This window comes from Streptomyces sp. NPDC058751 (assembly GCF_042746485.1).
Classification (GTDB): Bacteria; Actinomycetota; Actinomycetes; order Streptomycetales; family Streptomycetaceae; genus Streptomyces.
Window position 1 is genome coordinate 108461 of sequence record NZ_JBHYPZ010000003.1, and the last position, 55481, is coordinate 163941.

At 69.9% G+C, this 55481-nt stretch carries 59 protein-coding genes and 1 pseudogene (1 of these 60 cut by a window edge); 22 read left to right on the plus strand and 38 right to left on the minus strand.

Going from position 1 to position 55481, the window contains the following annotated elements:
• The coding region (locus tag ACFW6B_RS04205) for a tetratricopeptide repeat protein (protein ID WP_386591808.1) at window positions 1–1696 on the minus strand (1696 nt) is incomplete at its 3' end.
• A complete protein-coding gene (locus ACFW6B_RS04210) occupies window positions 1693–2124 on the minus strand; it encodes a hypothetical protein (protein ID WP_386591809.1) in 432 nt (143 codons plus the stop codon). The genes ACFW6B_RS04205 and ACFW6B_RS04210, both read right to left, overlap by 4 nt.
• Before the next feature lie 796 nt (window positions 2125–2920).
• Here ACFW6B_RS04210 and ACFW6B_RS04215 point away from each other — a divergent pair.
• A complete protein-coding gene (locus tag ACFW6B_RS04215) occupies window positions 2921–4081 on the plus strand; it encodes an AAA family ATPase (RefSeq protein ID WP_386591811.1) in 1161 nt (386 codons plus the stop codon).
• Entirely contained in the window at window positions 4078–5010 is a 933-nt protein-coding gene (locus ACFW6B_RS04220) for a hypothetical protein (protein ID WP_386591813.1), read from the plus strand. Before ACFW6B_RS04215 ends, ACFW6B_RS04220 begins: the two co-directional genes overlap by 4 nt.
• A 278-nt stretch (window positions 5011–5288) precedes the next feature.
• Here ACFW6B_RS04220 and ACFW6B_RS04225 read toward each other — a convergent pair whose 3' ends face one another.
• Window positions 5289–5576, minus strand: a complete 288-nt coding sequence (locus tag ACFW6B_RS04225) for a hypothetical protein (protein ID WP_386591815.1) — start codon at window positions 5574–5576, stop codon at window positions 5289–5291.
• Window positions 5573–6040 (minus strand): NUDIX hydrolase, encoded by a 468-nt coding sequence (locus tag ACFW6B_RS04230; protein ID WP_386591817.1) that lies wholly within the window; start codon window positions 6038–6040, stop codon window positions 5573–5575. The genes ACFW6B_RS04225 and ACFW6B_RS04230 overlap by 4 nt, the downstream gene beginning before the upstream one ends.
• Window positions 6041–6058: 18 nt before the next feature.
• Between ACFW6B_RS04230 and ACFW6B_RS04235 the strand changes: the two genes are divergently transcribed.
• The 14 genes from ACFW6B_RS04235 to ACFW6B_RS04300 all read left to right on the plus strand — a co-directional run bounded on the left by ACFW6B_RS04235 (window position 6059) and on the right by ACFW6B_RS04300 (window position 15321).
• Window positions 6059–6838: a GntR family transcriptional regulator gene (locus ACFW6B_RS04235; RefSeq protein ID WP_386591819.1), complete on the plus strand. Its 780-nt coding sequence runs from the start codon at window positions 6059–6061 to the stop codon at window positions 6836–6838.
• Window positions 6839–6976: 138 nt separating this feature from the next.
• On the plus strand, window positions 6977–7333 hold the full coding sequence (locus ACFW6B_RS04240) for a hypothetical protein (protein WP_328447596.1): 357 nt from the start codon (window positions 6977–6979) through the stop codon (window positions 7331–7333).
• 14 nt (window positions 7334–7347) lie between these two features.
• A complete protein-coding gene (locus ACFW6B_RS04245) occupies window positions 7348–8691 on the plus strand; it encodes an FtsK/SpoIIIE domain-containing protein (RefSeq protein ID WP_386592177.1) in 1344 nt (447 codons plus the stop codon).
• An 83-nt stretch (window positions 8692–8774) separates the two neighbouring features.
• Entirely contained in the window at window positions 8775–8978 is a 204-nt protein-coding gene (locus ACFW6B_RS04250; RefSeq protein ID WP_386591821.1) for a hypothetical protein, read from the plus strand.
• Complete coding sequence (locus tag ACFW6B_RS04255) at window positions 8978–9691, plus strand: DUF2637 domain-containing protein (RefSeq protein ID WP_386591823.1); 714 nt, start codon at window positions 8978–8980, stop codon at window positions 9689–9691. The genes ACFW6B_RS04250 and ACFW6B_RS04255 overlap by 1 nt, the downstream gene beginning before the upstream one ends.
• A gap of 17 nt (window positions 9692–9708) precedes the next feature.
• Entirely contained in the window at window positions 9709–9894 is a 186-nt protein-coding gene (locus tag ACFW6B_RS04260) for a hypothetical protein (RefSeq protein WP_386591825.1), read from the plus strand.
• A 6-nt stretch (window positions 9895–9900) separates the two neighbouring features.
• Window positions 9901–10092 (plus strand): mobile element transfer protein, encoded by a 192-nt coding sequence (locus ACFW6B_RS04265; RefSeq protein WP_386591827.1) that lies wholly within the window; start codon window positions 9901–9903, stop codon window positions 10090–10092.
• 11 nt (window positions 10093–10103) lie between these two features.
• Complete coding sequence (locus ACFW6B_RS04270) at window positions 10104–10259, plus strand: hypothetical protein (protein WP_384788503.1); 156 nt, start codon at window positions 10104–10106, stop codon at window positions 10257–10259.
• Between the two features lie 23 nt (window positions 10260–10282).
• Window positions 10283–10594: a SpdD-like protein gene (locus ACFW6B_RS04275; RefSeq protein WP_386591829.1), complete on the plus strand. Its 312-nt coding sequence runs from the start codon at window positions 10283–10285 to the stop codon at window positions 10592–10594.
• 88 nt (window positions 10595–10682) lie between these two features.
• Window positions 10683–12101 carry a replication initiator protein RepSA gene (repSA, locus tag ACFW6B_RS04280; RefSeq protein ID WP_386591831.1) on the plus strand — a complete coding sequence of 473 codons (1419 nt, stop codon included), beginning with the start codon at window positions 10683–10685 and terminating at the stop codon, window positions 12099–12101.
• Window positions 12098–12295, plus strand: a complete 198-nt coding sequence (locus ACFW6B_RS04285) for a helix-turn-helix domain-containing protein (protein WP_386591834.1) — start codon at window positions 12098–12100, stop codon at window positions 12293–12295. Before repSA ends, ACFW6B_RS04285 begins: the two co-directional genes overlap by 4 nt.
• The gene (locus ACFW6B_RS04290; RefSeq protein WP_386591836.1) at window positions 12295–13530 is read left to right on the plus strand and encodes a tyrosine-type recombinase/integrase; all 1236 of its coding nucleotides are present in this window, start codon (window positions 12295–12297) and stop codon (window positions 13528–13530) included. Before ACFW6B_RS04285 ends, ACFW6B_RS04290 begins: the two co-directional genes overlap by 1 nt.
• Before the next feature lie 316 nt (window positions 13531–13846).
• A complete protein-coding gene (locus ACFW6B_RS04295; protein ID WP_386591838.1) occupies window positions 13847–14605 on the plus strand; it encodes a DUF6928 family protein in 759 nt (252 codons plus the stop codon).
• A gap of 233 nt (window positions 14606–14838) precedes the next feature.
• On the plus strand, window positions 14839–15321 hold the full coding sequence (locus ACFW6B_RS04300; RefSeq protein ID WP_386591840.1) for a hypothetical protein: 483 nt from the start codon (window positions 14839–14841) through the stop codon (window positions 15319–15321).
• Between the two features lie 92 nt (window positions 15322–15413).
• Here the strand turns inward: ACFW6B_RS04300 and ACFW6B_RS04305 are convergent, their stop codons facing one another.
• Window positions 15414–15740 carry a GYD domain-containing protein gene (locus ACFW6B_RS04305; RefSeq protein ID WP_351195892.1) on the minus strand — a complete coding sequence of 109 codons (327 nt, stop codon included), beginning with the start codon at window positions 15738–15740 and terminating at the stop codon, window positions 15414–15416.
• A gap of 244 nt (window positions 15741–15984) precedes the next feature.
• Window positions 15985–16308 (minus strand): hypothetical protein, encoded by a 324-nt coding sequence (locus ACFW6B_RS04310; protein WP_386591842.1) that lies wholly within the window; start codon window positions 16306–16308, stop codon window positions 15985–15987.
• Between the two features lie 131 nt (window positions 16309–16439).
• On the opposite strand from ACFW6B_RS04310, the gene ACFW6B_RS04315 reads away from it, so the two are divergent.
• Both ACFW6B_RS04315 and ACFW6B_RS04320 read left to right on the plus strand, forming a co-directional pair.
• On the plus strand, window positions 16440–16886 hold the full coding sequence (locus tag ACFW6B_RS04315) for a hypothetical protein (RefSeq protein WP_386591844.1): 447 nt from the start codon (window positions 16440–16442) through the stop codon (window positions 16884–16886).
• A 140-nt stretch (window positions 16887–17026) separates the two neighbouring features.
• Entirely contained in the window at window positions 17027–18523 is a 1497-nt protein-coding gene (locus ACFW6B_RS04320; RefSeq protein ID WP_386591846.1) for an endonuclease/exonuclease/phosphatase family protein, read from the plus strand.
• 79 nt (window positions 18524–18602) lie between these two features.
• Here ACFW6B_RS04320 and ACFW6B_RS04325 read toward each other — a convergent pair whose 3' ends face one another.
• From ACFW6B_RS04325 to rpsB, 7 genes are all read right to left on the minus strand, one after another.
• Window positions 18603–18923, minus strand: a complete 321-nt coding sequence (locus ACFW6B_RS04325) for a GYD domain-containing protein (RefSeq protein ID WP_386591848.1) — start codon at window positions 18921–18923, stop codon at window positions 18603–18605.
• Between the two features lie 127 nt (window positions 18924–19050).
• A complete protein-coding gene (locus ACFW6B_RS04330) occupies window positions 19051–19524 on the minus strand; it encodes a carboxymuconolactone decarboxylase family protein (protein WP_386591850.1) in 474 nt (157 codons plus the stop codon).
• A gap of 243 nt (window positions 19525–19767) precedes the next feature.
• Complete coding sequence (locus tag ACFW6B_RS04335; protein WP_386591854.1) at window positions 19768–20907, minus strand: phosphatidate cytidylyltransferase; 1140 nt, start codon at window positions 20905–20907, stop codon at window positions 19768–19770.
• Window positions 20907–21464 (minus strand): ribosome recycling factor, encoded by a 558-nt coding sequence (frr, locus tag ACFW6B_RS04340; RefSeq protein ID WP_037625129.1) that lies wholly within the window; start codon window positions 21462–21464, stop codon window positions 20907–20909. Before frr ends, ACFW6B_RS04335 begins: the two co-directional genes overlap by 1 nt.
• Before the next feature lie 172 nt (window positions 21465–21636).
• Complete coding sequence (gene pyrH, locus ACFW6B_RS04345) at window positions 21637–22407, minus strand: UMP kinase (RefSeq protein ID WP_386591857.1); 771 nt, start codon at window positions 22405–22407, stop codon at window positions 21637–21639.
• Between the two features lie 183 nt (window positions 22408–22590).
• Complete coding sequence (gene tsf / locus ACFW6B_RS04350) at window positions 22591–23427, minus strand: translation elongation factor Ts (protein WP_359023176.1); 837 nt, start codon at window positions 23425–23427, stop codon at window positions 22591–22593.
• A 96-nt stretch (window positions 23428–23523) separates the two neighbouring features.
• On the minus strand, window positions 23524–24420 hold the full coding sequence (gene rpsB, locus ACFW6B_RS04355; RefSeq protein ID WP_386591860.1) for a 30S ribosomal protein S2: 897 nt from the start codon (window positions 24418–24420) through the stop codon (window positions 23524–23526).
• Window positions 24421–24686: 266 nt separating this feature from the next.
• On the opposite strand from rpsB, the gene ACFW6B_RS04360 reads away from it, so the two are divergent.
• A complete protein-coding gene (locus ACFW6B_RS04360; RefSeq protein ID WP_386591862.1) occupies window positions 24687–25316 on the plus strand; it encodes a murein hydrolase activator EnvC family protein in 630 nt (209 codons plus the stop codon).
• A gap of 150 nt (window positions 25317–25466) precedes the next feature.
• On the opposite strand, the gene ACFW6B_RS04365 is transcribed toward ACFW6B_RS04360, so the two are convergent.
• The 18 genes and pseudogenes from ACFW6B_RS04365 to proS form a co-directional block, all read right to left on the minus strand.
• Window positions 25467–26024, minus strand: a complete 558-nt coding sequence (locus tag ACFW6B_RS04365) for a TetR/AcrR family transcriptional regulator (protein ID WP_386592180.1) — start codon at window positions 26022–26024, stop codon at window positions 25467–25469.
• A 154-nt stretch (window positions 26025–26178) separates the two neighbouring features.
• Window positions 26179–27021, minus strand: coding sequence for an RNA polymerase sigma factor WhiG (gene whiG, locus ACFW6B_RS04370; RefSeq protein WP_386591863.1), 843 nt, complete (start codon window positions 27019–27021; stop codon window positions 26179–26181).
• Between the two features lie 270 nt (window positions 27022–27291).
• Complete coding sequence (gene dprA / locus ACFW6B_RS04375) at window positions 27292–28437, minus strand: DNA-processing protein DprA (protein WP_386591865.1); 1146 nt, start codon at window positions 28435–28437, stop codon at window positions 27292–27294.
• On the minus strand, window positions 28434–30059 hold the full coding sequence (locus ACFW6B_RS04380; protein ID WP_386591867.1) for a YifB family Mg chelatase-like AAA ATPase: 1626 nt from the start codon (window positions 30057–30059) through the stop codon (window positions 28434–28436). The genes dprA and ACFW6B_RS04380 overlap by 4 nt, the downstream gene beginning before the upstream one ends.
• Entirely contained in the window at window positions 30059–30430 is a 372-nt protein-coding gene (locus ACFW6B_RS04385; protein WP_386591869.1) for a YraN family protein, read from the minus strand. The genes ACFW6B_RS04380 and ACFW6B_RS04385 overlap by 1 nt, the downstream gene beginning before the upstream one ends.
• 125 nt (window positions 30431–30555) lie before the next feature.
• Complete coding sequence (locus ACFW6B_RS04390; protein ID WP_003965949.1) at window positions 30556–30864, minus strand: DUF2469 domain-containing protein; 309 nt, start codon at window positions 30862–30864, stop codon at window positions 30556–30558.
• Between the two features lie 55 nt (window positions 30865–30919).
• Window positions 30920–31444, minus strand: coding sequence for an NUDIX hydrolase (locus ACFW6B_RS04395; protein ID WP_386591871.1), 525 nt, complete (start codon window positions 31442–31444; stop codon window positions 30920–30922).
• Window positions 31434–32207 (minus strand): signal peptidase I, encoded by a 774-nt coding sequence (lepB, locus tag ACFW6B_RS04400; RefSeq protein ID WP_386591873.1) that lies wholly within the window; start codon window positions 32205–32207, stop codon window positions 31434–31436. Before lepB (ACFW6B_RS04400) ends, ACFW6B_RS04395 begins: the two co-directional genes overlap by 11 nt.
• A gap of 148 nt (window positions 32208–32355) precedes the next feature.
• Complete coding sequence (lepB, locus tag ACFW6B_RS04405; protein WP_386591875.1) at window positions 32356–33297, minus strand: signal peptidase I; 942 nt, start codon at window positions 33295–33297, stop codon at window positions 32356–32358.
• Window positions 33185–34273, minus strand: a pseudogene (lepB, locus tag ACFW6B_RS04410) (signal peptidase I); the annotation flags it as partial. The gene lepB (ACFW6B_RS04405) and the pseudogene lepB (ACFW6B_RS04410), both read right to left, overlap by 113 nt.
• Window positions 34266–34982 carry a signal peptidase I gene (gene lepB / locus ACFW6B_RS04415; protein WP_386591877.1) on the minus strand — a complete coding sequence of 239 codons (717 nt, stop codon included), beginning with the start codon at window positions 34980–34982 and terminating at the stop codon, window positions 34266–34268. The pseudogene lepB (ACFW6B_RS04410) and the gene lepB (ACFW6B_RS04415), both read right to left, overlap by 8 nt.
• 79 nt (window positions 34983–35061) lie before the next feature.
• A complete protein-coding gene (gene rplS, locus ACFW6B_RS04420; protein WP_037625104.1) occupies window positions 35062–35412 on the minus strand; it encodes a 50S ribosomal protein L19 in 351 nt (116 codons plus the stop codon).
• 131 nt (window positions 35413–35543) lie between these two features.
• Window positions 35544–36365, minus strand: coding sequence for a tRNA (guanosine(37)-N1)-methyltransferase TrmD (gene trmD / locus ACFW6B_RS04425; RefSeq protein WP_386591880.1), 822 nt, complete (start codon window positions 36363–36365; stop codon window positions 35544–35546).
• Window positions 36365–36952: a ribosome maturation factor RimM gene (rimM, locus tag ACFW6B_RS04430; protein WP_386591882.1), complete on the minus strand. Its 588-nt coding sequence runs from the start codon at window positions 36950–36952 to the stop codon at window positions 36365–36367. Before rimM ends, trmD begins: the two co-directional genes overlap by 1 nt.
• A gap of 228 nt (window positions 36953–37180) precedes the next feature.
• Window positions 37181–37420, minus strand: a complete 240-nt coding sequence (locus tag ACFW6B_RS04435) for an RNA-binding protein (protein ID WP_003973401.1) — start codon at window positions 37418–37420, stop codon at window positions 37181–37183.
• 2 nt (window positions 37421–37422) lie between these two features.
• Window positions 37423–37842, minus strand: coding sequence for a 30S ribosomal protein S16 (gene rpsP / locus ACFW6B_RS04440; RefSeq protein ID WP_386591884.1), 420 nt, complete (start codon window positions 37840–37842; stop codon window positions 37423–37425).
• Window positions 37843–38298: 456 nt separating this feature from the next.
• Entirely contained in the window at window positions 38299–38895 is a 597-nt protein-coding gene (locus ACFW6B_RS04445; protein WP_037625093.1) for a hypothetical protein, read from the minus strand.
• A 251-nt stretch (window positions 38896–39146) separates the two neighbouring features.
• Window positions 39147–40562 (minus strand): proline--tRNA ligase, encoded by a 1416-nt coding sequence (proS, locus tag ACFW6B_RS04450; protein WP_386591886.1) that lies wholly within the window; start codon window positions 40560–40562, stop codon window positions 39147–39149.
• A 200-nt stretch (window positions 40563–40762) separates the two neighbouring features.
• Here proS and ACFW6B_RS04455 point away from each other — a divergent pair, with 200 nt between their 5' ends.
• Complete coding sequence (locus ACFW6B_RS04455) at window positions 40763–41620, plus strand: methyltransferase domain-containing protein (RefSeq protein ID WP_386591888.1); 858 nt, start codon at window positions 40763–40765, stop codon at window positions 41618–41620.
• Window positions 41621–41792: 172 nt separating this feature from the next.
• Here the strand turns inward: ACFW6B_RS04455 and ftsH are convergent, their stop codons facing one another.
• From ftsH to ACFW6B_RS04485, 6 genes are all read right to left on the minus strand, one after another.
• Entirely contained in the window at window positions 41793–43727 is a 1935-nt protein-coding gene (gene ftsH / locus ACFW6B_RS04460) for an ATP-dependent zinc metalloprotease FtsH (protein WP_386591890.1), read from the minus strand.
• A gap of 134 nt (window positions 43728–43861) precedes the next feature.
• Window positions 43862–45415 (minus strand): signal recognition particle protein, encoded by a 1554-nt coding sequence (gene ffh / locus ACFW6B_RS04465; RefSeq protein ID WP_386591892.1) that lies wholly within the window; start codon window positions 45413–45415, stop codon window positions 43862–43864.
• 335 nt (window positions 45416–45750) lie between these two features.
• Complete coding sequence (locus ACFW6B_RS04470) at window positions 45751–48210, minus strand: [protein-PII] uridylyltransferase (RefSeq protein ID WP_386591894.1); 2460 nt, start codon at window positions 48208–48210, stop codon at window positions 45751–45753.
• Window positions 48211–48251: 41 nt separating this feature from the next.
• Window positions 48252–48590, minus strand: a complete 339-nt coding sequence (locus tag ACFW6B_RS04475) for a P-II family nitrogen regulator (protein WP_037625082.1) — start codon at window positions 48588–48590, stop codon at window positions 48252–48254.
• Complete coding sequence (locus tag ACFW6B_RS04480) at window positions 48587–49918, minus strand: ammonium transporter (protein WP_386591897.1); 1332 nt, start codon at window positions 49916–49918, stop codon at window positions 48587–48589. Before ACFW6B_RS04480 ends, ACFW6B_RS04475 begins: the two co-directional genes overlap by 4 nt.
• Before the next feature lie 436 nt (window positions 49919–50354).
• Complete coding sequence (locus ACFW6B_RS04485; protein ID WP_386591899.1) at window positions 50355–51830, minus strand: hypothetical protein; 1476 nt, start codon at window positions 51828–51830, stop codon at window positions 50355–50357.
• A 447-nt stretch (window positions 51831–52277) separates the two neighbouring features.
• Here ACFW6B_RS04485 and ACFW6B_RS04490 point away from each other — a divergent pair, with 447 nt between their 5' ends.
• Window positions 52278–52940 (plus strand): bifunctional DNA primase/polymerase, encoded by a 663-nt coding sequence (locus ACFW6B_RS04490; protein WP_386591901.1) that lies wholly within the window; start codon window positions 52278–52280, stop codon window positions 52938–52940.
• A 95-nt stretch (window positions 52941–53035) separates the two neighbouring features.
• Here the strand turns inward: ACFW6B_RS04490 and ftsY are convergent, their stop codons facing one another.
• Window positions 53036–54238, minus strand: coding sequence for a signal recognition particle-docking protein FtsY (gene ftsY, locus ACFW6B_RS04495; protein WP_386591903.1), 1203 nt, complete (start codon window positions 54236–54238; stop codon window positions 53036–53038).
• Window positions 54239–54595: 357 nt separating this feature from the next.
• Between ftsY and ACFW6B_RS04500 the strand changes: the two genes are divergently transcribed.
• Window positions 54596–55481 carry the 5' portion of an LLM class flavin-dependent oxidoreductase gene (locus ACFW6B_RS04500; protein WP_386591905.1) on the plus strand. The gene runs 83 nt beyond the window's last position, so 886 of the gene's 969 nt are visible here — the first part of the coding sequence; it begins with the start codon at window positions 54596–54598; the stop codon falls past the right edge of the window.

A 55481-nucleotide genomic window follows, 5' to 3' on the forward strand; every position in this document is an offset into this window, starting at 1 on the left:
GGGGGTGGGTGTCGCCCAGAACCCGCTCACGCTGGGCGAGGGCGGTCTCGAACAAGGGAATGGCCCGCTTCAGGTCCCCTGCCGACCGGTAGGCAAGGGCGAGGTCATTGCGACTGGCCAGGGTGTCGGGGTGGGTGTCGCCCAGAACCCGCTCACGCTGGGCGAGGGCGGTCTCGAACAAGGGAATGGACTGTGCCAGCTTCCCCGCGGCTCTGTAGGCGCCGGCAAGGTTGTTGCGGCTGGACAGGGTATCGGGGTGGGTGTCACCCAGAGCCTTCTCGCGCTGGGAGAGAGCGACTGTATGCAAGGGAATGGTGTGGGCGTCACGGCCTTGCTGGCGCAAGTACTGCACCGCGTCTTCGTACGTGGCAGCAGTCTGGGTGGATGCTGGCCATTGCGGGGTGGTCGTGGTGGCGAGTGCGAACAGGTGGGGTAGGAGACGTTCCCACTGGGTGATGGCGCTGTAGCGGTCGGGCTTGGCCTGATGTGTGAGGTGCTCTGCCTCTTGTCGACCTGGAGGGTAGGCGTCGGGATCGTTGGTGAAACTGTGGCGTAGGACGGTTTGCACTAGTCGGTGGATGCTAATGCTCCGCTGACCGGTGGTGAACGAGATCATGTTGTAGGCATGCAGCACCCCCAGCGCCTCACCCAGCGTGACCGGGTCCGGGGCCAAGGGGTTGAGAAGAGTGCGGGGGATGTCATCCGAGGCCAGCCAGGCGAGCGTGTTCAGCACGGTGACGGCGAGAGGATTCCGAGTCTCAATGGCGGCAAGGGTGTGCTGCCAGATGCGGGCGATCGTGCGCTCCGGGTCGATGCCTTCGGTGACGGTGTCCAGGACACGTCCGAGCACGGCGGGATAGTCGCCCAGGTCGGTTCCGGTCTCGTACAGGTAGGCACCCGCCTGTTCCAACGCTAGGGGAAGGTAGCCAAGTTCAGCAGCCAGTTCCTGAGCCTGTAAGCGCTGCCGCGGGGTGGGATGGTGTTCCTCGCCGAGGGCGAGGGCGCACAGGAGATCGGCGGAGGCATCGGCATCGAGCAGGCCCAGCGGCATGGTGGGGGCGATACTGTGCCAGCCGGCAGCCTTGCGACTGGTGGCCAGGTGATGCCCATCCGGCAGAGTGCCGACGTAGTGACGCAAATCCGCAGGGTGTTCGACGTTGTCGAAGACAAGCAGCCAGCCAGGATGCCATTGCAACCACAGAATCGCCCACGCCGCGCGCGCCTGAACGCCCGTGGTCGCGGCCCACTGTGGGCACAGCCGCATCGCCAGGTCCGCCAGCCCGGTGACGATCTGTTCGGTGGTCTCGGCAGTGATCCACCACACCAGGGTGTAGTTGCGGCGATAGGTGTGGGCGTAGTGCAGGGCGAGGGTGGTCTTGCCGATCCCACCTAGTCCGTGGATCGCCCGGGTCCGCGTCACCTGGGTGACTGCTGCCTCTCCCCTATCGGTCAGGAGCGCGCGTAGCTTGGCGAGTTCGTCCATGCGACCCAGGAACACCCCGGACGCAGGCCCCGGCAGATTCCCGGCTCCTGGCGGCGCCTGTACCTCCTGAGCCCACCGCACCGCCTCCGCCAGCAAGGTCACCACCTGGGTGCCGTCACCGGTGATGGCCACACCGACATTGCCGCCGACTGCCACAGACCGTGCCCCCGCAGCCTGGGGGCCGCTTTGCGCCGCAGCAGATTCCTCGTTCATGGCTTGATCGTCGCGTTGTCCCCGGTGACGGCGACGCCGATGGATTGCGCGGCGACGGACCGCTCACCGGACGCCGTCACATGTACTACCTCACTGCGTGCGGGCAATAGCCGGGCCAACTCATCCACCAGACCAGCGTCCTCCCGCAACGCCCGCTTGATCTGCTGACGCAACGCCCCCGCCGCATCTGCGTCGTCCGGCTCCTCGGCAGCTTCTTGCACCGCCGCCTCCAAAGCAGCCTGGCCAGCTTCGTCCCGACGACGCCATACCAGCTGAAGAATGCGCCGCCCCAGGCCTGCTGTCGCCTCGGCCGCAGCGTCCACAGCGGCGCCCTCGGCACGGCTGAGCACCGCCACCCCGTACGCGGACACCGCCGCCGACAGGTACGGCCCGGCTTGCTCCACCAACCCGACAATCTCTGCACTCACAGACACTCCTGACTGTGTGTCATTCCACTTTCGCAGGTGACCAAGCGTAGAAATCGAAGACACTCTATGAGTGCAAAACGGCTAAACCGCCTGCCGCAGTTCCAGAGTCGAAGTTTCACGATCGCGGGGGCGCGGCACGGGTTACTTCTTCTTGCCCTGGGTCTTGCCGGGCATCTAGGTGAGCAGGGTTTTTGCTGCTCAGGGGTGGTGGGCTCGGGTGCCTGGCGATCGTCGTTGGTCGCCCTTGGCCACTGTTGAGCAACCTCGGACGGCCCAGGGACGGCCCGCTCGCCTGACGGCCAGCACCTTCGACACGCCTCGTCTGAACCTCAGCCGACGACAGTCAGCCACGACGGGCGGGCGCGCCGACCGACTAGGCGCGCGTGGCCTCGCCGCACCCCCACCAGCCTCAGCCACGCTGCCGGTGCCGTCGACCAGAGCAAGCCTCCACGACTGGCCCGTGACGACAGCGCCTGAGCCCTCAGCTTGGGAAGCTGAGTCGCTGGATGCCCCCAGGCGCTGACCTGAGCAGCAGGGACGGTCGGCCTCACTTGGCTCGGCCACTTTCGCCTGAGTCCCCGCTGTTCCCCGCGCTGTGCGCGTCGACCGCGTATGACGCCACAGGAGCTGCCCTCTGACCTTGCGGCAGCGCTATCGACGCGGCTGATGCTGTGATGCCGTCCGATCGAGGCCGGCCAGAGGCAGCTCACCGAATCTTTCAGAAAACCGCGATCAGATCCAGTTCCAGAACTATAGTCCTGCGAGGGAGTTCCCTCTGGAAGGAAAACAACTAGCCATGTCTAGTATCGTAAGTTTTGAGATCGCTGGCCTTGCTGGCCGATCAGACGTTATCCGTCATTCCCTGCAACCTGATGTAAACGTCTTTTGGGGGCTAAACGGCAGCGGGAAGACGTCCATGCTCAAAATTTTGCACAGCGCACTTCAAGACGAAGCTTCTATCCTTGTGCGTGTTCCTTTCGATTGGGCCGTTGTGAAGATTCAAAGTGGGAGCAAGGAGGTTGAGCGGAGGATTAGGAACCCAAGGGCAAAAAATATTCAAATCGAGCCGCCAGATGCCTTGTTCGATGATTACGAATTGCATGATCGACAAGTGGGTGAAAGGCTCATCGATCAGGCCGAAAAGATGCGATGGAGCACTAAGCCATCCGAATATGTTGGTCGAGGTTTTCGGCATAGCTACTTGTCCATTTTGCGCCTGAGCGACAGCCCCAGAATGCGAGTTGGAAGCACTGCAGACATTCTAGATGAGGTGGCCTATGACCGAATGTTCGCGCGGCAAATTCAGGCGATTTGGCAAGAGTACAATACTCGCGAATTGATGCAGATCCGCCGCGCTCAGCAAAACGGTCTCGCAGCAATCGCAGGATCGGTCATCACGAGGTCACTCTCGCCACGAAAAGTGCGGACAGACCTGACGGATATTGACGTTGAGGCTGCTTACGTAGCAGTGAAAAACTTCTTTCAGGATCAAAATCTTCATCTCAGGGTTGGGGATTACGAAAGCTTCTCGGAGAACTTCCTGGCGAACGAATTGATGCGCGAGGTCGTTGCTGAAATTGTAGAAGTGCAGAAGGAGGTGGAAAATGCTCAGGAACCGAAACAGGCGGTTGAGCGCTTGATTCACGAACTGTTCAATGGGAGAATGCGGGTGGACTTCGAGGGGAGATATCTAAAAATTAGGCAGGGGAATGATGAGGTCCCCCTGGAGGCTCTTTCGAGCGGACAGAAGCAAGTTGTCCGGCTTCTGGTTGAGTGCTTGGCTGCCGGGCCTAACTCTGTGATTGTGGATGAGCCGGAGATCTCGATGCATGTCGATTGGCAGCATAGATTGGTTAATGCGATGCGCACGATCAATCCAAGGACTCAACTCATCCTTGCCACGCACTCTCCAGAGATCATGGCCGCACTTCCCGACAGGATGATCCACGAGCTATGAGCCGCAGGCTTTCATACAACAGATCTGCGTTTGCGCGTCGAGTGCAGATCTCGCAGGACTCCTTGTTTGTAATTGTCGAGGGTAAAGATCTCGACGCGCGATTTTATGATCGCGTCTGTGATAGCAGCACGTCGATCGAAACCGCTGGCTATCAGATTTGGCTAGCGGAGCAACTAAAGGACGACGTAACTGGAGCCGTTGCGGGCGGCAAGAAGGCTGTCCTTGCTCACTATGACTACTTCAAGACAGCTAAGAAGCTAAGCGTTACCTCGTCGAGTGGGAAACATTCCATCGCCTTCATGATTGACCGAGACAATGATGATTTATCTGGAGGGAAGAAGAGGTCCCCGCATGTGATTTATACGGAGATGTTCGATGTTGAAGCAGAAGCTTTTGTCCGCGGGAATGATGAAGAGGCACTGGCAGGAATTCTCTCACTAGACTCTGCTTCAGCGAGTCAGCTTGCAGCCGACCTAAAAGGCTGGGTGAAAGATCTTGCGGACACGTGGAGGGAGTGGGTCACTCTTTGCACTGTAGCCAAAGCAGTGGGGGCTGGCTGCGACGTTGGATTCGGCCGTGAGTCATGGGTAAATAATCCAAAGTATGGATCTGCGGAATCGGTCAAACTAGCAGCGGCAGAAGCCAAGATTTCTGCATCGACACGTCGCACATCGGCGGAATTTAATGCGATTTCGACACGTGTTCGAGGGCGAATAAATTCATGCTATTCCAGGGGGCATAGCTATCGCCTACTGAAGGGTAAATGGCTTGCGCCATACCTGGTATATAGAGTGAAGGGGCACTTCGGATCGGCGCCGGTGCATTATGGAGGCGTCGAGGATTCAGTAGCGCGAGCCTATCTGGCAACTTGTGACTTTAGGGAGAATTGGGTCAACTACTATAGGGATCGCTTGGAGGCGCTGATTTAGGGACCAAATTAAGGTCTCATAATGTCGCAAATTCGCAGCTTAAAGCAGCGGAGCCGACCGCTCCAGCCACGATGTACCCCTTCTCTGACACCAGGCGACTGATCGCCATGAGTGTGGCCCGGCCGCCGGCCGGGCTGGAGCGGGGCGGAGACAGGAGCGCAGGCCCGGCCGGCGGCCGGGCCACGCGCGGGGAGCGGAGCGAGCCGCCTTGATGAAGAAGAGAAAGTCTTACCCCGCCGGGGCGGTCGTGTCGTGTCGGCAGGTCGGCGTTCTGGGGCTCAGTTGCTGCTGGAGTCGGTTGGTCTTTGGTGTCCGCACGCCAGTTTCTTGCCGTCGGTCCCGACCACGTCGTAGTCGAGTAGTGCGTTGTAGGGGTCGCCGTTCTCGTAGAGCCACACGGTGAAGAGGTCCTTCGAGACGGATACTGAGAACTGCACGTTGCTGTCGCTCAGGGGCACGACCTCGAAGGCGTCTCCGGGCTTCATCCAGAAGTCCTCGCCGTACGGCTCGATGAACAGGCAGACGTCCGTGTCGCCCGCGTTCTCCACCGGCAGCCTGTTTGTCACGCTTTCTCGCCGATGAGGCGCTGTCCGTCGTGGCTCCGCACGTGGGGCCCGTTGCCGTCCAAGGCGTCCAGGAGCCTCACCGCGAATGCCTCGGACATGCGTTCGCTGACCTCGTCCGGCGTGAGCCATGAGACCGCCAGGGACTCGTTCGAGGTGCGTTCGGTGCCGCCCGACGGCTTACAGCGGAAGACCAGGGCCACGATGCCGCGGGTCATGTTCTTGTAGACGCCGGTGAGTTCGTCCACCTCGACGTGGATGCCGGTCTCCTCCAGGACCTCGCGGGCGACGCCGGCCTCCGGGGTCTCGTCGAGTTCGAGGATGCCGCCCGGGAGCTCCCAGGTGCCGTTGTCGGCTCGGCGGATCGCCAGGAGGCGGCCGTCCTCGCGCACCACTACTCCGGCAACGGACACGGAGTGCAGGGGGGAGGGTGTCGCTTCCTGTGGTTGACTCATGTAGAGGAGCATAGGAGGCAGGGAAGGACTATGGGAACTGCGGCGGGAGGGGCCGGTTCCGGGCCTCGGTACGTACAGATCGCGGACGAGATCGTGCGGCAGATCCGGGCGGGGGTTCTGAAGCCCGGCGACATGGTGCCGAGTGAATCGGAGCTGGTGGAGCGCTACGGCGTCGCCGGCGGGACGATTCGCAAGGCCATGGTCGAGGTGCGGGCGAGTGGACTGGTCGAGACCCGGCACGGCAAGGGTTCGATCGTGAAGGACCGGCCTCCGGTGCGGCACCGTTCCTCGGATCGCTTCCGGCGTTCGCTGCGCCGCGGAGGACAGGCGGCCTACCTCGCGGAGTCCTCGCAGTCCGGGGCCACCGCCAAAGTCAGCGTCCTCTACATCGGGCCCCAGGAGGCACCCGAGGGAGCCGCCGAACGTCTGGGCGTCCCCGTCGGCACGCAGGTGCTGGCCCGTCGGCGTCTCTACTTCCGCAACGGCACGCCGGTCGAGACCGCCACGTCCTACCTGCCCTGGGACGTCGTGAAGGACATCCCCGAGCTGTTCGCCGAGAATCCCGGCGGCGGTGGCATCTATGCCCGGCTCGAAGACCACGGGCATGAGTTCGCGGAGTACGTCGAGACGCTGCAAGCGAGGCCGGCCTCCAAAGCGGAAGCCTCGGAGCTGGCGCTGAGCCCGGGTGCACCCGTGGTTCACCTGATCCGGGAGGCGCGTACGACCGCGGGTCTCGTGGTCGAGGTGTGTGACACCCTCATGGCCGCTGACCAGTTCGTCTTCGAGTACCGGATTCCCGCCGAGGACTGACACCCGCTCAGCATCCCGCAGCCCGCCACGAGTTCCTCTTCGTGGCGGGTTGACTCATGTACAGGAGTGAGGCACTCTTCTTCATGTCACTCCTATACATGAGTGACGGAGTCCAGCATCTATAGAGGAGTGAGCTCTGTGCGTCAGATTCCCGTCGACACCTCCGGCGCGGTCGTGATGGTCGCCAAGTCCCCGCAGGTCAAGGTGCGTGACCGTCGTACCGGCGAGGTCGCCACCGACACGGAGACCGGGGCGAGGCTGATGACTGTGGACGTGATGTTCGCGGCGAACGAGGAGGTGGAGATCCTGTCCATCACCGTTCCGGAGCCGGGCATCTCCGGTGAGCTGGCCATGGGCACGCCGGTCGCGCTCACGGGCCTGATCGCCCGGCCCTGGGAAAACGACTTCAACGGCCAGAGGCGACACGGCATCGCGTTCCGCGCGGTCGCGGTCACCTCGCTCGTCGGTGCTGCCGCAGGGTCCAAGGCGGCCTGATCGTGGCCGACTTCATGGTCGTTCTGGTGCTGGTCGTCGCCGCCGTGGGTCTCCTGCGGTGGCGGCGCCCCGCCTGGTACTGGTTGACCTTCGGGGTCACTCTGGCCGTGTTACGGGTCCTGGTCCGCTACCGCTCGGTCATGGACGCGTGCGGGCTGACCGTCCCGCCCTCGCGCTGGCGGCTCGCCCTGGCCCGTGCCGCCAACCGGCCGATGCCGGATCCGCGTCCGCCGCGCATCCTGCGGCTGCGGCCGACCCGTACCGGCCTGGTCCTGAGGCTCAAGCTCCGCCCCGGGCAGGACGCGTTCGACGTCGCCGCCGCCTCGGACCGGCTCCGGCACTCGTTCTCGATGTACGGCGTGACCTCGCGTGAGCTGCGCTCCGGCGTCATAGAGGTGCGGATGACCGGCTACGACGTGCTCAAGCGGGTACAGATGCCGACCGAGACCGTCCACCGGCCGATGCGGGTACCGGTCGCGCTGCGGGAGGACGGTTCGGTGCACTACCGCGACTACCGGGCGGTACCTCACGCCCTCACCCTCGGCGCCACGGAGTCCGGCAAGTCCGTCTACCAGCGCAACCTGGTCGCGGGGCTCGCCCCGATGGACGTCGCCCTCGTCGGCATCGACTGCAAGCAAGGGGTCGAGCTGTTCCCGCTGGCCCGCCGGTTCTCCGCGCTGGCCGACGATCCCGACACCGCCGCGGAAGTCCTCGAAGCGCTCGTGGCCCGGATGGGGCACGTCTATCAGCTCATCCGGTCCCAGCAGCGGATCACCTCCGACGTGCCGGACGCGGAGATCGCCGCCGACATCTGGGACCTGCCCGACGACCTTCGCCCGGTCCCGGTCGTGGTCCTGGTAGATGAGGTCGCCGAACTCGCCCTGTACGCGAGCAAGGAGGAGGAGAAGCGGAGAGACCGCATCATCACCGCCCTGGTCCGCCTCGCCCAGCTCGGCCGTGCGGCCGGCATCTACCTGGAGATCTGCGGGCAGCGCTTCGGCTCCGAACTCGGCAAGGGCATCACCATGCTCCGCGCCCAGCTCACCGGCCGTACCGCTCACCGCGTCAACGACGAGACCTCGGCCAACATGGCCTTCGGCGACATCTCCCCGGACGCCGTCCTCGCCGCGATCCAGATCCCGGCCGAGACGCGGGGCATCGCCATCGCGGGCGACTCCTCCGGCGGGTGGCACCGCATCCGCGCCCCGCACACCTCGCTCCGCCAGGCCGTGAACATCTGCAACCGGCACGCCGACCGGACCCCGGACCTGCCCGAGCTGGCCCCGTTCCGACCCGCTCTCCCCAGCGCCGCCGCCGAGTCCGTGCCGCTGGTCAAGGCGTCCTCGGTCACCGTCTGATTCCTGCCCCGCCCCCACGGTCGGCGCGACCGCCTTCGCGCCAGGTCCCTACCCCTGCCATGCCCAAAGAAGGGAGACCCGTCATGTGCCCGAACTGCGAGGACTTCGCCCGGACCGTGCTCCTGCTCGGCCAACTCGCGCTCTACGCCGACATGGCCGGCGCCGACCTCGACTTCGTGGACGCCGTCAGCCCAGCCCTCGCCGTCTCGCTGCCCGAGCCGCCGTCCGGGGTGTTCCCGGAGGACTACGACCCCGACGACGGCCCCGCCTATCCGGGCGACGCCTGATGGGCGCCCGTCACGGCCTCCGGGTCGACGCGGTCCTGGTCCAGGCCGTGATCGCCGGTGCCCTGTCCTTCGCCCACCTGCACGACCTGGCCGCCGCTGCCGGACAGAACGGCTGGAAGGCCTGGGCCTACCCGGTCAGCGTCGACCTGCTCCTCGTCGCCGCCTGGCGGAAGCTGCGCAGCGAGGGACCGTCCCGGCTGGCCTGGTGCTGGTTCGTCGTCGCGCTGTCCGCCTCGCTCGGCGCCAACATCGCCACCGCCGGATTCCTCGACCTGGCCGACCCGCCCGCCCCGCTCCGCCTCGGCATCGCCGGATGGCCCGCGCTCGCCTTCCTCGGCGGCACGCTCCTCGCCCACTCGCCGGCCCCTGAGCCGCGGACGGCACCGCCGACCCCGGTCGCCCCACCGCAGGACCCCGAGCACTCGGACGGACAACCGTTGCCGGACACCGGACGCGCATCGATCACGGAAGCCCTGCCCGAGCCTGCCGCGGTCCCCGCCCCAGCCGTGGAAGCCGCCGTTTCCCCGGGCCCTGCCCCGACTCTCGTCCCGGCTTCTGCCCCGCCGGTCCCCGCCGTCCTGGTCGACCACGCCCGCAAGGTCGCCGACGAGTACCGCGCCCGTACCGGCTCCCCGATCGATCCCGACACCCTCCGCTCCCGCCTCGGCGTCCCGCCCCACCTCGCCGACGCCATCGCCGCCCACCTCAACTGACGCAAGGGAGAACAGAGATGACCTCCGACCCGGCCGACCTGACCGCCGCCGACTACCTCGACGCGGCACGGGACATGGCGGCGGCCGGACGTCCCTTCCTCGCCCACCTGCTCGCAGAGGAAGCCGCCCGCCGCGTCGACGACCCGGTCACCGCCCGGAGCATCCGCGCCCGGTACCCCGACCCCACCACCCGAAGGGACTGATCCGACGTGCCCGCACGCGACAACTTCCACTCCCTGATGCGGATCGGCCCCGTGCAGATCGGTACCCACCGCGACCGCAACGGCCGCACCACGCACGCCGCCGTCTGCACCTCCGACCGCTGCGGATGGTCCGCCGACTACTCCAGCCAGACCGCCGCCCAGCTCGCCGCCCGCACCCACCGCTGCACCGTCCGCTGAGGAGACACCCCGTGCAGGTCCCGCTCTGGCTCGCCCTGGTCGCCGTCGGCTACCTCGGCGTCAAGCTCATCCGCCCGCCCTGGTGGCTCATCGCCGTACTGCTCCTCGGCGGATTCCTCCTCGCCGACAGCGTCCTGGCCCCCGTCATCGACACCGCCGTCAAGTAGCGCGCCACAAAGGAGAACCGCCCATGCTCCGGCCCAAGTTCCCGACCATGCCCCAGCCCACCGGCCTGACCACTCCGCCCGCCGTCGTCCAGCCGACCGCCATCGTCCCGGGCACCCCGGTCCCGCCGCCGGCCCCGGTCACCGCGGCCCGTCCGGTCGTCCAGCTCACCCCCGGCACCGCGCTCGCCCTCGTGGGCGCCGGCACCGCCGTGGTCCTGGTCGTCGGTGCCGTCCTGGTCTCCCTGCTCCTGGCGGTCGCCATCACGGGCGCCTCGATCGCCGTCTGCGCGGTCGTCCTGCGCTCCCTGCTCACCGCCGACGCCAAGCGCCGCTGACCGGCCCCCGGGCGGCCTCGATACCGCCAAGCATCCGCCGCCCGGGAGCCGTCCCTGTCCGATCTCACAACCGGAAGGAACCCCCAGCATGGCCCACCGGGCCTCATCCGCGACACAGAAGGCACCCACATCCGCCCCGCAGCTCGACCCGATCGCCCTCGGAGACCTCCTCCGGGTGGCCTCCGCCTCCGACTACACCCGCTGGGAGGACCAGATCCGCCGCACCGGCGGCTGCTCCGACCCGATCCACCTCACCGGCTGGACTCTCACCAAGGACAAGACCACCGGTGAGACCCTGCACCACTACTCCACCGAGAACGAGCCCGGCGGACGCCTCCGCCTCGCCTGCGGCAACCGCCGCGCCTCCCGCTGCCCCTCCTGCGCTTGGACGTACGCGGGTGACACCTACCACCTGATCCGCGCCGGCCTCGCCGGGGACGACCGCCGCGACATCCCCGCCACCATCCGCGACCACCCCCGCGTCTTCGCCACCCTCACCGCGCCCTCGTTCGGCCCGGTCCACAACCGCCCCGACCACGGTGGTGCCTGCCGCTGCGGCACCGCGCACACCGCCGACTCCCCCGAGCTGGGCACCGCCCTCCACCCCGACTCCTACGACTATGCGGGCGCCGTCCTCTTCAACAACCACGCCGGACAGCTCTGGCAGCGCTTCACCACCCGCCTGCGCCGCGAACTCGCCGCCCGCGCCGGACTGCCCCGCCGCGAACTCGCCGGTCACCTGCGCGTCTCGTACGGCAAGGTCGCCGAGTTCCAGAAGCGCGGCGCCCTCCACTTCCACGCCGTCGTACGCCTCGACGGCCCCGACGGACCCGACACACCCCCACCCGCATGGGCCACGGTCGACCTCCTCTCGGACGCGCTCCGCGCCGCCGCCGCGCACTCGTACACATCCGTCTCGGTCCCGGCCGCCGGTGACCAACCGGCCCGGACCTTCCGATGGGGAAGACAGCTCGACGTCCGCCCGGTCAAAGCCTTCGGCGACGGCTCCGACATCACCGAGCAGGCCGTCGCCTCGTACGTGGCCAAGTACGCGACCAAAGCCGCCGAGAACACCGGGACCCTGGACCGCCGCATCGGCGAACTCTCCGAACTCGACCGCCACGGCGTGCCCGACCACACCCGCCGACTCATCACCGCCTGCCGCGACTTGGACGCCCTGTACCCGGACAGACGGCTCTGGGCCTGGGCACACATGCTCGGCTTCCGCGGGCACTTCTCGTCCAAGTCGCGCACGTACTCCACCACCCTCGGCGCCATCCGCCAGGAACGCGCCGACTACCGCGCCGCCCAGGAGGCATCCGTCCTCGGCCTCGACGAACGCGAGCCGGACACCGTCCTCGTCCTGACCGACTGGCAGTACGCCGGCCACGGCCACACCCCGGGCGAAGCCGCTCTCGCATCGACGATCGCCCGTGATCTCCAGGCCAACCGCGAGACGGCCCGTGAAGCCCTGCGAGACCTGGCAGTGGAAGGAGCTGCGGCATGACCGTTCGCGCGCTTCCCGAGCGGTACCTGACTCCGGCCGATGTCGCTGAGCTCCTGGGTGTTCCGGTCGAGACGCTGTACCAGTGGCGGCGCAAGCGCTCGGGTCCTCCGGCCTTCCGGGTCGGGCGGCATCTTCGGTACGACCCTGTGCGGCTCCGCCAGTGGATCGACGGTCTGACCGAGACGGCCGCCTGATGCCGGGGCACGTGCAGGATCGCTGGTACAAGACGGAACCGGGTCCGGACGGCAAGCCGGTCAAGGTCAAATCGGACCGCTACGGCAGCGGCCTCCGCTACCGGGCCCGGTACGTCGGGCCGGACGGCACAGAGAAGAGCCAGTCCTTTCCCGACCGGCAGAAGCGTCGGGCGGAGGAGTGGCTGGCCGAGACGGCCGCCGACATGTCCCGGGGGCAGTACATCGACCCCAAGGCGGCACAGACGACCTTCCAGCAGTACGCGGAGCGCTGGATCACCGGGCAGACGACCGACCTGAACACACGCATCGGAGCGGAGACCCGCCTTCGGCTGCACGCCTTCCCTCGTATCGGGTCGCGCCCCCTCGGGTCCTTCCGGCCGCTCCACATCCGCGAGTTCGTGCGGGATCTGGAAAGCGACTCGATCAGCAGCACCTACGCCCGCAACATCTACGCCAACGTCCGTGCGGTGCTGTCTGCCGCCGTGGATGATGGCCACCTCGCCCGGAACCCATGCTCGGCGGCGTCGGTCCGTCCGCCCGCCGTCTCTGCCGCTCGGGTCGTGCCCTGGCTGCCGTCCCAGGTGCGTGCGGTCCGTGACACCCTGCCCGAGCGCTACCGAGCCATGGTCGACGTGGGCAGCGGCTGCGGTCTCCGGCAGGGTGAGATCGTCGGCTTGGCCGAGGACACGATTCAGCTCGACGGCGACACGCTTCGTGTCACCACTCAGGTCAAGCTGATCCGGGGTGTCGCGGTCTTCGCCCCGCCGAAGGGCAACAAGGAACGGGACGTGCCGCTGCCGTCCTCGGTGGCCTCCGCCTTGCGGCGGCACATGGCGAGTCACCCGCCCGTGGCGATCAAGCTGCCGTGGATCCGGCCGGACGGCCCGCTCACCGAGCGGCGGCTGATCTTCACCAACACGGTCGGCGGAATCGTCTGGCGAAGCAACTTCAACGCCCTGGAGTGGAAGCCCGCCCTTGCGGCGGCCGGCCTCATCCCGACGCCCAAGCCCGGGAAGCCGTACGCCTCCGCCCGGCAGCACGGGATGCACGCCCTTCGCCACTTCTACGCCTCGGTCCTCCTGGACGCGGGCGAGAGCGTCAAGGCCGTGAGCGAATACCTCGGGCACTCCGACCCGGCGATGACGCTGCGGGTGTACGCCCACCTGATGCCCAGCAGCCGCGAGCGGGCCCGCCGGGCCCTGGACGGGGTCTTCGGCACGGCCCCGGAACCCTGACGGCCCAGGGACGGCCCAGCGGGTACAGGACAGCCCCCTACTGGCGACATCGTCGCTGGTAGGGGGCTTCTTCGTGCCCGGGGAAGGTCCGTTCTCCGGGTGCAGGCATAACCCTTCCAGTGTCGCAGATCAACAGCACCGGCCCCGGCCGGAGCGGGGCGGGGGCAGGTGCCTGTGGGTGCCGGCCGTCGGCGTCGGCCGGCCTCGCACGGCCCGGGGACGGCCCGGCGTGGCACTCGATCGGACCCTCCTGGCGATGTCGGTGCCGGCGGTTATGGTGCGACGGCCATCGGGCGCGACTCATCGGGGAGGGGTCATGGGGACCAAGACGGGACTGCTCATCTACGCCGACGGCGAGGTGCCTGGCCTGCTGCGAGGGGCGAAGGCGGCGGACCTGCCGCGGACGTCCGAGATGATGCGGCGCCTTTACCCGGGCTCGGAGATCGAACGGCTCGGCGGCTCGCCGCTGGCCTACTGCTTGTACCCTCCGGAAGGCGCCGCGTACGCCGCGAGCCGGCCGGGCGTGGAGATGGTCTGCGACCAGCGGGTGATGATCGACTTCCCGTCCCGGCTTCCCGAGCACCTCGTCGCGGCGAGCGTCGGCCGACGTCTCGTCCTGCACGCCATGCACAGCATCGTCGACTGGTTCGCGTTCGCGGTGTGGGAGGACGGGCGCCTGGTCCGCTCCCTGAGCCTGTCGCCGGACTGCGGCGTCATCGAGGACATCGGCGAACCGCTCCCCTTCGAGCTTCCCTACTGGGCCGGGGACCACCCCGTAGACGTCGTCCCCCGGCCAAACGAGGACGAAGAACCGCGCCCGCTCCCCTTTCACCCCTTGGACCTGGGCGAAGAGGCCCTGCGTACGCTCTGCGGCCTCGTCCAGGAGGACCGGCCCGGACCTGACGCCTTCGACCCGTACGACATCGACCTCCACGGCTTCTTCGTGCGGGACCCCCACGGGCCCGACCCTGCGGGGGAAGAGGCGAAGCTGCGGAAGATCAGGGAAAACATGAGATCGTCGTATTCCCACCGGCTGGGCCCCGACAGCTCGCTGATCGAACCCGACGTCCCGTGACGCACGACCTGACCGTCCCGAAGCCGAGGACCGAGGTCGTCGTTGTCGGCGTTGTCACGCGGTCAGACACTCATCCCACCTCCTCGAACCCGCCCCCATGTGTGTCGTTCCGACGTGTTTGAACGGCGTGCCTCAGCCGACCTTCCCAGCCCGGAAACCGAGACGGCTCAGCCGGCCGCCGATGCGGCTCCGTACCTCGTTCCGGTGCTGCCGCCGCATGGGAGTATGCGGGCGTGGAGACCGCGACGGACCTGCGAGTGATGCTTGAGTCATTGGCCAAGGAGGACGGCGTCTTCGGCCGGGTCGAGAGCGGGGGCGCGGGCTCCGTTGAAGAGCACGTGTACGGCTTGGTCCTTGACGCCCAGAAGGCTTGGGCATCCTATGCGATCAAGGGTTCTCGAGGGCCGACCCGCCCCGCTGACATTGCCGATGCCCTGACGGCCATCGACAGGGAAGAGGCGGGAACCGTCATGGCCTACCTGTCTGCGGGTGACCTGGTCTTTCCCGGCCGGCTGCGTCGTGATCGTGAGCACGCTCATCGAGCTGCGCAGCGAGTGGTGAAGCTGCTGGGACGGGACTCCACGTGGTGGACGAACATCGAACCATCGGATGCGGGCCACGGGTGGAACCCGGTATCTCGGTTCTCCTTCGACGGAGTGGTTGCAGGCACGGGCAACGGGTTTGTCGTGGCCCTGCTCCAAGTCGGAGAAGACTGACGCGTGGCGCGTCACGGTTTCGAACACCGCTTCAGGAGTTCGATCCGAGCTCGCTTCGACTGCGGCCGACGACTGGCGGGACGGCCGGACCGCTACGCCCCCGGAGCCCGGTACTGGACTTGTCCGGCTTTGCGCAGGGCATCCATGGTTTCGTCGACCGTCAGGAGAACGGTCGTCTCGAACGAGCTGAGTGCACCGCCTCCGCTGATCGCCAGGGCGACCGCGGCCATGGAGACGTTGTCAGGGGCCTCCCACAGGTTGTAGCCGTCGCGGGTGCCGAACGCGTACCAGAAGCCGTGGAGCTTGCCGCCGACGGACTCGATGTACGACTGAGCGGCCTTTGCCCGGTCCTCGGGCCGGCCGATGAGTCTGGCCCAGGTCTCCGGCGTGTAGCTGAACCTCGACAGATAGAGCGGCATCATGTCTCCCTTTCGTCTCAGCAAGGGATGCCCCACGGGGTGGGACACGCCTCCGAGGCCGCCCGGGTGTCCCCCGAACGGCCGGGACGACGACCGGCATGGCCGCTGCCGGTGAGCGCCCCGGCCGCCGCGCTACCTGACACCGTTCCGGACCTGACACCGTTCCGGCACGACCTCTGCTCTCTGACGCCGGAGAGCCGATCACGTCTCCGAGCCCCGCCGGTAGGGGCCTGGACCGTACGTGTCACTTCCTGCGGACGGCCAAGAGCGCCAGCACCATGCTCATGAGCAGCACGAACACCACGAGCGAGGCGAAGAACAGGACCTCGAGCCAGCCGGGGTTCGCACCGGTGAGCGTGCCGTTCGCGGACAGGCACGCCACCTCCGGCGGAAAGCTCTGCCGGCGCAGGTCGCCGCAGGCGTTCGGCAGGTCGTCATTGATGACGTACGCGTTCACCCAGCACAGAGCCCAGCTCACGAGGAAGACACCCAGCGAGGCCAGAGAGACACCCCGCAACGCGTTCGAGGAGGGGAGCGTCCGGGAGTCCGTCGCGGGAGGTGTCGTCATGGCCGGGAGCGTACCCGGCACGAACGAACCATGGCCGACGCAGGCAGCGGCTGCGGTCTCCGACAGGGGCAGACCATCGGACCGGCCGAGGACAGCACGCAGCGAGCGGCAACCAGGAAACAATGCCCACCATGGACATATGGGGGACGTTGTTCGCGACTGTTGTCGGTGCCGCGATCGCTCTGCTGGGGCAGCACCTCGTGAAGCGCGCTGAACACAGGGCTCGCATCTCGGAGCTGCTCTTGGAGCAATGCGCTTACCTGGCCGCCTCATCCTCGGACTTCCACAACCGTGTCTGGGAGGAGCGGGTCCTCGACATGAATGACCGCGTCAGCAGCTGGGACGTATCAGCTCACGGGCTGGCGTCAGCCCGGCTGCAAATCCTCTCGAAGGACCGGGCCCTGCTCTCGGCACTACAGGAACTGAACAACGCCGGTCAGCAACTCGGCAGCTACTGGAGGCGAGGCGTCGTGGATGAAGCAGAGTTCACCAGCCGTTGGAACCGGCACCGCATCGCCACTGAACAATTCATCGCCACAAGCGGCGAGGTGGTCCATCGGCGCCTCGCACAGGCCTGAGAAGCAGAGTCCCCCGGCCCCGGCCGGAGCGAGACGGGGTGGCCGACCGTGGACCCTGCACCCCTTGGCGATCTTGATCCTGGCCGAGGCGGTGCCGTACTGTGCGCGGTTTGACCGTTCACAGTTCTCAGGCGGGACGAATGAAACGAATAACGAGCCGCTTAGCGGCACTGTGCACCGCGCTGTTCGCGGTGATCGCCGTGTCGGCGGTACAGGCACATGCGGAAGCACGGCCCGTGCCCGTCGCGGCCAGCGACAAGTACGCGCTCAGGTCCGTGGGCGCCGACGGTCTCTACGTGTCGGCGGAGGTCGTCAACAGCGGTGACCGCGAGGGCATGCTGCGGGCGCGCAAGTCCGCCTCGTCCCTCGACGAGCTGGGATCGTGGGAGAAGTTCACGCTGCACACCCACGACAAGGGGTGGACCACCACCCTGCGTTCGGAGGCGAACGGGAACTACGTCGCGACCGAGCGGAACGACTCCGGCAGCCACAAGAACCTGCTCCGGGCCCGGAGCACGACCGTCGGCGAATGGGAAGAGCTCCACCTCGAGAAGCAGTCGGACGGTACGTACGCCCTGAAGGCCTGGACGAACGACGGCTACAAGTACGTGACCGCCGAGGTCCAGGACGCCGGAACCGACAAGGGGCTGCTGCGGGCACGGGCGGACTCGGTCGGGTCCTGGCAGAAGTTCGAGCTCGTCTTCCTCGGCGAGGAGAACGCGAGCGACGAAGGCGGACGCCCCAGTCCCGCTTCCCCCGCGCCGACGGCCGAATTCCGTGCGATGTCGTGGAACGTCTGCGCCAACAACAACGACAAGTGTGGCAACTACCTGGCGGAAGGCACGGACCTGGGGACCCAGATCTCTGCCCGGATGGGCTCCGAAGAGGAGGCGAGGCGGTACCGTGCCGTCTTCCTCCAGGAGCTCTGCGAGTCGCACGCCAAGGCGATCGAGCAGGCGCTGGAGACCAAGACGGGCACCGGATGGGACGTACGCTTCGCCCCCATCAAGTACACCATCGACGGTTCGTCCTCGAAGGCCGCCAAGACCTGCGACAGAACCAGAACCGGGGAGGACCGGGGCGCCTACGGCACCGCCCTCGCGGTGCCGGACTCCAACGTCTGGTACACGTCGTACGACCTGCCCTCGCCGCAGAACCAGACCATCAAGAACGAGTGGACGCGTATGGAGCAGCGGACCGCTCTGTGCGCTGTTCTCCCGGCCCAGGCCCTGCAGTTCTGCGGGGTCCACTTCAGCTCCGGCGGGGAGAAGGAGGACCCTAAGGGGACCAAGCGCCTGGAACAGGCCGAGCTGCTGCAGGACATCGTCCACTCGTACACTCCGGCCGGCTATCGGACCGTCTACGGCGGCGATTTCAACTCCGTCCCGCCGGACTCCACCTCGCAGGACACTCCCAAGACCGTCATGACGTCCGCATACGCGGCGGACGAGGAATGCGACGAGGGGATGTTGACCGATCGGCCGCGCGACGGTCAGGTCACGAAGCCGTTGGACGGCCGATTCATCAAGATCGACTACCTGTTCGGTCCGTCCTCCGCGGACATCTCGCCGTGCAGCGTGACGGCTGACGCCGGAAAGTCGGACCACTATCCGATCAAGGCGAACTTCAGGTTCTGAGACAGTGACGCGGCCTTGGTCCGGAACGCCCCGCAGGCGTTCCGGACCAAGGCCCGACCCGCCCGCACGGTGCCGCCGCTCACGCACCCGGCGGGCGGAACGTGACCTCCCTGCGGGTGGCCTCGTCGATCTCGTCGAGGGTGAGCAGCGGTGTGGCCCGGGTGCGGAGCGCCCCGCTGGCCTTGACGCGGAGGCTGACGGCGGCCATGGAGACCGTGTCGGGGAAGTCGAGGACGCACACGAAGTCGTCCTCCCCGAAGGAGAAGTACATGGCCTCGACGGTTCCGCCGAGGCCCGCGACGACGTGCTCGACGGCGGCGCGGCGGCCGCTCGCGCCCTCCTTGAGCAAACCCTTCGCCCCTTCCGGCGTGTAGCTGGCCTGGATGAGGAACTTCGGCATCGGGGTGCTCCCTGCCCGTGGCGTGTCCGGTACCGGGATGGCCTTCCCGCTGCGGGCCCGGCCGGCGATCGGGGAACGCCAGGATTCACCCGTAAGACACCGGCCGCCGGCCCCACCCCCGTCCCGGTTACGCGAACTGGCCGGGCCGGTAGTCGCCCGCGGGCTGCTGGATCATGACGTTCCCCCGGTTGAAGGCGTTGATGAGCGCGATGCAGCACACCAGGGCGGCGAGCTGCTCCTCGTCGTAGTACTTGGCGGCGTTCGCCCAGCACTCGTCCGTGACGCCGCCGGCCGCGTCGGCGATGCGCGTGCCCTGCTCCGTCAGTTCCAGGGCGGCGCGCTCGGCGTCGGTGAACACCGTCGCCTCCCTCCAGGCCGCGACCAGGTTGAGGCGTACGGAGGTCTCGCCCGCGGCCTGCGCGTCCTTGCTGTGCATGTCGGTGCAGAAACCGCAGCCGTTGATCTGGCTGGCACGGAGTTTCACCAGTTCCTGCGTCGCGAGCGGCAGCGTCGACTCGTCGAGCACCCGGCCCGCGGCGACGATGTGCTTCATGAACTTGGCCGACACCGGGCTGGCGAAGAGGTTCAGACGGGCTTCCATGGTGTGTGCTCCTCGGGTCGTTTCTCGTGGCTACACCACATGGACGGAACGGCCCGGCACGGTGTGACCGACGTGAATGTGACCTGCGTCTCCCCGCGCCGGAGGGAGGAGCAGGGAGGGAGACGACACCACCCCTCCGGGTCGCCGGGATCACGGTGAGGTGATCGGACGACCCGAAGGGGTGGTGTCGTGGATGTGCTCGCGTCGCCGATGCGTACGTCGTAAACGCGTGCGGAGAAACGATCAGCCGGAGCCGACGAAGAGCACCAGCAGCAACCAGACGACCGGAGCCGTCGGGAGCAGGGAGTCCAGCCGGTCCATGATGCCGCCGTGGCCCGGCAGCAGGGTTCCCATGTCCTTGATGCCGAGGTCCCGCTTGATCATGGACTCGCCGAGGTCACCCAGCGTGGCGCTGGCCGCGACCGCGAGGCCGAGGATCAGGCCCTGCCACCAGGTGCCGTCGTCGATCAGGTACTGCATGCACAGCGCACCCGCCGCCATCGCGAAGGTGATCGCCCCGAACAGGCCCTCGCGGGTCTTTCCGGGGCTGATCCGCGGAGCCAGCTTGTGCTTGCCGAAGCGCCAGCCGATGGCGTACGCCCCGGTGTCGCTGACGACCGTCAGGAGCAGGAACGTCAGAACGCGGCGCGGACCGTCGTCGGCCGTGAGCATCATGGCCACGAAGGTCGCCAGGAACGGCACGTAGAAGGCCGCGAAGACCCCCGCCGTGACGTCCTTGAGGTAGCCCTCGGGCGGTTCCGTCATCCGCCAGACCAGGACGGCCAGCGCCGTGAGCGCCATGGCCACCCAGGCGCCCTCCGCACCGCGCACGTATCCGGCGACGACCATGGCGGCCCCGCCGATCGCGAGCGGCACGAGCGGCGCCTTGATGTCCTTGCGCTCCTGCAGCCGCGAGGTGAGCTCCCAGAGCCCCACCACCACGGCGACCGCGATCACCCCGACGAAGACGGCCTTGACGACGAACAGCGACGCGACGATCACCGCGCCGAGCCCGAGGCCCACTCCTATGGCCGCGCCCAGGTCGCGTCCCGCACTCTTCTTCTGAGGTGCGGGTGCGGGCTCGGGTGTGGTGCTGGGCATGGGCTCCTGCGGGCTCTGCGGATTGTGCGACGGTTCCCCGTAGGGCGCCGTCGTCGGCGTGTCGTTGTGGACCGGGGGGCCGCTCAGCCGAGCGGCCCCCCGGTCGTCATCCTGGTCTCCGCCATGAGCGGGTACGTCGGGCGCGGTGGGCATGGGCCGAGTGTGCTGCGCGTCATGCGCATCGTACGTGGGACCCGCCGGGGCCGCCCCCTGGGCAGGCCCCTGCTCGGACGGCCCCCAGTACCCGGCTTGTGGCGGCGCCCCCCAGGAAGAGTCGTTCATCAGACCTCGAGCAGCTCAGCTTCCTTGTGCTTCAGGAGCTCGTCCACCTGGGCGACGTACTTCGCCGTGGTGTCGTCGAGTTCCTTCTCCGCACGACGGACCTCGTCCTCGCCGGACTCCTTGTCCTTGACGAGCTTGTCGAGGGCGTCCTTGGCCTTGCGGCGCACGGCGCGGATCGAGACCTTGGCGTCCTCGCCCTTGGTCCGCGCGACCTTGATGTAGTCCTTGCGGCGCTCTTCCGTCAGCTCGGGGAACGTCACCCGGATGATGTTGCCGTCGTTGCTGGGGTTGACGCCCAGGTCGGAGTCGCGGATCGCCTGCTCGATGTTGCGCAGCGCGCTCTTGTCGAACGGGGTCACCACGGCCATGCGCGGCTCCGGAACGGAGAACGAGGCCAGCTGGTTGATCGGCGTCAGCGCACCGTAGTAGTCGGCCACGATCTTGTTGAACATCGCCGGGTGCGCACGGCCGGTGCGGATCGCGGCGAAGTCCTCCTTGGCGACCACGACGGCCTTCTCCATCTTCTCCTCGGCCTCGAGGAGGGTCTCTTCGATCACCACTTGCTCCTGCGTGTCTTGAGTAGGCCCGGCAGCTGTTTCCTCGTCGGGTTCGGCGGCCGGCTGCGTCGCGTCTTGTTCCTGCACGGTTCCGGACCGGCGGGACATTGTCCATCCCCCGGCCGGAGTCCGTCCCGGACCGGATGGCGCATCCGGTCCGGAGCATTCCCCGTCAGGCTCGGCCGCTCTGGTCGCCCACGAGTGTGCCGATCTTCTCACCCTTGACCGCCCGCGCGATATTGCCCTCCGCCAGGAGTTCGAAGACCAGGATCGGCAGCTTGTTGTCCCGGCACAGCGTGATGGCGGTCATGTCGGCGACCTTGAGGTCCCGGGTGATGACCTCGCCGTAGCTGAGCGCGTCGAACTTGACCGCCTCGGGGTTGGTCTTCGGGTCGGAGTCGTAGACGCCGTCCACGCCGTTCTTGCCCATGAGGAGCGCCTCGGCGTCGATCTCCAGGGCCCGCTGGGCGGCGGTGGTGTCGGTGGAGAAGTACGGCATGCCCATACCGGCGCCGAAGATGACCACACGGCCCTTCTCCAGGTGCCGCACGGCGCGCAGCGGGATGTACGGCTCCGCGACCTGGCCCATGGTGATGGCCGTCTGGACGCGGCTGTCGATGCCCTCCTTCTCCAGGAAGTCCTGGAGGGCGAGGCAGTTCATGACGGTGCCGAGCATGCCCATGTAGTCGGAGCGCGCCCGGTCCATGCCGCGCTGCTGGAGTTCGGCGCCGCGGAAGAAGTTGCCGCCGCCGATGACGACGGCGATCTGGGCGCCGCCGCGCACGACGGCCGCGATCTCGCGGGCGATCTTGTGCACCACGTCGGGGTCGACGCCCAGTCCCCCGCCACCGGCGAACGCCTCGCCGGAAAGCTTCAGCAGGAAGCGGCCCGCGCCTTTGCCGTCGTCGCTCTTCTCGCCGTTGCCGGCCTGGGTGGTGGTCATGGAGATCTCCTCATGGTGCACATACGAAGAAGACCATTGCCGGTGGGGTGTTGTTCGCATCCCATGCTCGGCAATGGCCTCCTCGTCAGATCTGCTGTCGTCCGGCACACACGGGTGGGTGCCGGCGTACGCGGACGACTGCTGTCGACCCTATCGGGGTCGCGCGTCGATCGCTGTACGGACTCAGATGCCGACCTTGATGCGCGAGAAGCGCTTCAGGGTGACACCGGCCTCGTCCAGAACCTTCTGGACGGACTTCTTGTTGTCGAGCGCGTACGGCTGACCGAGGAGGGTGGCCTCCTTGAAGAAGCCGTTGACGCGACCCTCGACGATCTTCGGGAGGGCGGCCTCGGGCTTGCCCTCGGCGCGGGTGGTCTCCTCGGCGACGCGACGCTCGGTCTCGACGACCTCGGCCGGGACGTCCTCACGGGAGAGGTACTTCGGCGCGAAGGCGGCGATGTGCTGCGCGATGCCCTTGGCGAGGTCGGCGTCGGCCTTGTCGAGCTCGACCAGAACACCGATCTGCGGGGGCAGGTCGGGCATGGTGCGGTGCATGTACGAGGACACGAACGCGCCGGAGAACTGGGCGAAGCGGTCCAGGACGATCTTCTCGCCCAGGTTCGCGTTGGCCTCGTCGACGAACGCCTGGACCGTCTTGCCGGGCTCGATCTCGGAGCCGAGCAGCGTCTCGATGTCGGCCGGCGACGTCTTGACGACGTGCTGGGCGATCTCGTTGGCGACGGCCTGGAACTTCGCGCCCTTGGCGACGAAGTCCGTCTCGCACTTCAGCTCGACCAGGACACCGGAGGTGTTGTCGTCAGCGATGATGGAGACCACGGCGCCGTTCTCGGCGGAGCGGCCCTCGCGCTTGGCGACGCCCTTCTGGCCCTTGATCCGCAGCGCCTCGACGGCCTTGTCGACGTTGCCGTCGGCCTCGTCCAGCGCCTTCTTGCAGTCCATCATGCCGGCGCCGGTGAGCTCACGGAGCTTCTTGACGTCGGCGGCGGTGTAGTTCGCCATGATTCCTGGAATCTCTCTCGAAGTCTGAAGATCTACGGGACGAACGGCGGGGGCTTCGCGCGCCCCCGCCGTTCACAAACCCGAAGGGGTGAGGGGTCAGGCCTGCTCGGCGTCCGCGGCGGGAGCCTCGGCAGCGGCCTCGGCGGCCGGGGCCTCGGCCTGCTCGGCGTCGGCGACCTTCTCCGTCTCGGCGGAGGTCTGGACCTCGGCGTCGTCGGCCTTCTTCTCGCCCTCGAGCAGGTCGCGCTCCCACGCGGCGAGCGGCTCGCCCGCGGCCTTGTCACCGGCGGCCTTGCCGGCGCCGGAGCGGGCGATGAGGCCCTCGGCGACGGCGTCGGCGATCACGCGGGTGAGCAGGGTGACGGAGCGGATCGCGTCGTCGTTGCCCGGGATCTTGTAGTCGACCTCGTCCGGGTCACAGTTGGTGTCGAGGATGGCGACGACCGGGATGTTGAGCTTCCGGGCCTCGCCGACCGCGATGTGCTCCTTCTTGGTGTCCACGATCCAGACGGCGCTGGGCACCTTCTGCATCTCGCGGATACCGCCGAGGGTCTTCTCCAGCTTGGCCTTCTCGCGCGAGAGCACGAGAAGCTCCTTCTTGGTGAGACCGGAGGCCGCGACGTCCTCGAAGTCGATCTGCTCGAGCTCCTTGAGGCGCTGCAGACGCTTGTAGACGGTGGAGAAGTTGGTGAGCATGCCGCCCAGCCAGCGCTGGTTGACGTAGGGCATGCCGACGCGGGTGGCCTGCTCGGCGATGGCCTCCTGCGCCTGCTTCTTCGTACCGACGAACATGACCGTGCCGCCGTGGGCGACGGTCTCCTTGACGAACTCGTAGGCGCGGTCGATGTACGACAGCGACTGGAGCAGGTCGATGATGTAGATGCCGTTGCGCTCGGTGAAGATGAAGCGCTTCATCTTCGGGTTCCAGCGACGGGTCTGGTGACCGAAGTGGACGCCGCTTTCCAGCAGCTCCCGCATCGTGACGACGGCCATGGCCGTTCTCCTCGGTTTTCTCGGTTGTGCCGCGCGTGCCGGACTGCACTCGCGCCTGACGCCCGCGACGCGCCTTGCCACAGAGGACCGAGAGGCGCTGACACCGGTGGTGACCGGATGTCGGGGCGTGCGAAGTCGACCCGATGACCCGGGTCGCCTCCAGAAGTGTACGGGACCGGGGAGGGACCGGGTGACGCCGCTGTCCACAACCGGCCGGTACTCCACAGATCCCGGCCATGATCCGCTCGGTGCGGGACCGTTCCCGCATGCGAGTGAACCGATGTGTGCGTCTGCCGCAGGGGCTCCTGCTGTTCCTGACCCTGACGGTCCTCGGCGCCCCGGGCCCGGCGGCACTGGCGCGTGGGACCGGCCCGGCGCCGACTCATGAGGCCGGCCCGGCGTCAAGGGTCCCCGTCCCCGCGGCGGCGGCGGCCGACCCCACCGTGCCGGCGCTCGCCCGCGCCTGGCCGGTGGGCGTCCGGCCGTTCGTCGTACGGGGCTGGGAACCGCCGGCGACGGCCTACTCCCGGGGGCACCGCGGGGTCGACCTCGCGGCCGCGCCCGGCGCCCCGGTGCGGGCCGTCGCCCCCGGCAGGGTGTCCTTCGCGGGCAGGGTCGCGGGCCGCGGGGTCGTCTCGGTGGAGCTGTCGGGCACGGGAGCGCCCCCGCTGCGGACGACGTACGGCCCGGTGCGGGCCTCGGTGCGCAAGGGCGACGAGGTCCTGGCGGGCCGGGTCCTCGGCACCCTGGAGGCGCCGGACACGCACTGCGGGCCGACGCCCTGCCTGCACTGGGGCCTGCTCAGAGACACGGTCTACCTGAACCCGCTGTCGCTGCTCCCTCCGTGGCTCCTGCGCGCACCCCCGTCCCGCCTGCTGCCGCTCGACACCCCCTGACCGGCCCGGGCACCGCCGGCGCGGGAAACGGCCCGGCGGCGGGCGCGGGCCCTGTACCCATCGCGAGGACGGTGGTCCAGCGGGCGCGGGGCCTGACGCGGGCGGGCCGGGGTGCGGTCCGCTGGGGCCGGGGCCCGCGGCGGCCGGGGGTCAGCCCTGGACGCCCCGGAGGGCCATGGCCACCGCCGCCTCCGTGATCGCGGAGGGGTCCTCGGCTGCGCCCAGCTCGATGCGGCGCGCCGCGGCGTCCACCACGCCCTGGAGGAGCATCGCGGCCAGCCGCGGCTCGGCGTGCCCCATCTCCGCGAGGGCCTCGCCGATCATCGTGACCAGCCCGCCGTGCGCGGCCCGGATCTTGTCCCGGGCACCCGCGTCGAGTTCGCTGGCGGAGATGGCGACCACGGCCCGGTGCCTCCGGTCCCCGACCAGGGCCAGCTGCCGGCGCACATAGGCCTCGACCGTGGCCTCGGGGCCGTCGGCCTCGGCCATCGCGGCCGAGACCTCGGCCGCCCAGACGGGGAAGTCGACCTCGCACAGTTCCTCGACGACGGCGGCCCTGGACCGGAAGTACTCGTACACGGAGGACCGCGCGAGCCCCGTGCGCTCGGCGAGCGCGGGGAAGGTCAGCGCCTCCGTCCCGCCCTCGGACAACAGGGACCGCGCCGCGTCCAGCAGGGCGGCTCGCTGCATCGACCGGTGCTCGGCCACGGAGGCCGCTCGAATCCTTGGCACGTCAACCACTGTACGGACGCGGCGGCGCGGACGGGAACCACTCCGGCAGGCCCGCACGGGTGGCGCCCGCCACGGCGGTCCCGCCGCCCGGACGGCGCGGCGGGACCGGCCGGCGGCCCGCGCCGCCGGCTCAGCGTCCGAAACTGGCCAGCTTCGCGCGGAGCTGAAGCACCGACTTGGTGTGGATCTGGCTCACCCGGCTCTCGGTCACCCCGAGCACGTTGCCGATCTCCGCGAGCGTGAGCCCCTCGTAGTAGTAGAGCGTGACCACGGTCTTCTCCCGGTCGGGCAGCGTGTTGATCGCCCGTGCCAGCAGCCTCCGCAGCTCCCGGTCCTCGGCCACCTCGACCGGATTGTCGGCGGCGGTGTCCTCCAGCGTGTCCATCAGGCTCAGCCGGTCGCCGCCCTCGCCGCCGACGTGCAGCAGCTCTTCCAGAGCCACCACGTTGGCCAGCGACAACTGGCTGAACACCGCGTGGAGTTCCTCCACACCGATGCCCATCTCGGCGGCGACCTCGCCTTCCGAGGGGGTGCGCCGCAGCCGCGCCTCCAGCGTCGCGTAGGCGCGCTCCACGTTGCGCGCCTTCTGCCGCACCGACCGCGGGATCCAGTCCAGCGCCCGCAGTTCGTCGATCATCGCCCCGCGGATGCGGGTGATCGCGTACGTCTCGAACTTGATCTCCCGTTCGATGTCGAACTTCTCGATCGCATCGATCAGTCCGAACACGCCCGACGAGACGAAGTCGGCCTGCTCGACATTGGCCGGCAGACCCACGCTGACGCGGCCCGCGACGTACTTCACCAGCGGCGAGTAGTGCAGGATCAGCTGTTCCCGCAGCCGCTCGTCACCGGTCGACTTGTACGACCGCCACAGCTCGTCGAGCGTCGAGGGCGCGGGCGGGCGCACGCTGCCGCCGTCGCGGGCGGCTGGCGGGGTCGCCGTCCGGTCGGACCCGGAGGTGTGCTGGGGCATTCGTCGCCTTGTGCCGTTCTGCCGTGAACTGGGATTACCTGGGTGTCCTGTCGGCCTCGTGCCGAGATCGCGTGCCTGCTTCGGGCTCTTGTGAGCGTAGCGTGACTGGGCTGTCGCAGTGCGCGAAGGGTGGGCTGTCACCCGCACGCGAAACCTTTCCCCGGGACGTCTCCCGGAGTCACGACGGTCGCCCTGCGTGACCGACGGGGTCGCCAACTGCGGGGATTCCCAGGCGTGTCGGCATTCCCCCGGACGGCCGAACACGCTCGGTCAACATCCCTCGCGACCACCTCCGGGGGAGGCCGTCGCCTGGCGTGTCAACTTCCAGCCGTCGCCATGTCGTTCGACGAATCCAAGTGCCCGGAGTTCGTACAGTCTCCCGACCGCGTCGTCCGTGCTCGTCGCCGCCCGCCGGGCGATCTCCTCGCTCCCGGCGGGATCCCGCGCCGGGAGAGCGGCGAGGACACGGACCGCGTCCGGGTGCAGCAGGTCCCGCGGCAGTACGGGGCCACGCCGGTCCGGAGCCAGCTCCCCCATGTCGCCCACCAGTTCGGCGACTTCCGAGGCGTCGGACACCAGGACGGCCTCCCCGCGCAGCAGCTCGTGCACCCCGGCCGACAGCGCGCTGGTGGCGGGTCCCGGCACGCCCATCGTGAACCGGCCCAGCCGCTGCGCGGCGCGGGCGGTGACGAGCGCTCCGCTGCGGTAGGCCGCCTCCACGACCACGGTGCCCCGGGTGAGCGCCGCGATGACCCGGTTGCGGAGGATGAACCTGCTAGGCGTCGGATGCTCGCCCGGCGGCAACTCCCCCACCACGAGCCCCTGTTCCGAGATCCTGGTGATCAGCTGGGCGTGTCCGCGCGGATAGGGCCGGTCGACGCCGCAGGCCAGCACGGCGACGGTGGCACCGCCCGCCCCGAGGGCGCCCCGGTGCGCGGCGCCGTCGATGCCGTAGGCGCCGCCGGACACCACCACCCAGCCCCGCTCCGCGAGTCCGGCGCCGAGTGTGGCGGCCATGTGCGCGCCGTACTCCGTGCAGGCGCGGGCACCGACGACGGCGACGGATCTCAGCGCCCACAGCCGCAGACCGGCCCGCCCCCGCACCCACAGTCCGACGGGCCGGGCGTCCCCGAGGTCGTCGAGCTGCGCGGGCCACTCGGACTCACCGGGACAGACGAACCGCACCCCGGCCTCCCGGGCGAGGGCGAGGTCGCGCTGCGGGTCGGCCCGCGCGGCCCTGGCACGCAGCCCGGCCCACCTCCTGTCGGTCATTCCCCGCGGCTGCCCCAGGTCCCCGTACAGCCACCGGACCGCTTCGGGAGCCCCGACCTCCCGGATCCAGCGTCCGCAGACCTCGTCACCCGGTTCGACGACCCGGGACAGCGTGACGCGGGCCCCGCGCTCGACGGCCGTCACGCCGGAGAGCCGATCACCATCGGCACCCCGCGCGGGATCCCGGTGCGCAGCTGGAGGGCCAGTGCCACGTCCCCGGCGTCGGGCCGGTCGTGTCCCGACAGGTCCGCGACCGTCCACGCGACCCTGAGCACCCGGTCCAGCCCACGGGCCGTCAGCAGTCCGCGCTCCAGACCGCGCTCGGCCTCGTCCATCGCTCCCGCCCGCGCCTGCCAGCGTCCGCGCAGCTCACGTCCGGGCACCTCGCTGTTGGTGTGCCAGGGAGTCCCCTTCAGACGCTCGGCGGCCCGCTCACGGCCGGCGAGCACCCGGTCCGCGACCGTCTTCGTCGACTCTCCCCGCGCGCCGCGCGCGGTGAGCTCGGCCCGGGTGACCGGCTCGACGTCCACCCGCAGATCGACCCGGTCGAGCAGCGGTCCGGAGAGCCTCGCCTGATAGCGGCGGATGGCGGAGGGCGGGCACTCGCAGAAGTCGTTCGTCGTGCTGAAGCGCCCGCAGGGGCAGGGGTTGGCGGCCAGCACCATCAGGAACTTCGCGGGGAACCTCACGACACCGGCACTGCGCGCGATCACCACGTGTCCCGCCTCCAGCGGCTGCCGCAGGGCGTCCAGCACGAAGCCGCTGAATTCAGGAGCCTCGTCCAGGAAGAGCACACCTCGGTGCGACAGGGACACCGCGCCGGGTCGTGCGAGCCCCTTGCCGCCGCCGACGAGCGCCTGCATCGTCGCGGAGTGGTGGGGCGCGCAGTACGGCGCGACGTCCACCAGCGGTTTGCCGGGCGGCAGCAGGCCCGCGACGGAGTGGATCGCCGTCACCTCCAGGGACTCCTGCCGGGTCAGGCTCGGCATGATCAGCGGCATCCGCTCGGCCAGCATCGTCTTGCCCGCGCCGGGCGGCCCCTGGAGGAAGACGTGGTGGCCGCCTGCCGCCGCCACCTCCATGGCGGTGCGTGCCGTCTGCTGGCCCACCACGTCACCGAGGTCGTGTCCCCGGTCGTGTTCCGGCACGGCGATGCCGCACAGGCCGGTGGCCTCGCCCGTGCCGGGCAGCCGCAGACCGGCCGACAGCGGGTCCGGGCGGCCCCGCTCGTCAGGGTCCTCCTCGGGCACCGGTTCGTCCGCCAGCACCGCGATCAGCTGGCGCAGGCTGCGGACCCCGAGGACCGAGACTCCCGGCACGAGCGACGCCTCGGCCGCCGCGCACTCCGGCACCACCACCTGTTCGTAGCCGGCGTCCGCCGCGGCGATGACGGCCGGCAGGATGCCGCGGACCGGCCGCACCCTGCCGTCGAGCCCCAGCTCCCCGATCATCACGATGTCGGCGAGCACGCGTGGATCGATCCGCTCGGCGGCGCCCAGCACGGCAGAGGCCACGGCGAGGTCGAAGCCCGAACCGCCCTTGGGCACCGAGGCCGGGCTCAGCCCCACCGTCAGTTTCTTCTGCGGCCAGGCCGCCCCGGAGTTGACCACCGCGGCCCTGACCCGGTCCCGGCTCTCCGTCAGACTCTTGTCGGGGAGGCCGACCAGGGTGAAGGCGGCGATGCCCGGCTCCAGGTCGGCCTGGACCTCGACGACGACGCCCTCCACACCCACCAGGGCCACCGAACACGTACGCGCGAATCCCATCAGGCCACCCCCCGCGCGTGCTCGACCACGGGTGCGCCCCGGTCGGGGACCAGGACGCCGACCAGGTCGATGCGGACGCCGCCGGGCGGGGCCGCGCCGTGTTCCTGGAGCCAGCGTTCGGCCAGACCGCGCAGCCGTCGGGCCTTGGCCGGTGTGACGGCCTCCATGGGATGCTGGAACGCTCCCGGCCCGCGGGTCTTGACCTCGCAGACGACCAGCGCGTCGCCGTCCCGGGCCACGATGTCGATCTCACCGGTCCGGCCACAGCGCCAGTTGCGCGCCAGGACCGTCATGCCGGCCCCGGTCAGCCGCCGTACGGCCAGTTCCTCGCCGTAGGCGCCCAGTGCGTTGCGTGCCTCGGATGTCTTCATGTCGGCACCACCTCCGGCACCGACTCTGAGGCCACGTCACAAAGATTTTGGATCTTGGTGGACGAACGGGTGACTGTGGACAATCCCGTCACCCGTACGAGTCACCACGGCCCACCGTGCCGCCCTCAGCCTCCCGGCAGCTCCAGATCGCTCTTGTTCAGCTCCTCGATGTTCACGTCCTTGAAAGTAAGGACACGCACCTGTTTCACGAAGCGGGCGGGCCGGTACATGTCCCACACCCAGGCATCCGCCATGGACACCTCGAAAAACACCTCACCCTGGACCGAGTGCACCTGCATCTCGTAGTCGTTGGTGAGATAGAAGCGCCGCTCGGTCTCGATCACATATTTGAACAGACCGACGACATCGCGGTACTCCCGATAGAGCTTCAGCTCCATCTCGGTCTCGTACTTCTCGAGGTCCTCGGCGCTCATGGCATGTTCCCCTTCAGCCGTGCGTCCCCCTATTGTGCGCCAGCCCCGGGAGCCCCTAGACGATTTCCGTGTCGAGGACCTCGGGCGTGGCCGGGGGACCCTCGTCGAGCACCTTGCGCAGCAGCCCGGCGAGCTTGGTCGGATACACCGTCTCATGTGCCTCGGTCAGTTCCCGGCACGTCCACCAGCGCGCTCCGGCGACACTGCGCCGCTCCAGCTCCGTCAGCCCCGTGGCCGCCGTGGCGGTCTGGGCCGTACGGGCCAGGAAGTACCACTCGTCCTGGTCCCAGCGCCTCCCGGCGAACGGGAACGAACAGACCCGCCGCCACAGCACGGGGCCCAGCTCGACCTCGGTGATCCCGGTCTCCTCCACGAGTTCCCGCAAAGCGGCCTGCTCACGGGTCTCGTCGCCCTCCACTCCGCCGCCGGGCGTGAACCACCAGTCGTCGGAGGGATCGTCCGGTTCGTGGCCGTGCAGCAGCAGGACGCGGTCCTGCGGATCGAGCAGCACGACCCGGGCGACCTTGCGCAGCCCGCCCCCGCCGGAGCCCTCCTCCGGGTCCGCCGCCTCAGCGGGCACCGGCGGACTCCGTACGCGCGCGCGAGCGCCCGGCCAGCTTGGCGACGGGCCCGTAGGCCGCGCCGCCCAGCACGAGGACGGCGCCGGCGACGACCAGCGCGATCATCGTGGGGAGCGGTCCCGGCCGGGACAGGGCGCCGAGCGTCCTGAAGCCGTCGGGGCGGTCGAGCATGCCGTTCATCGGCCAGGCGACGGCGTCGACCCGGGCCTTCACCGCGCCGCGCGCCACGGTGCCGCTCGCGGCGTCCGTCAGGTGCGCGGTGGAGTCCAGTGAGCCCTGCCGCTCGTCACCCAGCAGGAACAGCCGTCCTTCGGGGACCTTCACCGTCGGGAAGCCCGTGAGCTCGGCGAGGCTTCCCTCGGGCAGATAGCTCTCGTCGATCTTCTTGCCGTTGACGGTCAGCTTGCCGTCGGTGCAGCAGGCGACCGTGTCGCCGCCGACGGCGACCACGCGCTTGACCACGGACGAGCCCGTGACCCAGGTCTTGTCCTCGAAGACGACGACGTCCCCGCGGCGGACCTCGCTCCCGTCGACGCGCTGTGCCAGCACCCGTTCGCCCATCTTGATGGTCGGTGCCATCGAACTCGTGGGAACGGTGTACGGCCGGTACTCCAGCGCCGCCCAGGCGAATCCGCCGAGGAACAGCACGAGGCCCAGCGCGACGACCAGCCCGGACAGCCGCTGTCCGGTCCTGCTGCCCCCCGGGTCCCTGCCCGTGCCGCCGCTGTGCGGGGCCGTACGTGTTGCGCTCTCGCCACCCATGGGGCCGCACCTTACCCGGGGGTACGGTCCACGGTCAGCCCCCACCGGATCACGATCGCCGGAGCGGACCGGATCTCGCCGGGAAACGAACGGGGCCGGTCTGCGCGGACATGTCCGCGCAGACCGGCCCCGAAGGCCGTGAGGAGGCTCAGTCGTCCTTGGACGCCTTGCGCCTGCGTCGCACCAGCACCAGCGGCACCGCGCCCAGCAGGGCCACGGAACCCGGCGAGGTGACCGCCGCTGCCGCCTGGTCGCCCAGACCGGGCTGGTCGAAGGTGTCCGGGACCGGGAGGGTGCCCCAGCGGGTGATCGGCCAGGCCTTGACGATGGCACGGCCGACGACGTCCTTCACCGGCACCATGCCGTGGTGCTCGTCCGCCTGGTTGTAGCGCGAGTCCCGCGAGTTCTGGCGGTGGTCGCCCATCACCCAGATCATGCCCTCGGAAACCTTGACCTTGAACTGGCCGCCGTCCTCGTCCTGGCTGCAGGGGGTGTTGCCGGGGTACACGTACGACGACTCGTTCAGTGCCTTGCCGTTGACCTTCAGCGGGCCGGTGCCCTTGCACTCGACGGTGTCGCCGGCGACGCCGATGACCCGCTTGATGAGGTCCTTCTCCTCGGAGGACGGCATCAGGCCGATCCAGCTGAGCACCGTCTGCAGGGCGTTCGGGTTGGCCGTGGGCTCGCCCGCCAGCCAGTTGTCCGGGTCGTGGAAGACGACGACCTCGCCGCGCTCCGGCTCGGAGCCGAACCACGGGGTCAGCTTGTCGACCAGGACGCGGTCACCCTGCTGGAGGGTGTTCTGCATCGAGTCCGACGGGATCGAGAACGCCTGCACCAGGAAGGTCTTGATGATCAGCGCGAGCACCAGGGCGATGCCGATCAGGATCGGCAGTTCCTTCCAGAAGGAGCGCTGCTTGGTGGACTTCGGGTCCCGTCCCGAACGCCCGGTCGAGGCGTCCGCGTCCGCGGATCCGCTCCCGGAGTCCGAACCGGGCTCTACGGCCGGGGCAGCCGCATCCTCGGGCCGCTCCGGCTGTCCCTCGGGACCTTCGTGCCCAGATCGCGCGCCGACCGCCACATCCCCCACATCCACTCCTCACTCCGTGCCGCCGCCCGCGCCGCATTCGGCGCAGGCCCACCACTCCCATAACGAGCGGGAGTTCCGCAGGGGTCGGGAGCGGGATCAATCCATCTGGATCCGCAGAGGCCACCCTATGCGACAGAGCTGGAGCGGAAGCCGACCCTCCGGGCGCGTCGGCCACCGTCGCGAAGGTGTTCGGCTCCGTCAGACGGGTCCAGTGGCCGATGGGCCAGCCGATGACCATCGCCCGCCCCACGACCGAGTCCAGGGAGACGGTGCCGCTGAACTTGTCGCTGCGGTGGTACCGGGAGTCCGCGGAGTTGCCCCGGTGGTCACCCAGCACGAACAGACGGCCCGCGGGCACCTTCACCTCGAAGGAGAAGTCCGACGGTTTGTCCCCGGCGAAGATGTACGGCTCGGTCAGGGGGGTGCCGTTCACGGTCACCCGGCCCTGCGTGTCGCAGCACTTGACGGTGTCCCCGCCGAGTCCGACGACCCTCTTGATCAGGTCCTTCTCGTCGTCGGAGGGCAGCAGACCGATGAAGGTCAGGCCCTCCTTGAACTGCTTGACGACCACGGGGTCGTCCTTCTTCTTGGACTCCTCGGCGGTGAGCCAGCCTCCCGGGTCCTTGAAGACGACGACGTCGCCGCGCTCGGGCCGGGAGCCGAACCAGGGGGTGAACTTGTCCACCAGGACGCGGTCGCCGATCTGGATCGTGTTCTCCATGGAGCCCGACGGGATCACGAAGGCCTGGACGAGGAACGTCTTGAGGACCAGGGCTATCAGCACGGCGACGCCGACCAGGAGGGGTATCTCCTTGACCGCCGAGCGGCGCCTGCGCCGCTTGATCTTGCGCGCGAGCCTGCGGCGCTCGACCCGGCTGGGCCGGGCGGCGCCTCCGGCGGCACGCCGGGACCCGGTGGGGAGCAGGTTGTCGGCGGCGCTGGCGGAGACCCCGCGCGCCCGTCCGCGGTTACCCACGGGCACCCCCGGCGGCCGGCACGCGCGCGTAGGTGTCGGGACGCGTCAGACGGGTCCAGTGGCCCGCGGGCCAGGCGATCCAGTCGGCCCTGCCGATGACGTCGCCGACGGGGACCATGCCGCCGCCGGGCGAGCCCAGGTGATCACGGGAGTCGCGGGAGCGGCTGCGGTGATCGCCCAGGAGGAACAGGGACCGCTCGGGCACGACGATGTCGAAGGGCACCTCGGACGGGCTGTCGCCCCGATAGAGAAATGTCGACTCGTCGACCGATCGGCCGTTCACTTCGAGTCTCCCCTCCTTGTCGCAGCAGACCACGTGGTCTCCCTCTACCCCGACGACGCGTTTGACGTAGTCCGCGTTCCCGAAATAACCGGTGCCGTCGAAGACGACGACATCGCCCCGCTGCGGCTCGGAACCGAAACGGTACGCCAACTTGTTTACGAGAACGCGGTCCCCGATCCTCAATCCGGACTCCATGGAGCCGCTGGGAATTTCGAACGGCTGCATCACGAAGCGGCTGACCAGCAGCAGAAGCACCAGGCAGAACAGCACGGTCAGGGTGATCCGGCCCCCGGGGAGCCACTCGGCGACCTTGTCGGCGAACGCAGAACGCGACCCCTCCTCCGGCCCCACTGTGTCCGAGATCTCCTCGGAAGCGGAAGGGCGGGAGGAGCGGTCGCGCTCCACGGGCTGTGCTTCGGTGTCCATCGGGGCCAGATGCTATCCGGCCTTCCTGGGACACCTTCTTACCGGCTCGGTCGCCGACGGTTCACCGCGGCGGACGAGCTCAGTTGTCGCGCTTCTCCTTGATCTTCGCGGCCTTGCCGCGGAGCTCACGGAGGTAGTACAGCTTGGCGCGACGGACGTCACCGCGGGTGACGAGCTCGATCTTCTCGACGATCGGGGTGTGCACCGGGAAGGTGCGCTCGACGCCGACGGAGAACGAGACCTTGCGGACCGTGAAGGTCTCGCGGACACCGGAGCCCTGACGGCGGATGACGACGCCCTTGAACTGCTGCACACGGGAGCGGTTGCCCTCGATGACGCGGACGTGGACGTTGACGGTGTCACCCGGGCGGAAGGCCGGGATGTCGGTGCGCAGCGAGGCGCCGTCGACGGAGTCGAGCAGGTGCGACATTTTTTCTGCTTTCTTCGCTGATGCCACAGGTCATCAACGGGAGAGAGGTTCGAAGAGGATGCTGTCCCGTCGGGACGGGCGTCGTGTCCCCCTGTGGCAGGGGCGCACGCCGGACGACGTAGAGCAGCGGTCTATTCTTCCACGGCCTCGGGTCTGCACCAAAATCGGCCGTCGGGTGCCGGGCTCCAGCCCAGGATCGAGAGCATCTCGCGGTCCTTCTTGTCGAAGGCGGACGCCTCACAGCGCTCGATGAGGTCGGGCCGGTTCGCCGCCGTACGGCGCAGGGCCTCGTCGCGGCGCCAGCGGGCGATCTTCCCGTGGTGGCCGCTGACCAGCACGTCCGGGATCTCGCGACCGCGCCACAGCGGGGGCTTGGTGTACACCGGGCCCTCCAGGAGGTTGGCCATGGCCCCGGGGGCGAAGGAGTCGTCCCGGTGGGACTCGGCGTTGCCGAGGACCCCCGGCAGCAGCCGGGCCACGGCCTCGGTGACGACGAGGACGGCCGCCTCGCCGCCGGCGAGGACGTAGTCGCCGATGGAGACCTCGTAGACGGGCATCCGGGTGGCGTACTCGTCGATGACGCGGCGGTCGATGCCCTCGTAGCGCGCGGGCGTGAACACCAGCCAGGGGCGTTCGGAGAGCTCGACGGCGAGCTGCTGGGTGAACGGGCGCCCGCTGGGGGTGGGGACCACGAGGGCGGGCCCGTGGGCGCCCCTCTCGTACCCGTCCGCCAGGACGGAGTCCAGGGCGTCGCCCCAGGGGTCGGTCTTCATGACCATGCCGGGGCCGCCGCCGTAGGGCGTGTCGTCGACCGTGTTGTGCCGGTCGTACGTCCAGTCCCGCAGGTCGTGCACGTGCACGTTCAGCTGCCCGCGCGCGCGGGCCTTGCCGACGAGGGAGACGTTCAGGGGTTCCAGGTACTCGGGGAAGATCGTGACCACGTCGAGCCGCATCAGGCACCGGCTCCCGTGGTGTCCTCGCCGTTTCCGGCGGAACCGTCCTCCGCGTCCCGGGCGGAGGCGACCTCCGCCCGGTCGTCGATCAGTCCGGGCGGCGGGTCGATGACGGCCCGCTGCTCCTCCAGGTCGATCTCGACGACGATCTCCTCCACGAACGGGATCATCACCTCGGTCCCGTCCGGGCGCTCCACCACGAACAGGTCCTGCGAGGGCAGGTGCGAGATCTCCGTGATGCGGCCGACCTCGGTGCCGTCCGCGGTGACCACGTCCAGGTCCATGAGCTGGTGGTCGTAGTACTCGTCCGGGTCCTCGGGCGTCTCGTCGGGGTCGACCTCGGCGATCAGCAGGGTGTTGCGCAGGGCCTCGGCGGCGTTGCGGTCCCGCACGCCCGCGAAGCGCAGCAGGAGACGGCCGCTGTGGACGCGGCCCGTCTCGACGGTCAGTGGTCCGGTGGAGGCCGGATCGGTGAGCAGGACGGCGCCGGGGCCGAGCCGGAGTTCCGGCTCGTCCGTGCGGACCTCCACGGTGACCTCGCCCTTGATGCCGTGGGCACGGCCGACGCGAGCGACTACCAGCTGCACTGTGCTTGATCTCCTGTCGTGTACCGACGGCGGTGTTTCCTGGAATGCCTTGGACGGCCCCGGACCGCCGCGGACGGCCGCGGGGCGGGCGTCCTGAGGCGGCCGGGCGCCCCGTCGGAGCGGGCCCGGCGTCCACGCGGTCCGGGCCGCCGGACGGGTTCGCAGACGACTACGGGCCGGGGACGGCTCGTAAGCCCTCCCCGGCCCGAGCCGGTGCTGCCTGCTACGTCAGCGGACGTGGTCCACGTCGACGAGGTCGACGCGGACACCGCGGCCGCCGATGGCGCCCACGACGGTGCGCAGAGCGCGCGCGGTGCGGCCGTTGCGGCCGATCACCTTGCCGAGGTCGTCCGGGTGGACCCGGACCTCGAGAACGCGCCCGCGGCGCAGGTTGCGCGAGGCGACCTGCACGTCGTCGGGGTTGTCGACGATGCCCTTCACGAGGTGCTCGAGAGCCTCCTCGAGCATGCTCAGGCCTCGGTCGACTCGGACTCGGCCGCGGCCTCGTCCTTCTTCTCAGCCTTCTTCTTCTGGGTGATGGCCTCACCCTTGCCCGTGTCCTCGCCGCCGAGGGCGTCGAAGGACGGGCGCGTGGCCTTCGGCTCGGCGACGAGCAGCGGAGCCGGGGCCGGCAGGCCCTTGAACTTCTGCCAGTCACCGGTCAGCTTCAGGATGGCGAGCACGGGCTCGGTCGGCTGCGCGCCGACACCCAGCCAGTACTGCGCACGGTCCGAGTCGACCTCGATGCGCGAAGGGTTCTGCACCGGGTGGTACAGACCGATCTCCTCGATGGCCCGGCCGTCACGGCGGGTACGGGAGTCGGCGACGACGATGCGGTAGTGAGGCGAACGGATCTTGCCCAGACGCTTCAGCTTGATCTTGACTGCCACGGAAGTGGTGTCTCCTGGTCTTGACGGGGTTGGGCACGCAGAGATGACCGCGTGGGGTTGCGGTACCCGAGTGCCCGATGGACGCGTCAGCCGGAGGAGAGAGGGGTCCTATGCGGCTGTCGAGTACAGCTAGCCATTCTGCCACATCCTGCCGTACGCCCGGACCGGGGGCGCCCGCCCGCACCCGCCGCGCGAACCCGTGCCCGGACGAACCACCCCCTGCCGTGCGGGCCCGTACCCGGACGAGCCCATGCCTGAAGGGCACCCGGCGTTCCCGGGTGCCCTTCAGGCGCGGGGCGGCCGGGACCGGCCGCCGGGGCGTCGGAGAGATGCGGCCCGCGCGCACTCGTGCCTCCTGAATTCCCCCACCCGCCCGAGGGCGGTGGGGGAGGCGCGACTGCTCACGGGCCGCGCGAACCCGTCCGGCACCCACGAGACGCCGGTGGAGCCCGCGCCTCAGCCGGCGGCCGCCCCGACCACCTCCGGGATCCGGAAGGGCTTGCCGCATCCTCCGCACACGATCGGCGCCTGCGCGAGGACGGACGGGACCACGCGCACGTTGCGCCCGCAGTCGCAGACGGCCTTGACCCGGACGCCTCCCCCGGAGGAGCCGTGGCGGGCGGCCGGGCCGCGGAACGAGCGGGCGGTGTCCGCGGACGTGGCGGCCGTGTGGGCCTTCAGCGCCCGCTGGAGCCGCTCGATGGTCGGGCGGTAGCGGCGCTTCGCCTCGGGGTTGAGCGTGACCAGGGAGAAGCCACTGCTGGGATGCGGCTCCTCGGGATGGTCGAGGCCCAGCTCCTCGGCGATCGCGAGGAATCTGCGGTTGTGATACCGGCCGGCGCGCGAGGTGTCGCGGACTCCGCGGGCGGCGGCGATGCCGTGGACTGCTTCGTGAAGCAGTCGCTCGAAGGAGAGTTCGTGCCCGCAGGCGGACGACGACTCCCCGATCAGGGACTCTGGCGCGGCAAGATCGGGCAGTTCGGGGTGGTGCCGCTGAATGTCGGCCCACGCCCCTGCCAGCTCTGCGGCGAGAACAGGTGGTGTCGTGCTCACGTAATGAGAACGAGCGGGGGTGCCTCCGTGTTCCTATTACGGGGCATCTCAAATAATTTGCACGTACCCGTCAGTTGCCACTGATGTGAACCGACGAGGTCGGGTGCGCTGATCTGCGGAGAAGCATCGCAGCTCGTACCAAGGCGGTACGTAGGCGTACGTACGCCCCGGCGCGTAGACGACATCCGCGCCCCGGGACGCCTGTGACCGGCGGATGCGCAAGAGGTGTTTCGGCCGCCCTGCCGTACCGCTCAGTAGGCACGGGCGACGACGGCGACGTTACCGGGTGCGTCGTCGGCGTCGGGCACCGACCCGTCCTCGGCCACCAGACACCGTACGGTCACCGCGTGCTCGGCGAGCCCGGCCTCGCCCTCCTCGCCGAGGTCCGCCCAGGGGATGCGCGCCCAGCCGCCGGCCGCGGCGGCCTCCACGGCCTCCCCGACCGTCGACACGTCCGACGTACGGGACTCGCGGCGCTCGCGGGACTGCCGCAGGAGCAGCGCCTGGTCCTCCTCCAGGACGGCGGGGAGCAGGGCCGCCAGCGCGTCGAGGGCCACCGGCTCCTTGCCCCCGGGGATGCGGCGGACGAGCATCGCCGTGCCGTTCTCCAGGTCACGGGGGCCGACCTCGACGCGTACGGGGACGCCCTTGAGTTCCCAGTCGACGGCGCGGCGCCCGAAGGGGATGTCCGTGCGGTCGTCGACCTGGACCCTCGTGCCCGCCGCCGTCAGCCGGTCGCCGATCTCGCGGACCTTGGCCAGAACGGCCTCGTCCCCCTTGATCGCGAGGACGACCACCTGTACCGGGGCCAGCCGGGGCGGCACCCGCAACCCGCTGTCATCACCGTGCGACATGATCAGGCCACCCACCATGCGGGTCGAGGCCCCCCAGGAGGTCTGCCAGACGAGCTCCCGCTCCCCCTCCTTCGACAGGTACCGGGTGTCGAACGCCTTCGCGAAGTTCTGCCCCAGCTCGTGGCTGGTGCCCATCTGGAGCGCCTTGCCGTCGCCCATCATCCCTTCGAGGGTGAGGGTGTTGACGGCGCCCGCGAACCGCTCGGCCGCCGTCTTCCGGCCGAGGACGACATCGATGCCGAGGACGTTCACCATGAAGTCGGCGTACACCTCCGTGTGGATGCGCGCGGCGTAGTCCCGGGCCTCCTCGTAGGTGGCGTGCGCGGTGTGGCCCTCCTGCCAGAGGAATTCGGTCGTCCTCAGGAACACCCTGGGGCGCATCTCCCAACGGACCACGTTCGCCCACTGGTTGATCAGCAGCGGCAGGTCGCGGTAGCTCTGCACCCACTTGGAGAAGTACTCGTTGACGATCGTCTCGGAGGTGGGGCGGACGACGACCGGCTCCTCCAGCTCCTTGCCGCCGCCGTGCGTGACGACCGCGAGCTCGGGCGCGAAGCCCTCGACGTGCTCCGCCTCCCGGGTCAGGTACGACTGCGGGATGAACAGCGGGAAGTAGGCGTTCCGGGCACCCGCCCCCTTGATGCGGGCGTCCATCTCCTGCTGCATCCGCTCCCACAGCCCGTACCCGTACGGACGGATGACCATGGTGCCGCGCACGGGTCCGTTGTCGGCGAGCTCGGCCTTGTTGATCAAGTCCTGGTACCAGCGCGGGAAATCGTCGGCCCTGGGCGTGAGAACGGCTGCCTTTGCCATGCGGGTGATGGTACGGGCCCACGTTGCCGGTATGTGAATTCTCGGGCCTTTCGCGTCCTGGGCACAAACAGGTCCCCGCGCCCCCTGGACGGCACGTCGAGGGCGGAGTTACCTGACATACGGGGGGAGTACGGGCCTCGTGCGCGGGGGCGGAGGAAAGGGGGCCCGGCGGCAACTCTCGGCGGATTGGGGCACTTTCTATGACACCTACGCTCGTGCGGCAGCACCTTCCTCATGCGGGCCCACCGCCCCGCCCGGACCGGGACGCACGCGCGCGTGACTGGGCCGAGATCCAGGAGCGGATGCTGGTGCCGCTCTACGAGGCCGTCCACGAGCGGCTCGAAGTGGGCCGCGGGACACGGCTGCTCGGGCTCGGCTGCGGGTCCGGGCTCGCTCTGCTGATGGCCGCCGCCCGCGGCGCCGTGGTCACGGGTGTCGACTCCTCGTCACCCGAACGGCTGACCCTCGCGCGGGAACGCCTGCTGCCGCGGGAGACGGACACGGGCCCGCGCGCCGAGGCCCGGATCGTGTCCGGGTCCCCCCGGGACACGGTGGTGGAGGACGCGCCGGCGTACGACCTGGTGACCGCGTTCGAGCCGATCGGGTGCGTGGCCGGCGACTCCGAGGGACTCGGTTCGCAGCTCGCGGAGGCGGCACCGCTGGCCGGGCGGGGAGCGCCGGTGGTGCTGGTCGGGTGGGGGCCGCCGGAACGGTGCGCCACCTCGGCCGTGCTGCGGGTGGCCACCAAGCTGGCCGATCCCCTGCGCGGCGCGGCGAGCTGGCGTGCCGCGCGCCGGGACGACCTGGAGGAGGTCGCCCAGCGGGCCGGGCTGCGGCCGGACGGGTCGGGGCGGGTGGCCTGCCCGTTCGGCTACGCCGATGTGGACAGCGCCGTACGCGGGCTGCTCTCCACGGGGCTGTTCGACGCCGCGGTCGAGGCCACCGACCAGGACCAGGTCGACAAGGAGGTGGCCGAGGCGCTGCATCCTCATCTGCGGCGGGACGGGACCGTCTGGATGCCGAACGTGTTCCGGTATCTGATCGCCCGTACGCCCTGAGGCCGGTGGGGGGCGGGGCCGTGCCGGTGCATCAGCCCGTCGCCGTCGGGTGAGGCGTGGGCGTCGGTGGCGACGGGCATCGGTGTACCGGCACGGCCCCTCGCGCCGGGTCCCGGCCGCGGGAGTGTGGTGGCTTGGGTGCGTTGGCTTGGGTGCGGTCCGGGCGCCGGGGTCACACCTCCTTGGCGATCCGGGTCACCCCGGCGATCCGGTACGCCTCGGCCTCCTCCAGCGTCTCGTTCGTGAGGAGCGCCTCCGCCAGGGCGTCGAGCTGTCCCCGGTGGTCACGGAGCTTCTGGCAGGCCTCCTCGTAGCACTCGTCGACGATGCGGCGCATCTCGTGGTCGATCGAGTCGAGGGTGCCCGGGGCCGCCGCGAGGCCGTATGCCTGCTGGGAGTCGCCCGGCAGCGCGGACAGCCGGCCGACGCGTTCGCTCATGCCCCAGCGGGCCACCATGCCGCGGACGATGTTCGTGACCTGCTCCAGGTCGTTCTCCGAACCCGTGGTGATGACGTCGTAGACGACGTGCTCGGCGGCCATGCCGCCGAGGGCGCCGATGATCCGGCCGCGCAGATACCCCTCGGTGTACGCGTACCGGTCCGCGTCCGGCGTCGAGAGGGTGACGCCGAGGGCGCGGCCGCGCGGGACGATGGTGATCTTGCGGACCGGGTCGGCGCCGGGCCGCAGCATCCCGAGGAGGGCGTGGCCGCTCTCGTGGTACGCGGTGCGGCGGCGTTCCTCGTAGGGCATGACCAGGGAGCGTTCGGCGCCGAGCTGGACCTTCTCGAGCGCTTCGGAGAGGTCGCTCTGGGTCACCTCGGACTGCTTGCGCTTGACGGCGAGGAGGGCCGCCTCGTTGGCGAGGTTGGCGAGGTCCGCGCCGGTCATGCCCGGGGTCGTACGGGCCACCTGGGCGAGGTCCACGTCGGAGGCCAGCGGGATCTCGCGGGTGTGGATCTCCAGGATCGACTCGCGGCCGCCGCGGTCGGGGGGCGAGACGTTGACGACCCGGTCGAAGCGGCCGGGGCGGGTGAGCGCCGGGTCCAGGATGTCCGCGCGGTTGGTGGCGGCGATGACGATGACGCCCTCCGAGCCGGAGAAGCCGTCCATCTCGGTGAGGATCTGGTTGAGCGTCTGCTCGCGCTCGTCGTGGCCGCCCATGGCGGAGCCGCCCGACCGTGACCGGCCGATGGTGTCGATCTCGTCGATGAAGATGATGGACGGGGCCACCTTGCGGGCCTCGGCGAACAGTTCGCGCACGCGCGAGGCGCCGACGCCCACGATCATCTCGATGAACTCGGAGGCGGAGGCGGAGAAGAACGGGACACCCGCCTCGCCCGCGACAGCCCGCGCGAGCAGGGTCTTCCCCGTGCCGGGCGGACCCGCGAGCAGCACACCGCCCGGCATCTTCGCGCCCATCCTGCGGTACGCGTCGGGGTTCTTGAGGAAGTCCACGACGTCGTTGAGCTCGCCTGCCACCTCGTCGATGCCGGCCACGTCCGAGAACGTGGTGCGCTTGCCGCCGGGCACGAGTTCGACCGGTTTCGGGGGCGCCTTCCGGCCGAGCATGCCGCCCGCGCCGCCCATGCCGGAACCCATGCGCCGGGCGATGAAGATCCACAGGACGACGAGCAGGATCATCGGGGCGAGCGAGATCAGCAGGTTGAACAGGAAGCTGCGCTCCTGGACCACCGGCGAGGCGGTCACCGTGACGTCGTGCTTCTGGAGGTCGTCCCACAGCTTGTCGTCGGCGAAGACCGGCCGCTGGGTCTTGAACTTGGTGTACTTCCCGTCGCCGTCGGGTTTCTCCTGGGAGTTCTTGAGCTGTCCCTGGATCGCGTCGCCCTTGGCGTAGATCTTGGTGACGTTGCCGTCGTCGACCTGTCGGCTGAACTCCGTGTACGAGATCGTCGGTTCGTTGCCCTTGTTGTAGAAGGACAGCACCAGGTTGGCGATCAGGAACACGATGAGCGCGGCCAGCACCAGGCTCCACCAGCCGCCGGGAAGCTTCCGTCGGCCGCCCGACGGCGGTGTCGGCTCCGGTGGCGTGCCCTCGCTACGCCACGGCTGGTCCGGTGCCTTGCGCGGCGGCACGGGATTGCTCATAAGTGGACGTTACGACAGATGGCGGACACCGGCACCCGCGATCATGACGCCGGGGGCGCCCCTCGCGGTGAGGAGCGCCCCCGGCGGGCGTCACGACGGCCCTCCCGTACGGGCGGGAGGCCGGTCCGGCGGTGTCAGCCCATGAACTTCTTGAACTCGTCCGGCAGCTCGAAGTTGTCCTGGGCGCTCTGCTGCGGGAGGCCGAAGGCGTTGCCGCCCTGCGCGCCGGCCTCGCGGCGCGCGGCCTCCTCTTCCTCCTGCTGCTTGCGCTTCATCGGGTTGCCGGAACGCTGCTTGCCCTTGGCCGGCTTCGCCTTCTTCTTGGCGCGGCCGGGGCCGCCGCCCATGCCCGGCATCCCCGGCATGCCCGGCATCCCGCCGCCCTGGGCCATGCGGGACATCATCTTGCGGGCCTCGAAGAAGCGCTCGACCAGGCCCTTGACCGCGCTGACCTCGACGCCGGAACCCTTGGCGATACGGGCGCGGCGCGAGCCGTTGATGATCGTCGGGTCCTGGCGCTCGCCCGGGGTCATCGACTTGATGATGGCGCCGACACGGTCGACGTCCCGCTCGTCCAGGTTGTTGATCTGGTCCTTGATCTGGCCCATGCCCGGGAGCATGCCGAGCAGCTTGCTGATGCTGCCCATCTTCCGGACCTGCTCCATCTGGGCCAGGAAGTCGTCCAGGGTGAAGTCCTGGCCCTTCTTGGACGCCAGCTTGGAGGCCATCTTCTCGGCCTCTTCCTGGCTGAACGTCTTCTCCGCCTGCTCGATCAGGGTGAGGAGGTCACCCATGTCGAGGATGCGGGAGGCCATCCGGTCAGGGTGGAAGGCGTCGAAGTCGTCGAGCTTCTCGCCGTTCGAGGCGAACATGATCGGCTTGCCGGTGATCTGCCGGATCGACAGGGCGGCGCCACCGCGGGCGTCACCGTCGAGCTTGGAGAGCACCACGCCGTCGAAGCCGACGCCGTCGCGGAAGGACTCGGCGGTGTTGACCGCGTCCTGGCCGATCATCGCGTCGACGACGAAGAGGATCTCGTCGGGGCTGACGGCGTCGCGGATGTCCGCGGCCTGCTGCATCAGCTCCTGGTCGATGCCGAGGCGGCCGGCGGTGTCCACGATCACGATGTCGTGGACCTTGGCCTTCGCGAACTCGATGGAGTCCTCGGCCACCTTGACCGGGTCGCCGACGCCGTTGCCCGGCTCGGGGGCGTAGACGGCGACGCCCGCGCGCTCGGCGACGACGCTGAGCTGGTTCACCGCGTTCGGCCGCTGGAGGTCGGCGGCGACGAGGATCGGGGAGTGGCCCTGGTCCTTGAGCCACTTGCCGAGCTTTCCGGCGAGCGTGGTCTTGCCCGCGCCCTGGAGGCCGGCGAGCATGATCACGGTGGGCGGGTTCTTGGCGAACCGGAGACGGCGGGTCTCACCGCCGAGGATCGTGACGAGTTCGTCGTTCACGATCTTCAGGACCTGCTGGGCGGGGTTCAGGGCCCTGGAGACCTCGCTCCCCATCGCCCGTTCCTTGACGTTCTTGATGAACGTGCGGACGACGGGCAGGGCGACGTCGGCTTCGAGGAGCGCGATGCGGATCTCGCGGGCCGTGGCGTCGATGTCCGCCTCACTGAGGCGCCCCTTGCCGCGGAGGTTTTTGAACGTCGCGCCGAGGCGGTCGGAGAGGGTATCGAACACGGTGGCTTCGGTCCTCGGAGTCGGGGTCGTTTCGGGCTGCCCTCCAGGGTATCTGTCCGCGCAAGCGATTCGTCCCCGCACACCGCATTCGACGGGCGGGGACGGGGTCCGCGGCGGCGGGAACGGCGCTCCGCGGCCCCTGCCGGGCCGTGTCGGGCGGCCGGACGGCCTTGGAAAACGGGCCCGGGCGTCGCCGGGCGGGCGGGACTTCGCGGACATGCCCTGGGGCCCGTCCGGCAATTCCCGCCCGCCCGGCGGCGCCCGGCACACCACGGGGTCGCGGAGGTCACACGCCCGCCGGCCGCGCCGGGCGAACGGTGCCGACGTCCGCGGGGTCAGGCCCGCAGCGCCCCCTCCACCGCCCGCGCCACCGAGGCCGCCTCCTCCCCCGGCAGGGGCTCCCCCTTCGCGCCCGTCACGTAGAAGGCGTCCACGGCGTTCGCGCCGAGCGTGGAGACGTGCATGCTCCGCACCCGCACCCGCGCCGTCTCCAGGGCCCGCCCGATGCGGTGCAGCAGGCCGGGGGCGTCGTGGGCGCGGACCTCGATGACCGTGGCCAGGCGGGACGCCGCGGGCGCGACGGTCACCCGGGCGGGGGGCGCGACGACTCCCCTGCGGCGCGGGTAGGCGGCGTCGCGCTCGGCGAGGCGGGCGGCGATGTCGAGGGAGCCGTCGAGGGCGCGTACGAGGTCGGCGCGCAGCCGGGCGGCCTGCGGCAGGGAGCCGTACTCGGCGGCGACGCGCCAGTCGAGCAGCAGCACCGAGCCCTCGACGCCGTCGGGCAGGTCCAGGGCGCGCAGTCCGGCGGTGCGGACGGTCAGCCGGTGCATGGCGAGGACTCCGGCCACCGAGGGGAGCACGCCGGGCTGGTCGGGGACGGCGATGAGGAGTTCCACGCCGAGCGGTTCCGGGTCCTCCTGGGCGGCGGCGGGTTCGGCGTCCGGGTCGAGCGGTTCCGTCTGCGCGCGCAGGGCCAGGACGGGCCCGCCCGTGCGGCAGGCCTCGATCGCGAGGCGCTCCATCTCGGCGGTCGGCGCGCCGGGCTCGGGTTCCTCGGGCGCGTCCCCGGAGAACACGGCCGAGACCCGTTTGACGAGGTCGGCGACGAGGGAGCCGCGCCAGGAGGACCAGGCGGCGGGCCCGGTGGCCAGCGCGTCCGCCTCGGTGAGCGCGTGCAGCAGTTCCAGGGTGCCCTGGGAGCCGACGGCCTCGGCGACCGAGCGGACGGTGGCCGGGTCCTCCAGGTCACGCCGGGTCGCCGTGTCGACGAGGAGGAGGTGGTGGCGTACGAGGGTGGCGAGCACCGTCGCGTCCGCGCGGTCGAAGCCGATGCGGGCGGCCACGTCACGGGCGATGATCTCGCCGGCGACGGAGTGGTCGCCCGGCCAGCCCTTGCCGATGTCGTGGAGCAGGGCGGCGACGAGGAGGAGGTCGGGGCGGCCGACGCGGCGGGTCAGTTCGGAGGCGCGGACGGCCGTCTCGATGAGGTGGCGGTCGACGGTCCAGATGTGGACGGCGTTGCGCTGGGGCCGGCAGCGCACCCGCTCCCAGTCGGGCAGCAGCCGGGTGACGAGTCCTTCGGCCTCCAGCGCCTCCCAGACCTCGATGGTCGGGCGGCCCGAGCCGAGGAGGGTGACGAGCTGTTCGCGTGCCTCGGCGGGCCAGGGGGTGGGGAGGGGTCGTACGGCGGCGGCCATCCGGCGTACGGCGTGCAGGGACAGCGGGAGGTCCGCCTGCGCGGCGGCCGCCGCGGCGCGCAGCGGGAGCACGGGGTCGCGCTCGGGCCGGGCGGCGCGGGCGAGCACGACCTCGCCGTCCTGCTCGACCACGCCCTCGGCGAGCGGGGACCGTTCGGCGACGGGCTTGCCGCCGCCCAGCATGGCGCGCAGCCGCGGGCGTACGGCTCGCGAGCGCAGGACGCGGCCCACTTCGCGCCAGGTGACGTCACTGGCGTACGACACGACGCGCGCGGCCTCGTACACCTGGCGCAGCAGGGTGTCGGCGTCGAGGAGCCCGAGTTCCGCGGCGACCTGGTCCTGTTCCTGGAGGGCGAGGCGGTCGGTGGCGCGGCCGGTGGCCAGGTGCAGGGCGTCGCGGACGTCGAGGAGCCGGCGGCGGGCGTCGGCGAGGCCCTCGCGGGGCGCGTCGGCGAGCCAGGAGGCGGCGACGGCGCGCAGGGCGGTGGCGTCGCGCAGTCCGCCGCGCGCTTCCTTCAGGTCGGGTTCGAGGAGGTACTGGAGTTCGCCCTGGCGTTCGGCGCGTTCCGCGCACAGCTCCTGGAGTTCAGGCAGCCGCCTGGGTGCCTGGTTGCGCCAGTCGGCGAGGACGGCCGTGCGCAGTCCGGCGGTGAGGCCGAGGTCGCCGGCGACGTGGCGGGCGTCGAGGAGGCCGAGCTGGACCTTGAGGTCGTCGGCGGCGGTCTTGCGGGCCTCGACGGGGGTGCGGACCGAGTGGTCGAGGTCGAGGCCGAGGTCCCACACGGGGTACCAGACGCGGTCGGCGAGGGCGGCGACGGCGCCGGGGTCGGTGCCGTCGTGCAGGAGGAGCAGGTCCAGGTCGCTGCGGGGGGAGAGCTCGCCGCGGCCGTAGCCGCCGACGGCGATCAGGGAGACCCCGCGCAGGCCCTGGGCTCCGGCGGTGAACAGGCCGCTCAGCCAGTCGTCCGTCAGTTCGGCGAGGGCGGAACGGCGCGGCGGCCCGGACCGCGCCCCCTCCTGGAGGAGGCGCAGCCGGGCCGCCGCGTAGCCGCTGGGTCCCGAGTCCTCTGCTTCCACTCGCGTGTCCGTGCTCGTCACCCAGCGACTCCTGTCTTTCCTGTTCGTGCGGGCAGGCCCCGTCAGAGGGCGTCGGGGCCGCGCTCACCGGTGCGGACCCGGACGGCCGTGTCGACCGGGACGGACCACACCTTGCCGTCACCGATCTTGCCGGTACGGGCCGCCTTGACGACGACGTCGACGAGCTGTTCGGCGTCGTCGTCCTCGACCAGCACCTCGATGCGGATCTTGGGAACGAGGTCGACCGTGTACTCGGCGCCGCGGTACACCTCGGTGTGTCCCCGCTGCCGACCGTAGCCGCTCGCCTCGGTGACCGTCAGTCCGTGGACTCCGAACGCCTGCAGTGCCTCTTTGATCTCGTCGAGCCGGTGGGGCTTCACGACGGCGGTGATGAGCTTCATGCGTCCACCTTCTTGGCGTCCGTGTCGGCCGGGGCGGGCACGGCGGTACGGGCGGCGCCGCCACCGGCGCCACTGAAGTCGTATGCGGTCTCGGCGTGTTCGGCCTGGTCGATGCCGGCGATCTCCTCGTCCTCGGTGACCCGCATGCCGAGGGTCTTGTCGATGACGAAGGCGAGGATCGCGGAGACGACCAGGGAGTAGCCGAGGACGGCGAAGACGCCGGCGCACTGCTTCCAGAACTGGGTGAGGCCGCCGCCGTAGAAGAGGCCCTCGACCGTGGACTGGCCCTTGCCGCTGGCGAAGAAGCCGATCAGCAGGGAGCCGATGACACCGCCGACGAGGTGGACGCCGACGACGTCCAGGGAGTCGTCGTAGTTGAACCTGTACTTCAGGCCGACGGCCATGGCGCACAGGACACCGGCGATGGCGCCGACCGCGATGGCGCCGAGCGGGGAGACCGCGCCGCCGGACGGGGTGATGGCGACCAGACCGGCGACCGCGCCGGAGGCGGCGCCCAGCGTGGTGAACGCGCCGTGGCGGATCTTCTCGTAGAGGAGCCAGGCCAGCATGGCGGCCGCGGTGGCGATCTGGGTGTTGACGAACATCAGCGCGCCGACGCCGTCGTCGTTGCCGAGCCACGAGCCGGCGTTGAATCCGAACCAGCCGAACCACAGCAGACCGGAGCCGAGCATCACCAGCGGGAGGCTGTGCGGGCGCATCGGGTCCTTCTTGAAGCCGACGCGCCTGCCGATGACCAGGATCACGCCGAGCGCCGCGGCGCCCGCGTTGATGTGGACGGCCGTACCGCCGGCAAAGTCGATCACACCGAGCTCGAAGGCCCAGCCACCCGCGCCCCACACCCAGTGGGCGACGGGGAAGTAGACGACGGTGGCCCACAGGGTGATGAACAGCGACCAGGCCGTGAACTTGACGCGGTCCGCGAGGGCACCGCTTATCAGGGCGGGCGTGATGATCGCGAACATCAGCTGGAAGACCATGAAGACGAAGACCGGGATGGTGTACCCGTCCCACAGCTCCGTCAGACCGATGTCGCTGAGACCGACCCAGCCGGAGGTCCAGCCGATGAGCGATCCCTTGTCCGTGCCGAAGGCGAGGGAGAAGCCGTACAGCACCCACAGGATGGTGACGATCCCCATGCTGATGAAGCTCATCATCAGCATGTTGAGCGTGCTCTTGACGCGGACCATGCCTCCGTAGAAGAAGGCGAGGCCCGGCGTCATGATCAGCACCAGGGCGGAACAGATGAGCATGAACCCTGTGTTGGCGGCAGACAGTTTGTCTGCGGCAAGGGTGATGGCTGGTGCCATCGGCGTCTCCTCGTCGTTGGTACGGCCCCGTGCGGGCGAAGCCTGAGTGGGTCGTGAGGGGTGGGCCGGTTATGCGCCATGAGATTGACGCAGCGCGGTTTCCGTGGACGCCCCTCGATGTTTCGCACCAGTGACGAAGGCGCTCCGCGTGTTACACGTTCATGAACTGCCTGATTGCGGTCGAAGCGATCGTTATCGTGACGCAATCTCCTGCGGAGTGCGCACGGCGCTCTTGGCGAGTAAGGACGCGCCGCCGTGCGGGGCGGTCCCGCGACGGCCTGCCGCGTCCGCGCGGGCCGCACGGGCCGGAACCGCATACAGCGGAACCGGCCGCGTCCGGCCGTCCGATGACCTGGCATGGGGGAGCCGAGTCGGGCAGTTCGGGACGGTCGGCCGCGGCCGGAGTACTGGGCGGGGCCGCCTCGGCGGCCGGGTGTCAGACCGCCTCTGCGGTCTCGGGCAGGTCGACGGCGAGCTGGTCGGTGAGGTCGATGACCTCGGCGAGGTCCCCGAAGTCGCGGACCGCGGTGTCGACCGTCTTTCGGATACGAGTGTTGACGCGCTCGGAGCGCACCTTCCTGCCGATTCGCAGGGCCTCCCTGGCCAGGACCGCACCCTGCTCGGGCTCGCGCTGCAGCAGGTGCACGGTGGCCATGCCGATGAGGTTGAGCGCGTACGACCGCTGGTGCTCGGGGTCCTTGCCGAAGCGGTCGACCGCCTCCCGCATCAGGGGTTCGGCCATGGAGGCGTACGTGGGGCTGCGCCCGGCGACATAGGCGAGGTCGCGGTAGGAGTGCGAGTTCTCGCCGTACAGCTCGGCCCGGGAGAAGAAGCGGATCCAGTCGGGGTCCGGATCGTCCCACTCGTCCACGTCGGCGAAGGTGTCCTCGGCCATGCGGACGGCCCGCTTGCACTTTCCGGGCTGGCCCATGTTGGCGTAGGCGCGGGCCTCCATCGCATACAGCATCGACTGGGTGCGCGGGCTCGCGCAGTCACGGCTGCCGTACTGGGCGAGGTGGATCAGTTCCAGCGCGTCCTCGGGCCGCCCGAGGTGGATCATCTGACGGCTCATGCTGGAGAGGATGTACGAGCCGAGCGGCTTGTCGCCCGCCTCCTTCGAGGCGTGCAGGGCGAGCACGAAGTACTTCTGCGCGGTGGGCTGGAGGCCCACGTCGTAGCTCATCCAGCCCGCCAGCTCGGCCAGTTCGGCGGCGACCTTGAACAGACGCCTCTCGGTGGCCGCGGGCTGCGGCTCCTGGAGGAGGTCCGTCACCTCGTGCAGCTGGCCGACGACGGCCTTGCGGCGCAGTCCGCCGCCGCACTGCGCGTCCCACTGACGGAACATCACGGTGGTGGACTCCAGCAGGTCCAGCTCCGGCTGGGAGAGCCTGCCGCCGCGGCGCGCCGAGCCCGGCGGTTCGGGGGCCTCGTACGGGGCCGGCGGCGTGGGGACGAGCCAGCGCTGCATGGGCTCGATGAGGGCGGGGCCCGCGGAGAGCCCCAGCGAACTGCCGAGGAAGCCGCGCCGGGCCAGCATCAGGTCGCTGCGCGAGTACTCGCTGATCAGCGCGACGGTCTGGGGGCCGGTCCACGGGAGGTCGATGCCGGACACGGAGGGCGCCTGGTGGGGGGCGCGCAGACCGAGGTCCTCGACGGCGACGACACAGCCGAACCGCTCGGAGAACAGCTCCGACAGGATGCGCGGGATCGGCTCGCGCGGGTTCTCCCCGTCCAGCCAGCGGCGCACCCGCGAGGTGTCCGTCGAGATGTGGTTGGCCCCCAACTGGCGGGCCCTGCGGTTCACCTGGCGCGCCAGCTCGCCCTTCGACCAGCCGCTGCGCACGAACCACGAGCCGAGCATGTCGTTGGGGCGCTTGTCAGCGTTCGTCCCGCCTCCGCCGTTGCCGCCCACTGGAACGCCCCCACTCCCCGAGACCACTTGTCGCCGCTCTGCGCCAAGCCCTATCAGAATGCCCGTAAACGCGGCCGCGTGTCCGGTAGTTCACACCCTTCGAACGGGAACCCGGCTTGCCCTTGGCATACTCACGAGTAAACAAAACCCCAGGACTCGTGCACACAAAGTAATCCTACGATCACGCGTCCAGCCATGGCGATCCGCGAAACGCCACCATTCGCCACCCCTTCGAATGAACCCCATTCACCCCTCTCGCGCTTCACTTGACGCAGGACGACCAGGGGTGGGCGGAGAAGCGCACTCCAGGGCGCACGGAGCCGAGCGCGCCACCCCCTGTGCGACAAGGCGCCGTCTGGGACGCGTCATACCGGGCAGGCAGGAACAGAGGGTGACAATCCGGTTCCGTCACGTAACCGCGGGCGCACCGGACCCGTTGGAGGGGGCATGGGCTTCACGATCGGCAGTAGTCGGGCGATGCGCGACATCCGGACCGGTGCTCGTCGCCGCGGCCGTTCGTCGGAGGGCACCGCCGTCGCCACGTTCACCGGACTGTGGGGATGGGACGTGGTCCCGGGCGCACGGGCCGCCGCGGGGGCGTGCTCGTGCGGCCGGGCCGACTGCCCGGCACCGGGCGCGCACCCCCTGGACTTCGCCCCGACGATCCCCGCGGGCACCACCCTGGACGAGGCGACCGGCATCTGGGCTGGCTTCCCGGGCGCCGCGGTGATGCTGCCGGTCGGCCGGGCCTTCGACGTGATCGAGGTGGCCGAGGCGGCGGGGCGCCGCGCGCTCGTCCGGCTGGAGCGCATGGGCCTGCCGCTCGGTCCCGTGACGGCCACGGCGGACGGCCGCGCCCACTTCTTCGTCTCCCCCGGCTCCGCGGCCGAACTCCCCGAGCTGCTCTACCGCATGGGCTGGGACGACGCTTCCCTCGACCTGCACGGACTGGGCCCGGGCACGTTCATCACCGCCCCGCCCTCCGACCGCGCGGGACTCGGCCCGGTCCGCTGGCTGCGCTCCCCCGCCCTCGACTCCGTCACGAAGCCGCCCCCGGCCAGGCTCCTGCTGGGCACCCTCGCCCACGTGACACACCGCTCGCGGGCCTGACCCGCCGGAGCGGTCCGTACAGGACGAAGCGCCCGTCCCCCGGCAGTGCCGCGGGGCGGGCGCTTCTTCGGTCACCTACGCGTTCGCGCGGGTGGTCACTCTCCGATAAGGGCGTCAACGAACGCCTCCGGCTCGAACGGCGCCAGGTCGTCCGCGCCCTCGCCGAGCCCGACCAGCTTGACCGGGACGCCCAGCTCACGCTGCACCGCGATGACGATGCCGCCCTTCGCCGTGCCGTCCAGCTTGGTCAGCACGATGCCGGTGATCTCGACGACCTCGGCGAACACGCGCGCCTGCACGAGGCCGTTCTGCCCGGTGGTCGCGTCGAGGACGAGCAGCACCTCGTCGAGCGGCGCGTGCTTCTCCACGACGCGCTTGACCTTGCCGAGCTCGTCCATGAGGCCGGTCTTGGTGTGGAGACGGCCCGCGGTGTCGATGAGGACCACGTCGACCCCCATCTCCTTGCCCTCCTTCACCGCGTCGAAGGCGACGGAGGCGGGGTCGCCCGCCTCCGGCCCGCGCACGGTGTGGGCGCCGACGCGCTCGCCCCAGGTCTGGAGCTGGTCGGCGGCGGCGGCGCGGAAGGTGTCGGCGGCGCCGAGCACGACCGTGCGGCCGTCGGCCACGAGCACACGGGCGAGCTTGCCGGTGGTGGTGGTCTTGCCGGTGCCGTTGACGCCGACGACCATCACGATGCCCGGCTTGCGGCCCTCGGGCTCGGTCCTCACCGCACGGTCGACGTCGGTGCCGACCAGCTTGAGCAGCTCCTCGCGGAGCAGGCCGCGCAGCTCCGCCGGGGTACGGGTGCCGAGCACCTTCACTCGCCCGCGCAGGCTGTCGACCAGTTCCTGGGTGGGCTGCACACCGACGTCGGCGACGAGCAGCGTGTCCTCGATCTCCTCCCAGGTCTCGTCGTCGAGGTGCTCGCGCGACAGCAGCGTGAGCAGCCCCTTGCCGAGCGCGTTCTGCGAACGGGAGAGCCGGGTGCGCAGCCGCACCAGACGCCCGGCGGTCGGTGCCGGGATCTCGATCTGGGGGGCGGCCGGGGGCTCCTCGACGACGACCGACGGGGCGGCCGAGCCGTCGGGGAGATCCACCTCCTCCAAGGTGCGGCGCGGTTCGTCGTGCGGCGCCTCGGCCTCGTCGCCCACGTGCGGTTCGGCCGGCGGGGCGGTGATGTCGGGGGCGGCGGGGGGCGGCGGGGGCAGCTGCTTCCGCTTGCGACTGCCGACGACGAGCCCACCGAGCGCGACGATCACCACCACGGCGATGACTACAGCAAGGATGATGGTTTCCATAACAAGCCCAGTATGCGTGACCTATCCCTCGGCCAGCCGTTGTCCGCGCGGGGGCCGTGCGCCCTCGCGGGCCGGGCTGGTCCGCCGCTCGGCCACGCGTCGACGGGAAGCCTTCGGGGCGGAGTCACAACCTCCTCAGTATCGGCGGCACACCGGCTGCTCCGGTATCACGAGGTAGGTCAGGGGTGCGCGCAGCGTACCCAGGGTGCGTCACGGTCCATACCGTGGGCCGTGACACACCCTCGCCCGCGACATCACGACATGACCGCCCGCAGGCAGACCCGCCGGCTCCGCGACTATGGCAACCTGACGCCCCGTCAGCTACCGTCCCCCTCCACACACGAAGGGGGGCTCCCCATGCCCGTGACGGTCGTGCGCTTCAACCTCGTCGAACCCGACGCCACCCCCGCCTCGCTCGGGGCCCGCTACCGGGCCGCCGTCGAGATGGCCACGTACGCCGACGACCGCGGGATCACCACGGTGCAGACCGAGGAACACCACGGGGTCGCGAACAACTGGCTGCCCTCGCCCTTCGCCTTCGCGGGCGCGGTCTTCGGGGCGACCCGGCGGATCGCCGTCACCGTCTCGGCGGTCATCGGCCCGCTGCACGACCCGCTGCGGCTCGCCGAGGACGTCGCGGTGCTCGACCTGCTCAGCGGCGGCCGCCTGGTGACCGTGGCCGGCATCGGCTACCGGCCCGAGGAGTACGCGCAGTTCGACGTCGACTGGAAGCGGCGCGGCAAGCTCCAGGACGAGCTCCTGGAGACGGTGCTGAAGGCCTGGACCGGCGAGGAGTTCACCTACCGGGGCCGTAGGGTACGGGTCACCCCGCGTCCGTTCTCGGACCCGCACCCGCTGCTGCTGGTGGGCGGCTCCTCCAGGGCGGCGGCCCGGCGCGCGGCCCGGCTCGGGCTGCCGTTCTTCCCGAGCGCGCACCTGCCGGAGCTGGAGTCCTACTACAAGGAGCGGCTCGTCGAGTACGGCACCGAGGGCTGGACCATGATGCCCGGTGCCGAGACCCCGCTGCTGCACGTCGCCGAGGACCCGGACCGGGCCTGGGCCGAGTACGGCCGCCACTTCCTGCACGAGGCCCGGACGTACGCCTCCTGGCAGTCCGGCGAGATCCGCTCGGCGGTGAGGTCGGCGGCCACGACGGTGGAGGAGCTGCGCGCCGAGGGCGTCTACCGCGTCCTCACGCCCGACCAGTGCGTGGGCCTGGGCCTCGACAGCCTCGTCCTGCACC

Bases quoted from the DNA above. Each gene is read 5' to 3' on its own strand.
- tsf (WP_359023176.1), bottom strand. From the start codon at position 23,427: ATGGCGAACTACACCGCCGCCGACGTCAAGAAGCTCCGTGAGCTCACC.
- ACFW6B_RS04480 (WP_386591897.1), bottom strand. From the start codon at position 49,918: ATGGCACCAGCCATCACCCTTGCCGCAGACAAACTGTCTGCCGCCAAC.
- ACFW6B_RS04335 (WP_386591854.1), bottom strand. From the start codon at position 20,907: ATGAACGACTCTTCCTGGGGGGCGCCGCCACAAGCCGGGTACTGGGGG.
- ftsY (WP_386591903.1), bottom strand. From the start codon at position 54,238: ATGGAAACCATCATCCTTGCTGTAGTCATCGCCGTGGTGGTGATCGTC.
- ACFW6B_RS04245 (WP_386592177.1), top strand. From the start codon at position 7,348: ATGGTCGTTCTGGTGCTGGTCGTCGCCGCCGTGGGTCTCCTGCGGTGG.
- ACFW6B_RS04380 (WP_386591867.1), bottom strand. From the start codon at position 30,059: ATGGGATTCGCGCGTACGTGTTCGGTGGCCCTGGTGGGTGTGGAGGGC.
- ACFW6B_RS04390 (WP_003965949.1), bottom strand. From the start codon at position 30,864: ATGAGCGCCGAGGACCTCGAGAAGTACGAGACCGAGATGGAGCTGAAG.
- ACFW6B_RS04475 (WP_037625082.1), bottom strand. From the start codon at position 48,590: ATGAAGCTCATCACCGCCGTCGTGAAGCCCCACCGGCTCGACGAGATC.
- ACFW6B_RS04435 (WP_003973401.1), bottom strand. From the start codon at position 37,420: ATGCTCGAGGAGGCTCTCGAGCACCTCGTGAAGGGCATCGTCGACAAC.
- whiG (WP_386591863.1), bottom strand. From the start codon at position 27,021: ATGCCCCAGCACACCTCCGGGTCCGACCGGACGGCGACCCCGCCAGCC.
- pyrH (WP_386591857.1), bottom strand. From the start codon at position 22,407: ATGACCACCACCCAGGCCGGCAACGGCGAGAAGAGCGACGACGGCAAA.
- ftsH (WP_386591890.1), bottom strand. From the start codon at position 43,727: ATGAGCAATCCCGTGCCGCCGCGCAAGGCACCGGACCAGCCGTGGCGT.
- ACFW6B_RS04320 (WP_386591846.1), top strand. From the start codon at position 17,027: ATGAAACGAATAACGAGCCGCTTAGCGGCACTGTGCACCGCGCTGTTC.
- ACFW6B_RS04260 (WP_386591825.1), top strand. From the start codon at position 9,709: ATGACCTCCGACCCGGCCGACCTGACCGCCGCCGACTACCTCGACGCG.
- lepB (WP_386591873.1), bottom strand. From the start codon at position 32,207: ATGGGTGGCGAGAGCGCAACACGTACGGCCCCGCACAGCGGCGGCACG.
- rpsB (WP_386591860.1), bottom strand. From the start codon at position 24,420: ATGGCCGTCGTCACGATGCGGGAGCTGCTGGAAAGCGGCGTCCACTTC.
- rplS (WP_037625104.1), bottom strand. From the start codon at position 35,412: ATGTCGCACCTGCTCGACTCCGTCGACGGCGCCTCGCTGCGCACCGAC.
- ACFW6B_RS04385 (WP_386591869.1), bottom strand. From the start codon at position 30,430: ATGAAGACATCCGAGGCACGCAACGCACTGGGCGCCTACGGCGAGGAA.
- ACFW6B_RS04250 (WP_386591821.1), top strand. From the start codon at position 8,775: ATGTGCCCGAACTGCGAGGACTTCGCCCGGACCGTGCTCCTGCTCGGC.
- ACFW6B_RS04275 (WP_386591829.1), top strand. From the start codon at position 10,283: ATGCTCCGGCCCAAGTTCCCGACCATGCCCCAGCCCACCGGCCTGACC.
- proS (WP_386591886.1), bottom strand. From the start codon at position 40,562: ATGGCAAAGGCAGCCGTTCTCACGCCCAGGGCCGACGATTTCCCGCGC.
- ACFW6B_RS04290 (WP_386591836.1), top strand. From the start codon at position 12,295: ATGCCGGGGCACGTGCAGGATCGCTGGTACAAGACGGAACCGGGTCCG.
- ACFW6B_RS04255 (WP_386591823.1), top strand. From the start codon at position 8,978: ATGGGCGCCCGTCACGGCCTCCGGGTCGACGCGGTCCTGGTCCAGGCC.
- ACFW6B_RS04235 (WP_386591819.1), top strand. From the start codon at position 6,059: ATGGGAACTGCGGCGGGAGGGGCCGGTTCCGGGCCTCGGTACGTACAG.
- repSA (WP_386591831.1), top strand. From the start codon at position 10,683: ATGGCCCACCGGGCCTCATCCGCGACACAGAAGGCACCCACATCCGCC.
- ACFW6B_RS04220 (WP_386591813.1), top strand. From the start codon at position 4,078: ATGAGCCGCAGGCTTTCATACAACAGATCTGCGTTTGCGCGTCGAGTG.
- ACFW6B_RS04285 (WP_386591834.1), top strand. From the start codon at position 12,098: ATGACCGTTCGCGCGCTTCCCGAGCGGTACCTGACTCCGGCCGATGTC.
- ACFW6B_RS04315 (WP_386591844.1), top strand. From the start codon at position 16,440: ATGGACATATGGGGGACGTTGTTCGCGACTGTTGTCGGTGCCGCGATC.
- trmD (WP_386591880.1), bottom strand. From the start codon at position 36,365: ATGCGGCTCGACGTGGTCACGATCTTCCCCGAGTACCTGGAACCCCTG.
- ACFW6B_RS04310 (WP_386591842.1), bottom strand. From the start codon at position 16,308: ATGACGACACCTCCCGCGACGGACTCCCGGACGCTCCCCTCCTCGAAC.
- ACFW6B_RS04360 (WP_386591862.1), top strand. From the start codon at position 24,687: ATGCGAGTGAACCGATGTGTGCGTCTGCCGCAGGGGCTCCTGCTGTTC.
- ACFW6B_RS04490 (WP_386591901.1), top strand. From the start codon at position 52,278: ATGGGCTTCACGATCGGCAGTAGTCGGGCGATGCGCGACATCCGGACC.
- ACFW6B_RS04230 (WP_386591817.1), bottom strand. From the start codon at position 6,040: ATGCTCCTCTACATGAGTCAACCACAGGAAGCGACACCCTCCCCCCTG.
- ACFW6B_RS04305 (WP_351195892.1), bottom strand. From the start codon at position 15,740: ATGCCGCTCTATCTGTCGAGGTTCAGCTACACGCCGGAGACCTGGGCC.
- ACFW6B_RS04295 (WP_386591838.1), top strand. From the start codon at position 13,847: ATGGGGACCAAGACGGGACTGCTCATCTACGCCGACGGCGAGGTGCCT.
- lepB (WP_386591877.1), bottom strand. From the start codon at position 34,982: ATGGACACCGAAGCACAGCCCGTGGAGCGCGACCGCTCCTCCCGCCCT.
- ACFW6B_RS04455 (WP_386591888.1), top strand. From the start codon at position 40,763: ATGACACCTACGCTCGTGCGGCAGCACCTTCCTCATGCGGGCCCACCG.
- ACFW6B_RS04215 (WP_386591811.1), top strand. From the start codon at position 2,921: ATGTCTAGTATCGTAAGTTTTGAGATCGCTGGCCTTGCTGGCCGATCA.
- ACFW6B_RS04325 (WP_386591848.1), bottom strand. From the start codon at position 18,923: ATGCCGAAGTTCCTCATCCAGGCCAGCTACACGCCGGAAGGGGCGAAG.
- ACFW6B_RS04330 (WP_386591850.1), bottom strand. From the start codon at position 19,524: ATGGAAGCCCGTCTGAACCTCTTCGCCAGCCCGGTGTCGGCCAAGTTC.